The sequence below is a fragment of the Nocardioides aestuarii genome, from assembly GCF_039527245.1.
Classification (GTDB): Bacteria; Actinomycetota; Actinomycetes; order Propionibacteriales; family Nocardioidaceae; genus Nocardioides; species Nocardioides aestuarii.
This window is the reverse complement of record NZ_BAAAJT010000002.1, coordinates 3,175,253-3,228,141: the sequence shown is the minus strand read 5'-3', so window position 1 is coordinate 3,228,141 and position 52,889 is coordinate 3,175,253. Positions and strand designations below refer to the sequence as shown.

Annotated in this window: 66 protein-coding genes (2 of these 66 running past the window's edge); 35 read left to right on the top strand and 31 right to left on the bottom strand. The window is 73.1% G+C overall.

The window, feature by feature from the left end; genetic code table 11:
* The 6 genes in view from ABD091_RS16230 to ABD091_RS16205 are tightly spaced (at most 29 nt apart) and all read left to right on the top strand, a layout consistent with a single transcriptional unit that may run on beyond the window.
* Positions 1-1,652, top strand: the final stretch of a protein-coding gene (locus ABD091_RS16230; protein WP_343920328.1) for a multifunctional oxoglutarate decarboxylase/oxoglutarate dehydrogenase thiamine pyrophosphate-binding subunit/dihydrolipoyllysine-residue succinyltransferase subunit. 2,161 nt of this gene lie to the left of the window's left edge; the window shows 1,652 of its 3,813 coding nt (coding positions 2,162-3,813); its start codon lies beyond the left edge, outside the window; it ends in the stop codon at positions 1,650-1,652.
* A gap of 15 nt (positions 1,653-1,667) precedes the next feature.
* The gene (locus ABD091_RS16225) at positions 1,668-1,844 is read left to right on the top strand and encodes a DUF6104 family protein (RefSeq protein ID WP_343920326.1); all 177 of its coding nucleotides are present in this window, start codon (positions 1,668-1,670) and stop codon (positions 1,842-1,844) included.
* 29 nt (positions 1,845-1,873) lie between these two features.
* Positions 1,874-2,497 carry an acetoacetate decarboxylase family protein gene (locus tag ABD091_RS16220; RefSeq protein ID WP_343920324.1) on the top strand — a complete coding sequence of 208 codons (624 nt, stop codon included), beginning with the start codon at positions 1,874-1,876 and terminating at the stop codon, positions 2,495-2,497.
* Positions 2,494-3,327 carry an alpha/beta fold hydrolase gene (locus ABD091_RS16215; RefSeq protein ID WP_343920322.1) on the top strand — a complete coding sequence of 278 codons (834 nt, stop codon included), beginning with the start codon at positions 2,494-2,496 and terminating at the stop codon, positions 3,325-3,327. The genes ABD091_RS16220 and ABD091_RS16215 overlap by 4 nt, the downstream gene beginning before the upstream one ends.
* On the top strand, positions 3,324-4,058 hold the full coding sequence (locus ABD091_RS16210) for a DinB family protein (protein ID WP_343920320.1): 735 nt from the start codon (positions 3,324-3,326) through the stop codon (positions 4,056-4,058). The genes ABD091_RS16215 and ABD091_RS16210 overlap by 4 nt, the downstream gene beginning before the upstream one ends.
* Before the next feature lie 19 nt (positions 4,059-4,077).
* Positions 4,078-4,872 (top strand): HAD-IIA family hydrolase, encoded by a 795-nt coding sequence (locus ABD091_RS16205; RefSeq protein ID WP_343920318.1) that lies wholly within the window; start codon positions 4,078-4,080, stop codon positions 4,870-4,872.
* A gap of 9 nt (positions 4,873-4,881) precedes the next feature.
* Here ABD091_RS16205 and ABD091_RS16200 read toward each other — a convergent pair whose 3' ends face one another.
* From ABD091_RS16200 to ABD091_RS16185, 4 genes are read right to left on the bottom strand one after another with little or no spacing between them, the layout of a single operon-like run.
* On the bottom strand, positions 4,882-5,106 hold the full coding sequence (locus ABD091_RS16200) for a hypothetical protein (RefSeq protein WP_343920316.1): 225 nt from the start codon (positions 5,104-5,106) through the stop codon (positions 4,882-4,884).
* Positions 5,107-5,152: 46 nt separating this feature from the next.
* Complete coding sequence (locus ABD091_RS16195; protein ID WP_343920314.1) at positions 5,153-5,620, bottom strand: hypothetical protein; 468 nt, start codon at positions 5,618-5,620, stop codon at positions 5,153-5,155.
* Between the two features lie 9 nt (positions 5,621-5,629).
* Entirely contained in the window at positions 5,630-6,736 is a 1,107-nt protein-coding gene (locus ABD091_RS16190; RefSeq protein WP_343920312.1) for a fatty acid desaturase family protein, read from the bottom strand.
* A 9-nt stretch (positions 6,737-6,745) separates the two neighbouring features.
* Positions 6,746-7,834 carry a flavin reductase family protein gene (locus ABD091_RS16185; protein ID WP_343920310.1) on the bottom strand — a complete coding sequence of 363 codons (1,089 nt, stop codon included), beginning with the start codon at positions 7,832-7,834 and terminating at the stop codon, positions 6,746-6,748.
* 120 nt (positions 7,835-7,954) lie between these two features.
* Here ABD091_RS16185 and ABD091_RS16180 point away from each other — a divergent pair, with 120 nt between their 5' ends.
* A complete protein-coding gene (locus ABD091_RS16180) occupies positions 7,955-8,584 on the top strand; it encodes a TetR family transcriptional regulator (protein WP_343920308.1) in 630 nt (209 codons plus the stop codon).
* Between the two features lie 44 nt (positions 8,585-8,628).
* Here ABD091_RS16180 and ABD091_RS16175 read toward each other — a convergent pair whose 3' ends face one another.
* The 4 genes from ABD091_RS16175 to ABD091_RS16160 form a co-directional block, all read right to left on the bottom strand.
* Positions 8,629-9,300, bottom strand: coding sequence for an SDR family oxidoreductase (locus ABD091_RS16175; RefSeq protein ID WP_343920306.1), 672 nt, complete (start codon positions 9,298-9,300; stop codon positions 8,629-8,631).
* Entirely contained in the window at positions 9,297-10,265 is a 969-nt protein-coding gene (locus ABD091_RS16170; protein ID WP_343920304.1) for a zinc-binding dehydrogenase, read from the bottom strand. Before ABD091_RS16170 ends, ABD091_RS16175 begins: the two co-directional genes overlap by 4 nt.
* 105 nt (positions 10,266-10,370) lie before the next feature.
* Positions 10,371-11,552, bottom strand: a complete 1,182-nt coding sequence (locus ABD091_RS16165; RefSeq protein ID WP_343920302.1) for an NAD(P)-dependent malic enzyme — start codon at positions 11,550-11,552, stop codon at positions 10,371-10,373.
* Positions 11,553-11,595: 43 nt separating this feature from the next.
* Complete coding sequence (locus ABD091_RS16160) at positions 11,596-11,931, bottom strand: S24/S26 family peptidase (RefSeq protein WP_343920300.1); 336 nt, start codon at positions 11,929-11,931, stop codon at positions 11,596-11,598.
* 55 nt (positions 11,932-11,986) lie between these two features.
* On the opposite strand from ABD091_RS16160, the gene sodN reads away from it, so the two are divergent.
* The 3 genes from sodN to ABD091_RS16145 all read left to right on the top strand — a co-directional run bounded on the left by sodN (position 11,987) and on the right by ABD091_RS16145 (position 13,836).
* Positions 11,987-12,388: a superoxide dismutase, Ni gene (gene sodN / locus ABD091_RS16155; RefSeq protein WP_343920298.1), complete on the top strand. Its 402-nt coding sequence runs from the start codon at positions 11,987-11,989 to the stop codon at positions 12,386-12,388.
* Between the two features lie 217 nt (positions 12,389-12,605).
* Positions 12,606-13,019: an ATP-binding protein gene (locus tag ABD091_RS16150; RefSeq protein WP_343920296.1), complete on the top strand. Its 414-nt coding sequence runs from the start codon at positions 12,606-12,608 to the stop codon at positions 13,017-13,019.
* A gap of 1 nt (position 13,020) precedes the next feature.
* The gene (locus ABD091_RS16145; RefSeq protein ID WP_343920294.1) at positions 13,021-13,836 is read left to right on the top strand and encodes an RNA polymerase sigma factor SigF; all 816 of its coding nucleotides are present in this window, start codon (positions 13,021-13,023) and stop codon (positions 13,834-13,836) included.
* Between the two features lie 10 nt (positions 13,837-13,846).
* Here ABD091_RS16145 and ABD091_RS16140 read toward each other — a convergent pair whose 3' ends face one another.
* Complete coding sequence (locus ABD091_RS16140) at positions 13,847-14,233, bottom strand: hypothetical protein (RefSeq protein WP_343920292.1); 387 nt, start codon at positions 14,231-14,233, stop codon at positions 13,847-13,849.
* 258 nt (positions 14,234-14,491) lie between these two features.
* Between ABD091_RS16140 and ABD091_RS16135 the strand changes: the two genes are divergently transcribed.
* The gene (locus ABD091_RS16135) at positions 14,492-14,743 is read left to right on the top strand and encodes a WhiB family transcriptional regulator (protein ID WP_343920290.1); all 252 of its coding nucleotides are present in this window, start codon (positions 14,492-14,494) and stop codon (positions 14,741-14,743) included.
* A gap of 14 nt (positions 14,744-14,757) precedes the next feature.
* Here the strand turns inward: ABD091_RS16135 and ABD091_RS16130 are convergent, their stop codons facing one another.
* Complete coding sequence (locus ABD091_RS16130) at positions 14,758-16,221, bottom strand: sensor histidine kinase (RefSeq protein ID WP_343920288.1); 1,464 nt, start codon at positions 16,219-16,221, stop codon at positions 14,758-14,760.
* A 67-nt stretch (positions 16,222-16,288) separates the two neighbouring features.
* Here ABD091_RS16130 and ABD091_RS16125 point away from each other — a divergent pair, with 67 nt between their 5' ends.
* The 4 genes from ABD091_RS16125 to ABD091_RS16110 are packed head-to-tail and all read left to right on the top strand — an operon-like array spanning position 16,289 to position 19,708.
* Positions 16,289-17,104 (top strand): DUF2785 domain-containing protein, encoded by an 816-nt coding sequence (locus tag ABD091_RS16125; RefSeq protein ID WP_343920286.1) that lies wholly within the window; start codon positions 16,289-16,291, stop codon positions 17,102-17,104.
* A gap of 41 nt (positions 17,105-17,145) precedes the next feature.
* Positions 17,146-18,837: an acetolactate synthase gene (locus tag ABD091_RS16120; RefSeq protein ID WP_343920283.1), complete on the top strand. Its 1,692-nt coding sequence runs from the start codon at positions 17,146-17,148 to the stop codon at positions 18,835-18,837.
* Positions 18,838-18,848: 11 nt separating this feature from the next.
* Positions 18,849-19,334 (top strand): GNAT family N-acetyltransferase, encoded by a 486-nt coding sequence (locus tag ABD091_RS16115; protein ID WP_343920281.1) that lies wholly within the window; start codon positions 18,849-18,851, stop codon positions 19,332-19,334.
* Positions 19,331-19,708: a thioesterase family protein gene (locus ABD091_RS16110; protein WP_343920279.1), complete on the top strand. Its 378-nt coding sequence runs from the start codon at positions 19,331-19,333 to the stop codon at positions 19,706-19,708. Before ABD091_RS16115 ends, ABD091_RS16110 begins: the two co-directional genes overlap by 4 nt.
* 67 nt (positions 19,709-19,775) lie before the next feature.
* Here the strand turns inward: ABD091_RS16110 and ABD091_RS20250 are convergent, their stop codons facing one another.
* From ABD091_RS20250 to ABD091_RS16090, 5 genes are all read right to left on the bottom strand, one after another.
* Positions 19,776-19,850 carry a 50S ribosomal protein bL37 gene (locus tag ABD091_RS20250; RefSeq protein ID WP_369797015.1) on the bottom strand — a complete coding sequence of 25 codons (75 nt, stop codon included), beginning with the start codon at positions 19,848-19,850 and terminating at the stop codon, positions 19,776-19,778.
* 66 nt (positions 19,851-19,916) lie between these two features.
* A complete protein-coding gene (gene rsrA, locus ABD091_RS16105) occupies positions 19,917-20,183 on the bottom strand; it encodes a mycothiol system anti-sigma-R factor (RefSeq protein ID WP_343920277.1) in 267 nt (88 codons plus the stop codon).
* Positions 20,180-20,830 (bottom strand): sigma-70 family RNA polymerase sigma factor, encoded by a 651-nt coding sequence (locus ABD091_RS16100; RefSeq protein WP_343920275.1) that lies wholly within the window; start codon positions 20,828-20,830, stop codon positions 20,180-20,182. Before ABD091_RS16100 ends, rsrA begins: the two co-directional genes overlap by 4 nt.
* A 64-nt stretch (positions 20,831-20,894) precedes the next feature.
* The gene (locus tag ABD091_RS16095) at positions 20,895-21,542 is read right to left on the bottom strand and encodes an alpha/beta hydrolase family protein (RefSeq protein WP_343920273.1); all 648 of its coding nucleotides are present in this window, start codon (positions 21,540-21,542) and stop codon (positions 20,895-20,897) included.
* Positions 21,539-22,294, bottom strand: coding sequence for an SOS response-associated peptidase (locus ABD091_RS16090; RefSeq protein WP_343920271.1), 756 nt, complete (start codon positions 22,292-22,294; stop codon positions 21,539-21,541). Before ABD091_RS16090 ends, ABD091_RS16095 begins: the two co-directional genes overlap by 4 nt.
* Before the next feature lie 62 nt (positions 22,295-22,356).
* On the opposite strand from ABD091_RS16090, the gene ABD091_RS16085 reads away from it, so the two are divergent.
* The 3 genes from ABD091_RS16085 to rsgA are packed head-to-tail and all read left to right on the top strand — an operon-like array spanning position 22,357 to position 25,210.
* Positions 22,357-22,887: a DoxX family protein gene (locus ABD091_RS16085; protein ID WP_343920269.1), complete on the top strand. Its 531-nt coding sequence runs from the start codon at positions 22,357-22,359 to the stop codon at positions 22,885-22,887.
* 45 nt (positions 22,888-22,932) lie between these two features.
* A complete protein-coding gene (gene aroA, locus ABD091_RS16080) occupies positions 22,933-24,210 on the top strand; it encodes a 3-phosphoshikimate 1-carboxyvinyltransferase (RefSeq protein WP_343920267.1) in 1,278 nt (425 codons plus the stop codon).
* A gap of 10 nt (positions 24,211-24,220) precedes the next feature.
* Positions 24,221-25,210: a ribosome small subunit-dependent GTPase A gene (gene rsgA, locus ABD091_RS16075; RefSeq protein ID WP_343920265.1), complete on the top strand. Its 990-nt coding sequence runs from the start codon at positions 24,221-24,223 to the stop codon at positions 25,208-25,210.
* A 9-nt stretch (positions 25,211-25,219) separates the two neighbouring features.
* On the opposite strand, the gene ABD091_RS16070 is transcribed toward rsgA, so the two are convergent.
* Both ABD091_RS16070 and ABD091_RS16065 read right to left on the bottom strand, forming a co-directional pair.
* On the bottom strand, positions 25,220-25,672 hold the full coding sequence (locus ABD091_RS16070) for a hypothetical protein (RefSeq protein WP_343920263.1): 453 nt from the start codon (positions 25,670-25,672) through the stop codon (positions 25,220-25,222).
* Positions 25,673-25,736: 64 nt separating this feature from the next.
* Positions 25,737-26,177, bottom strand: coding sequence for a DUF2231 domain-containing protein (locus tag ABD091_RS16065; protein WP_343920261.1), 441 nt, complete (start codon positions 26,175-26,177; stop codon positions 25,737-25,739).
* Positions 26,178-26,220: 43 nt separating this feature from the next.
* Between ABD091_RS16065 and ABD091_RS16060 the strand changes: the two genes are divergently transcribed.
* From ABD091_RS16060 to ABD091_RS16050, 3 genes are all read left to right on the top strand, one after another.
* Positions 26,221-27,090, top strand: a complete 870-nt coding sequence (locus ABD091_RS16060; protein WP_343920259.1) for an inositol monophosphatase family protein — start codon at positions 26,221-26,223, stop codon at positions 27,088-27,090.
* Between the two features lie 150 nt (positions 27,091-27,240).
* Positions 27,241-27,672: a CBS domain-containing protein gene (locus tag ABD091_RS16055; protein WP_343920257.1), complete on the top strand. Its 432-nt coding sequence runs from the start codon at positions 27,241-27,243 to the stop codon at positions 27,670-27,672.
* Positions 27,673-27,694: 22 nt separating this feature from the next.
* Positions 27,695-28,063 (top strand): FKBP-type peptidyl-prolyl cis-trans isomerase, encoded by a 369-nt coding sequence (locus ABD091_RS16050; protein ID WP_343920960.1) that lies wholly within the window; start codon positions 27,695-27,697, stop codon positions 28,061-28,063.
* Between the two features lie 18 nt (positions 28,064-28,081).
* Here ABD091_RS16050 and ABD091_RS16045 read toward each other — a convergent pair whose 3' ends face one another.
* Positions 28,082-28,315, bottom strand: a complete 234-nt coding sequence (locus ABD091_RS16045; RefSeq protein ID WP_343920958.1) for an RNA-binding S4 domain-containing protein — start codon at positions 28,313-28,315, stop codon at positions 28,082-28,084.
* Between the two features lie 8 nt (positions 28,316-28,323).
* Positions 28,324-29,616, bottom strand: a complete 1,293-nt coding sequence (locus tag ABD091_RS16040; protein ID WP_343920255.1) for a DUF445 domain-containing protein — start codon at positions 29,614-29,616, stop codon at positions 28,324-28,326.
* Between the two features lie 46 nt (positions 29,617-29,662).
* Between ABD091_RS16040 and ABD091_RS16035 the strand changes: the two genes are divergently transcribed.
* The 3 genes from ABD091_RS16035 to ABD091_RS16025 all read left to right on the top strand — a co-directional run bounded on the left by ABD091_RS16035 (position 29,663) and on the right by ABD091_RS16025 (position 32,373).
* A complete protein-coding gene (locus tag ABD091_RS16035) occupies positions 29,663-30,061 on the top strand; it encodes an FAD synthase family protein (RefSeq protein WP_343920253.1) in 399 nt (132 codons plus the stop codon).
* A gap of 79 nt (positions 30,062-30,140) precedes the next feature.
* Positions 30,141-31,652, top strand: a complete 1,512-nt coding sequence (locus ABD091_RS16030) for an MXAN_6640 family putative metalloprotease (RefSeq protein WP_343920251.1) — start codon at positions 30,141-30,143, stop codon at positions 31,650-31,652.
* A gap of 37 nt (positions 31,653-31,689) precedes the next feature.
* The gene (locus ABD091_RS16025) at positions 31,690-32,373 is read left to right on the top strand and encodes a hypothetical protein (RefSeq protein WP_343920249.1); all 684 of its coding nucleotides are present in this window, start codon (positions 31,690-31,692) and stop codon (positions 32,371-32,373) included.
* A gap of 13 nt (positions 32,374-32,386) precedes the next feature.
* Here ABD091_RS16025 and ABD091_RS16020 read toward each other — a convergent pair whose 3' ends face one another.
* Both ABD091_RS16020 and ABD091_RS16015 read right to left on the bottom strand, forming a co-directional pair.
* Positions 32,387-33,568 carry an endonuclease/exonuclease/phosphatase family protein gene (locus ABD091_RS16020; RefSeq protein ID WP_343920247.1) on the bottom strand — a complete coding sequence of 394 codons (1,182 nt, stop codon included), beginning with the start codon at positions 33,566-33,568 and terminating at the stop codon, positions 32,387-32,389.
* 39 nt (positions 33,569-33,607) lie between these two features.
* Complete coding sequence (locus ABD091_RS16015) at positions 33,608-34,183, bottom strand: helix-turn-helix domain-containing protein (RefSeq protein ID WP_343920245.1); 576 nt, start codon at positions 34,181-34,183, stop codon at positions 33,608-33,610.
* A gap of 66 nt (positions 34,184-34,249) precedes the next feature.
* On the opposite strand from ABD091_RS16015, the gene ABD091_RS16010 reads away from it, so the two are divergent.
* From ABD091_RS16010 to ABD091_RS15995, 4 genes are read left to right on the top strand one after another with little or no spacing between them, the layout of a single operon-like run.
* Positions 34,250-35,212, top strand: a complete 963-nt coding sequence (locus ABD091_RS16010; protein WP_343920243.1) for an NAD(P)/FAD-dependent oxidoreductase — start codon at positions 34,250-34,252, stop codon at positions 35,210-35,212.
* Positions 35,213-35,263: 51 nt separating this feature from the next.
* Complete coding sequence (locus ABD091_RS16005) at positions 35,264-36,664, top strand: ferredoxin reductase family protein (protein ID WP_343920241.1); 1,401 nt, start codon at positions 35,264-35,266, stop codon at positions 36,662-36,664.
* 4 nt (positions 36,665-36,668) lie between these two features.
* Positions 36,669-37,166, top strand: coding sequence for an FMN-binding protein (locus ABD091_RS16000; RefSeq protein WP_343920239.1), 498 nt, complete (start codon positions 36,669-36,671; stop codon positions 37,164-37,166).
* 5 nt (positions 37,167-37,171) lie between these two features.
* On the top strand, positions 37,172-37,939 hold the full coding sequence (locus tag ABD091_RS15995; protein ID WP_343920237.1) for an FAD:protein FMN transferase: 768 nt from the start codon (positions 37,172-37,174) through the stop codon (positions 37,937-37,939).
* 3 nt (positions 37,940-37,942) lie between these two features.
* Here the strand turns inward: ABD091_RS15995 and ABD091_RS15990 are convergent, their stop codons facing one another.
* The 3 genes from ABD091_RS15990 to ABD091_RS15980 all read right to left on the bottom strand — a co-directional run bounded on the left by ABD091_RS15990 (position 37,943) and on the right by ABD091_RS15980 (position 41,237).
* Entirely contained in the window at positions 37,943-38,377 is a 435-nt protein-coding gene (locus ABD091_RS15990; RefSeq protein ID WP_343920235.1) for a pyridoxamine 5'-phosphate oxidase family protein, read from the bottom strand.
* Positions 38,374-39,576: an NAD(P)/FAD-dependent oxidoreductase gene (locus ABD091_RS15985; RefSeq protein WP_343920233.1), complete on the bottom strand. Its 1,203-nt coding sequence runs from the start codon at positions 39,574-39,576 to the stop codon at positions 38,374-38,376. The genes ABD091_RS15990 and ABD091_RS15985 overlap by 4 nt, the downstream gene beginning before the upstream one ends.
* 101 nt (positions 39,577-39,677) lie before the next feature.
* Complete coding sequence (locus ABD091_RS15980; RefSeq protein ID WP_343920231.1) at positions 39,678-41,237, bottom strand: adenylate/guanylate cyclase domain-containing protein; 1,560 nt, start codon at positions 41,235-41,237, stop codon at positions 39,678-39,680.
* Positions 41,238-41,388: 151 nt separating this feature from the next.
* On the opposite strand from ABD091_RS15980, the gene ABD091_RS15975 reads away from it, so the two are divergent.
* From ABD091_RS15975 to ABD091_RS15950, 6 genes are all read left to right on the top strand, one after another.
* Entirely contained in the window at positions 41,389-42,213 is an 825-nt protein-coding gene (locus ABD091_RS15975; protein WP_343920229.1) for a hypothetical protein, read from the top strand.
* 31 nt (positions 42,214-42,244) lie between these two features.
* On the top strand, positions 42,245-42,472 hold the full coding sequence (locus tag ABD091_RS15970; protein WP_343920227.1) for a hypothetical protein: 228 nt from the start codon (positions 42,245-42,247) through the stop codon (positions 42,470-42,472).
* 244 nt (positions 42,473-42,716) lie between these two features.
* Positions 42,717-43,043 (top strand): rhodanese-like domain-containing protein, encoded by a 327-nt coding sequence (locus tag ABD091_RS15965; protein WP_343920225.1) that lies wholly within the window; start codon positions 42,717-42,719, stop codon positions 43,041-43,043.
* 19 nt (positions 43,044-43,062) lie between these two features.
* Positions 43,063-44,448, top strand: a complete 1,386-nt coding sequence (locus ABD091_RS15960) for a rhodanese-like domain-containing protein (protein WP_343920223.1) — start codon at positions 43,063-43,065, stop codon at positions 44,446-44,448.
* Positions 44,445-45,275 carry a TSUP family transporter gene (locus tag ABD091_RS15955; protein WP_343920221.1) on the top strand — a complete coding sequence of 277 codons (831 nt, stop codon included), beginning with the start codon at positions 44,445-44,447 and terminating at the stop codon, positions 45,273-45,275. The genes ABD091_RS15960 and ABD091_RS15955 overlap by 4 nt, the downstream gene beginning before the upstream one ends.
* A 37-nt stretch (positions 45,276-45,312) precedes the next feature.
* On the top strand, positions 45,313-45,894 hold the full coding sequence (locus ABD091_RS15950) for a rhodanese-like domain-containing protein (protein WP_343920219.1): 582 nt from the start codon (positions 45,313-45,315) through the stop codon (positions 45,892-45,894).
* Positions 45,895-46,024: 130 nt separating this feature from the next.
* Here ABD091_RS15950 and ABD091_RS15945 read toward each other — a convergent pair whose 3' ends face one another.
* The 7 genes from ABD091_RS15945 to ABD091_RS15915 form a co-directional block, all read right to left on the bottom strand.
* Entirely contained in the window at positions 46,025-46,342 is a 318-nt protein-coding gene (locus ABD091_RS15945) for an AzlD domain-containing protein (protein WP_343920217.1), read from the bottom strand.
* On the bottom strand, positions 46,339-47,058 hold the full coding sequence (locus ABD091_RS15940; RefSeq protein WP_343920215.1) for an AzlC family ABC transporter permease: 720 nt from the start codon (positions 47,056-47,058) through the stop codon (positions 46,339-46,341). Before ABD091_RS15940 ends, ABD091_RS15945 begins: the two co-directional genes overlap by 4 nt.
* Positions 47,055-47,795, bottom strand: coding sequence for a PIG-L family deacetylase (locus ABD091_RS15935; protein WP_343920213.1), 741 nt, complete (start codon positions 47,793-47,795; stop codon positions 47,055-47,057). The genes ABD091_RS15940 and ABD091_RS15935 overlap by 4 nt, the downstream gene beginning before the upstream one ends.
* A gap of 10 nt (positions 47,796-47,805) precedes the next feature.
* Entirely contained in the window at positions 47,806-48,387 is a 582-nt protein-coding gene (locus ABD091_RS15930; protein ID WP_343920211.1) for an OsmC family protein, read from the bottom strand.
* Positions 48,388-48,518: 131 nt separating this feature from the next.
* The gene (locus ABD091_RS15925) at positions 48,519-51,533 is read right to left on the bottom strand and encodes an AAA family ATPase (RefSeq protein WP_343920209.1); all 3,015 of its coding nucleotides are present in this window, start codon (positions 51,531-51,533) and stop codon (positions 48,519-48,521) included.
* A gap of 4 nt (positions 51,534-51,537) precedes the next feature.
* Positions 51,538-51,783 carry a DUF4242 domain-containing protein gene (locus tag ABD091_RS15920; RefSeq protein WP_343920207.1) on the bottom strand — a complete coding sequence of 82 codons (246 nt, stop codon included), beginning with the start codon at positions 51,781-51,783 and terminating at the stop codon, positions 51,538-51,540.
* A gap of 91 nt (positions 51,784-51,874) precedes the next feature.
* Entirely contained in the window at positions 51,875-52,696 is an 822-nt protein-coding gene (locus ABD091_RS15915) for a class I SAM-dependent methyltransferase (RefSeq protein ID WP_343920205.1), read from the bottom strand.
* A 164-nt stretch (positions 52,697-52,860) separates the two neighbouring features.
* Between ABD091_RS15915 and ABD091_RS15910 the strand changes: the two genes are divergently transcribed.
* Positions 52,861-52,889: the start of an NAD(P)-binding domain-containing protein gene (locus tag ABD091_RS15910; protein WP_343920203.1), read on the top strand. Its footprint extends 1,243 nt past the window's final position; the window shows 29 of its 1,272 coding nt (coding positions 1-29); it begins with the start codon at positions 52,861-52,863; its stop codon lies off the right edge, out of view.

The window sequence follows — 52,889 nt, the reverse complement described above, 5'->3', positions numbered from 1 at the left end:
TCAACAACCAGGTCGGCTTCACCACCTCGCCCGGCTCGTCGCGCTCCTCGCTCTACTGCACCGACGTCGCGCGGATGGTCCAGGCGCCGATCTTCCACGTCAACGGCGACGACCCCGAGGCGTGCATCCGCGTCGCACGGCTGGCCTTCGACTACCGCCAGCAGTTCAACAAGGACGTCGTCATCGACCTCGTCTGCTATCGGCGTCGCGGCCACAACGAGGGTGACGACCCGTCCTACACGCAGCCGCTGATGTATGACCTGATCGAGCAGAAGCGCTCGGTGCGCAAGCTCTACACCGAGTCCCTCATCGGCCGTGGCGACATCACGATCGAGGAGGCCGAGCAGGTCCTCAAGGACTACCAGCAGCAGCTCGAGCGGGTCTTCACCGAGGTGCGCGAGGCCAGCACCGAGCGGCCGGCCGACTGGACGACGGTGCCGGACTACCCGGAGAAGCCGGCCGGTGCCGCGACCACGTCGGTCTCCTCCGACGTGCTCAAGCGGATCTCCGACGCCTACACCACCCCGCCGGACGGGTTCACGGTCCACCCGAAGGTGATGCCGCAGCTGCAGCGCCGGGCCGCGGCGATCACCGACGGCCCCATCGACTGGGGCACCGGCGAGATCCTGGCCTTCGGCTCGCTGCTGATGGAGGGCCGCCCGGTGCGGCTCGCCGGCCAGGACTCGCGGCGCGGCACCTTCGTCTCGCGGTTCGCGACCATCATCGACCGCACCAACGCCGACGAGTGGACGCCGCTGGCCAACCTCACCGAGGACCAGGCCAAGTTCTTCGTCTACGACTCGCTGCTCTCGGAGTACGCCGCGCTGGGGTTCGAGTACGGCTACTCCGTCGCGCGGCCCGAGGCGCTGGTGCTGTGGGAGGCCCAGTTCGGCGACTTCGTCAACGGCGCCCAGACGGTGATCGACGAGTTCATCACCAGCGGTGAGACCAAGTGGCGCCAGCAGTCCGGCGTCGTGCTGCTGCTCCCCCACGGCTACGAGGGCCAGGGCCCCGACCACTCCTCCGCCCGGATCGAGCGGTTCCTGACGATGGCGGCCGAGGACGCGTTCGTCGTCGCCCAGCCGTCCACCCCGGCGTCCTACTTCCACCTGCTGCGCCAGCACTCGCTCGGCGAGGACCACCGCCCGCTGGTGGTCTTCACCCCGAAGTCGATGCTCAAGCGCAAGGAGGCGGCCTCGCAGCCCGACGACTTCACGACCGGCGAGTTCCGGCCGCTGATCACCGACGCCGCCGCCGACCACGACAAGGTCGAGACGCTGCTGCTGTGCTCGGGCCGGGTGACCTGGGACCTCATGGTCGAGCGCGGCAAGCGTGAGGACGGCGAGAAGTTCGCGATCGCCCGTGTCGAGCAGCTCTACCCGCGGCCGACCGAGGAGATCCACGACTACGTCGAGTCGTTCCCGAACCTCAAGGCGATCCGCTGGGTCCAGGACGAGCCGCGCAACAACGGCCCGTGGCCCCACTACCAGCTCAACGTGTGGCCGGCCCTCGGTCGCACCGTGGAGCCGGTGACGCGTGGCGCCTCGGCGTCGCCGTCGGTCGGCACCGTCAAGCGCCACACCGAGGAGCAGCGCAACCTCCTCGACCGGGCGTTCGCGGCGCCGAGCGACCAGCCCGGCTCCGACTACTGAGCGGGACGGTCGGCCGTGTACTTCACCGACCGCGGCATCGAGGAGCTGCAGTCACGCCGGGGTGACGAGGAGGTCACCCTGGCGTGGGTCGCCGAGCGGCTCTCGGAGTTCACCGACGTCCACCCGGAGTTCGAGACCGCCACGGAGCGGTTCGCGACCTGGCTGGCCCGGCTCGACGACCCCGAGGACTGAGCGGTCGCGTGGCACGGGGGGTCCGGTGGGTGACGTCGAGGGTCGACGACGCCGTCGCCTACCCGGCCTCGCCGTGGCCCCTCTCCGGGTCGCTGTGGCTCACCGTGTTCCGGGTCGGCTCCGCCCCGGCGGGCCGCACCGCCGGCATCCACGGCGCGGCCTTCGTGGCCTACGAGGACCCCAGCCCGCTGACCTACGGCGAGCTGCTGGTCGCCCGGCCGCTGCGCTCGCCGCACGGCCGGCGCGTCACGATCACCGACATCTGGGTCGACTCGCCCGCCTCCGTGGCCGGCGGCAGGGAGCTGTGGGCGATTCCCAAGCAGCTCGCCGAGGTCGACCGCGAGGCGGCGTACGACGGGCCCGTCGGGACGACGGCGTGGTCGGCACGCGTCGACGGCCGTCCGGTGGCGTCCGCACGGTTCCGGGACCTCTCGCCCCGCCCGCCCCGGTTGCCGTTCCGCGCCGGGCTGTGGCACCCGGGCCTCCCCGACACCGGTGGTGACGAGCGGGTCGCGACGATGCGGGGCACTGCCCGAACCACTCCCGCCCGCGCTCACTGGACCTTCGAGCCCGACGGTCCCCTCGGCTGGCTGGCCGGTGCCCGGCAGCTCGGTTCACTGCGGCTCGCGGACTTCCGGATGGACTTCGGATGACGGACCGCCTCCGCCACATCGACCACGACGGCCTCCGCTTCGACGTCCGCGACGAGGGACCCGTCGACGGTGACCCCGTGGTGCTGCTCCACGGCTTCCCGCAGCGCGCGTCGTCGTGGGACCGCGTCACACCACGGCTCCACGCCGAGGGGCTGCGCACCCTCGCTCCCGACCAGCGCGGCTACTCCCCCGGGGCGCGGCCGCCACGCCGCCGCGACTACACCCTCGACCGGCTGGTCGCCGACGTGGAGGCGCTGGTCACCGCGGTCGGGCGACCCGTCCACCTGGTCGGCCACGACTGGGGTGCGGCGGTCGCCTGGTTGCTCGCGGCCCGCCGGCCCGATCTCGTCCGGTCGCTCGTGGCGGTGTCAGTGCCCCACCCGGGTGCGATGGTTGCGGCCGGGCGCCGGCAGTGGCGCCTGTCCTGGTACATGGGCCTGTTCCTCCTGCCCGGCGTCGCCGAGCGACAGCTCCCCTCCCCGCGCGGACTCGGCGCGCTCAGGGCGGGCGGCATGACCGACGAGATGCTGCGCACCTTCCGCACCGAGGTCGTCGCCGACGGGGCGCTCCCGGGCGCCCTCGCGTGGTACCGCGCCATCCCACTGACTCCCCGGGGCCTGCGCCACGAACGGGTGTCGGTGCCGACCACCATGGTGTGGAGCGACGGCGACGTCGCGATCGCCCGGGCCACCGCCGAGCTGGCCGCGCGTTGGGTCGACGCACGCTACGACCTCGTGGTGCTGCCGGGGGTGAGCCACTGGATCCCCGACCAGGCGCCGGCGGCCGTCGCCGACGCCGTCCTCACCCACGCCCACCGGGAGGCACCATGACCGACCACCAGCCCGAGGTCTTCGACCACCGCAACCTGCGCGGCGCCCGCTTCACCGCCTGCGACCTCACCGGTGCCGTGATGCGCGGCGTGATGGCCGACGACGTGGAGATCGACAGCCCGTGGCTGCTCGAGGGCGGCCATCTCCTCGTCAACGGCGTCGACGTGACGGCCTACGTCGACGGCGAGCTCGACCGCCGCTTCCCGGGCCGGTCCCAGCGGCGGGCGGGCGACCCGGAGGGACTCCGGGCCGCGTGGCAGGCGCTCGGTGCTGCCTGGTCGGTGACCGTGGCCCGGGCCGAGTCGATGCCGTCCGGGACGGTCGACGTCTCGGTCGCCGGCGAGTGGTCGTTCGCCCAGACGCTGCGCCACCTCGTGATGGCGACCGACACCTGGCTCGGGCGCGCCGTGCTCGGCCTCGAGCAGCCCTACCACCGCCACGGCCTGGCGAACGCCGAGGCGGAGGAGGACGGACTCGACCTCTCCGTCTTCGCCCCGACCCCGCCGACCTGGGAGGAGGTGATGGCCGCCAGGGCCGAGCGCGTCGGCATGGTCGAGCGCTACCTGGCAGGGGTCACGCCCGACGTGCTGGCCGAGGAGCGCGCCAACCCGTGGGCACCGCAGTACCCCGAGACGGTGCTCTCCTGCCTCCACACGATCCTCGAGGAGGAGTGGGAGCACCACCGCTACGCCGTCCGCGACCTCGACGCCGTCGAGGCCGGCGGCGCCTGACCTCTGACACGATGGGCCCATGACGAACAAGCGGCCCGTCGAGACCTGGTTCACCGACATGGACGGCGTCCTCGTCCACGAGGAGGATCCGATCCCCGGAGCCGCGGAGTTCCTCGACGCGCTGAAGAAGCACGAGCGGCCCTTCCTGGTCCTGACCAACAACTCGATCTTCACCCCGCGCGACCTCCGCGCCCGGCTGGCCCGGGCCGGCATCGACGTCCCCGAGGAGGCGATCTGGACCTCCGCGCTGGCCACCGCCCAGTTCCTCGACGACCAGCGACCCGGCGGCTCGGCCTACGTCGTGGGCGAGACCGGCCTGACGACGGCGCTCCACGAGATCGGCTACACGACCAACGACCGTGACCCCGACTACGTCGTCCTCGGCGAGACGCGCACCTACTCGTTCGAGGCGATCACGCGGGCGATCCGGCTGATCGAGGCCGGCGCCCGCTTCATCGCCACCAACCCGGACCCGAGCGGTCCCAGCCCCGACGGCACGCTGCCCGCGACGGGCTCCGTGGCGGCGTTGATCACGACCGCGACCGGTCGCCAGCCCTACTACGTCGGCAAGCCCAACTCGCTGATGATGCGCTCGGCGCTCAACCGGCTCGAGGCCCACTCCGAGACCACCGTCATGATCGGCGACCGGATGGACACCGACATCGTCAGCGGCCTCGAGGCAGGCATCCGGACGGTGCTCGTCCTCTCGGGGTCGACCCCCAAGGACAAGGTCGAGAGCTTCCCCTACAAGGCCACGCGGGTCGTCGACTCGATCGCCGACGTGGTCCCGCTGGTCGAGGAGTTCGCGCCGTAGGACCGGGCCTCAGGCGTCGTCGGCGGAGTCGGCGGGGTCGGCGGAGTCGGCGGCCGCCCGGCGGGCGGAGTCGCGGATCTCGAACAGCTCGGTCGCGAAGCCGCCGACGGCCCCGGCGACGTCCTTGACGGCGGTGGTGATGATCGAGGTCACCTGCCCGACGGTCCCGGCGGCGGCCTCGACGGTGCTCTGCACGGCGTCCTTGCGGATCTCGCCCTTGGTGAAGCGCTCCATGTCCCCAGTGTGGTGGTCGGTGGCGGCGGGTGCCAGTGGATGTGGGTCAGGCAACGGAACCGGCGAGCTCGGCGGCGCTCACCTGCGGAGCCTCGCGCAGGGCTGCGACCGCGTCGTCGACCAGGGTGGCGTCGGCCTCGGTGACCAGGCCACGGGCCACGAGCACGACGTCGTCGCGGCGTACGGCCACGACCGTCATCTCCTCGAAGCTCGCGACCATGGTGTCCTCGTCGCCGTCGCAGCTGCTCCCCCGCTCGAAGTCGATCCCCCGGCACAGCTCGCCGACCGGCGCGGGCGCGATCTCGAGGGTGTAGAGGCCGTAGCCGTCCTCGTCGTAGGCGACGCGGACCTTCCCGTCGGCCGCTTCCACGGCGACCGGGTCGCTGCCGCGGAGGTCCGGCGCGTGGAGGGTGAGGCCGGTGGCCTCGAGGTCCTCGACGAGGGCGGCGTCGGGACCGCTGCACGCGGCGAGCACGAGCATCGCCACGGCGGCGGCCACCGGTCCCCCTCGCATCCCCCCAGACTAGGCAGCGGCCGCCGTGAGGTCCTGCTCCACCTGCGGCTCCGCGTCCGGCGTACGCCGCGGCGGGAGCGCCATCCGGCAGATCTTCCGGGCCACGCTGAACAGCTGGCCGCTCAGTCGACCGGTGTTGTAGGTCAGCCCGTAGCGCTCGCAGATCTCGCGGACCTCCCCGGCCACCTCCGGGTAGCGGCGCGCCGGGAGGTCGGGAAACAGGTGGTGCTCGATCTGGTGGGACAGGTTGCCTGTCATCACGTGGAAGAGACGGCCACCGGTGATGTTGGCCGACCCGAGGAGCTGGCGGTAGAACCAGTGACCGCGCGACTCGTCCTCGCACTCCTCCTCCGAGAACGTCGCGACGCCGGCCGGGAAGTGACCGCAGAAGATGATGTTGAAGGCCCAGACGTTGCGGACCAGGTTGGCGGTCGCGTTGCCGGCGAGCGTCAGCGGCGCGAACGGTCCGGTCAGGAGCGGGAACAGCACGTAGTCCTTGAGGGCCTGCCGCTTGACCTTGCGCATGATGCCGGCGTGGAGAGCCTTGTTCTCCTCCATCGTCCGCTTGCCCGTGACGATGTTCTCGACCTCGAGGTCATGCATCGCCACGCCCCACTCGAAGAACATCATCAGCAGGAACGCGTAGAGCGGGTTGCCGAGGTAGTAGGGGTGCCACTTCTGGTCCTCGTCCATGCGCAGGATCCCGTAGCCGATGTCGCGGTCCTTGCCGAGGATGTTGGTGTAGGTGTGGTGGATGTAGTTGTGGGAGTACTTCCACTGCTCGCTCGGGCAGACGTTGTCCCACTCGTACATCCGGGAGTTGAGGCCGGGATCGCCCATCCAGTCGTACTGGCCGTGCATGACGTTGTGGCCGATCTCCATGTTGTCGAGGATCTTCGACACCGACAGCGAGGCGACGGCCAGCGGCCAGGCCGGCGGGAGGTAGAACAGGGCACGGCCGGCGACCTCGAAGGCGCGCTGGGCCTTGACGACCTTGCGGATGTATGCGGCGTCGGCCTCGCCGAGGTCGGCGATGACGCGCTGCCGGATCGCGTCCAGCTCCTCGCCGAGCTGCTCGAGCTGCTCGTCGGTCAGGGCGGTGGTGTTCGTCTTCATCGGTGCCTCCTAGAGGTCGACGGTGCAGTCGCCCACGGGGGCGCTGACGCAGATACGGATGTCCTCGTCGGGCAGAGAGCTCTCCTCGCCGGTGAGGACGTTGCGGACGGTGCCCTCGCTCTTGCGCGAGACGCACGAGAAGCAGATGCCCATGCGGCAGCCGGACTCCGGACTCAGCCCGAGCGCCTCGGCCTGCTCAAGCAGCGAGGCGCCTGAGTTGGGCGCGGACCTCGCGGAACGGCTGAACTCGACCTCGCCCTCGGCGTCGACGGAGCCGGCGCGCGGAGGCTTGAAGTACTCGACCTGCAGCGCCTCGCTCCCGTCGTACGCCGCCTGCACGGCCTCGATCAGCGGCGCGGGCCCGCAGGCCCAGGTCGGCACGTCGCGGTAGCCGGGCACCAGCCGCTCCAGCCACGCGGGCGAGAGCGCCGGGTCGCCGAGCTCGGGGTGGAGCAGGTGGACGTCGATGCCGTGGCCCGAGCTGCGGATCGTCGCGAGCTCGTCGGCGTAGATCTGGTGGTCGGGGCTCTGCGCGTAGTGGAGAAAGGTGACCCGGCCACGGTGGGTGCGGCGCTGCAGCGAGCGCAGCATCGACATCACCGGCGTGATGCCGGACCCGCCGGAGATCATCACGACGTGCTCGGGGACGCGGTCGGGGAGCACGAAGTCGCCCTCGGCCTGGCTGAGGTGGACCATCGTGCCGGGGGTGGCTCGCTCGACGAGGTAGCGGGAGACGCTCTGCCCGTCAGGGGCGTCGGGGTTGGCGCGCAGCGTGATCGTGAATCGGTCCCCCGCCCGGGAGTCGGGGCTGGAGATCGAGAACACCCGGGTCGTACGACGGGAGCCGTTGATCTCGACGCCCAGCTGCACGTGCTGGCCGGCCCGGTGGCCCTGCCACGTGCTGGTCGGCTGCAGCGTGATCGTGGCGACGGGCGGGTGGCCGGGCACGTCGACCTCGCGGCGGACGTCGACGACCCGGGCGCGCACCTCGTGGGCGGCCCACAGGGGGTTGACCTGCTCGAGGTAGCGGTCGACGCCGTGGGGCGAGGTCAGCGCCGCGACGGCGCGCGAGCGGAGCAGGGTGGTGGTCAGTCCCATGCTGCCCTCCTGAGATCGAGTGCACACCTGTTCACCCACTACGATCCAGAACGAGCCGCAGACGGTCAAGGGGATGCGGACGTGTCGGTGCACACATGTGCACCACTAGCATGAGTAACCGTGAGCGAGACCACGCCCCGCGGGGAGCGCAAGGAGCGCACCCGGCGGGCCATCCTCGACGCCGCGCTGCGGCTGGCGGGCGAGCAGACCCTGGCCGCCCTCTCCCTGCGACAGGTCGCCAAGGAGGTCGGCGTCGTGCCGACGGCGTTCTACCGCCACTTCGACTCCCTCGACGACCTCGGGCTGGCCCTGGTCGACGAGTCCTTCGCGTCGCTGCGGGGCATGCTCCGGGAGGTGCGGCAGGGCGCCCCCGCCTTCAACTGGATCATCGACAACTCCATCGACGTCGTCGCCGCCCACGCCCGCGAGCACCGCGCGCACTTCGCCTTCATCGCCCGTGAGCGCGGGGCCGGGCCGACGGTGGTGCGCGAGGAGATCCGTCACCAGTTCGAACTGTTCGAGCGCGAGCTCGCCGCCGATCTCGCCCTGCTCCCCGGCACCGACACCTGGACCCGCGAGGACCTCCAGGTGCTGGCGAACCTGATCGTCACCCAGATGGTCGCCTTCGGCGAGCAGTTCGTCGTCGTCCGCGGCGATGCCGAGGAACAGCTCGTCGAGCGCGCGCGACGTCAGCTGCGGATGGTGCTCATCGGAGCCCTCAGCTGGCGCTCCGGCGGCGCGACGAGCTAGCTGCAGCCGACCCGGGCCCGGCGTGCGACCGCCAGCGAGCCGGGTCAGCGCGGCTTGAGCGTCAGGTCGGTGAGGGTCGCGTCGGGGCCGAGGCCGAGCACACCGACGATCGCCTCGGCCACGGTCTCCGGGCGGATCCAGTCGGCGGCGTCGTAGTCCTTGCCCTCGTGGGCGTGGACCTCCTCCTGCATCGCGGTGGCGGTGCGGCCGGGGTAGACCGAGGTGACGCGGACGCCGTGCTGCTGCTCCTCGCCCCGGAGGGCGTCGGCCAACGCCTTGAGGCCGTGCTTCGACGCGGCGTAGGCGCCCCACTCGGGATGGGCCACCAGGCCCGCACCCGAGTTCACGAGGACGACGGTCCCGCGGGCGGCGCGCAGCGCGGGGAGCGCGAGCCTGGTCAGCACCGCGGGCGCGACCAGGTTGACCTGGAGCTGCGACGTCCAGGCCGAGGCCGTCAGCTCGGCCACCGGGCCGAGCTCGACCACGCCGGCCGAGTGGACGAGCGAGTCGAGGCGGTCGGGGAGCTCGAGGCCGTCGAGCGACCCCGGGTCGGCGAGGTCGGCGACCAGCGTGCGTACGCCGGGCAGGGACTCCGCGAGCTCGGCGGCCCGCTGGTCCGAGCGGGCGATCGCCACGACGTCGTCGCCGCGCGCGAGGAGCCGTCGGGCGAGGTCCTCGCCGATGCCGGACCCGGCCCCCGTGAGCAGGTGAGTCATCGAGTGAAGACGATCTTGCCGAAGACGTCGCCGTCCGCCATGGCCGCGAACCCGTCGCGTGCCTGCTCCATCGGCAGGGTGCGGTCGAGCAGCGGCCGGGTGCCGGTGGCGTCGAGCATCGTGACCAGGGAGGCCAGCTCGTCGCGGGTGCCCATCGTCGAGCCGACGACGCGCAGCTGGAGGAAGAAGATGCGGGTCAGCTCGGCGTCGTCGAGCTTCGGACCGCTGGTGGTGCCACTGATGACGATCGCCCCACCCGGGCGCAGCGAGCGGATCGAGTGTGACCAGGTCGCGCGGCCGACGGTCTCCATGACCGCGTCGACCTTGACCGGCAGCCGGGCTCCCGACTCGAACACCTCGTGGGCGCCGATCTCGAGCGCGCGGGCACGCTTGGCCTCGTCGCGGCTCGTGGCCAGCACCCTCAGGCCGCCCGCGCGGGCCAGGGTGATCAGTGCCGTGGCGACCCCACCGCCGGCGCCCTGGACCAGCACGGTGTCCCCGGCCTTGAGGCCGCCCTGGGTGAAGAGCATCCGGTAGGCCGTCAGCCACGCCGTCGGGAGGCAGGCAGCCTCTTCGAACGACAGCGACGTGGGCTTGGGGACCACGTTGCGGCGCGGGACGGCGACCTTCTCCGCGAACGTGCCCTGGTGGCGCTCGGACAGCAGCGACCGCTTCGGGTCGAAGGTCTCGTCACCCGACCACGACGGGTCGCTGATGACCGCGTGGACGACGACCTCGTTGCCGTCCTCGTCGAGGCCCGCCGCGTCACAGCCGAGGATCATCGGCAGCGACTCCTCCTTCAGCCCGACACCGCGCAGCGACCACAGGTCGTGGTGGTTGAGCGACGCGGCCCTCACCTGGACCGTGGTCCACCCGTCGGGGACCTCCGGGTCGGGCCGCTCCCCCACCACCAGGCCGGACAGCGGGTCGTCGGACGAGAACTTCTCGGCGTAGACGGAGAGCATGAGCCGACCTTACGGGCACGATGGAGTCGTGCCCGTCAGGGGAGGCCAGGTCGAGCTCCGCCCGCGACCGCGCGTGCGAGGTCGCGACGGCGGTGTCGAGACCCCTCAGGCGCGCGCGACCCCGTCCCGGCGGGCGGCCTCGGCGACGGCGGCGGACACCGCCGGACCGACGCGTTCGTCGAACGGCGACGGGACGACGTGGTCCTCGGCCAGCTCGCCGCCGACGAGAGCGGCGAGGGCGTCGGCGGCGGCCACCTTCATCCCTTCGGTGATGGCGGTGGCATGGACGTCGATGGCGCCGCGGAAGATGCCGGGGAAGGCGAGCACGTTGTTGATCTGGTTGGGGAAGTCCGACCTCCCGGTCGCGACGACGCGGGCGTACCTGTGGGCGACCTCGGGGTGGACCTCGGGGTGCGGGTTGGCGAGGCCGAAGACGATGGCGTCGGGCGCCATCGAGGCCACGATCTCCTCGGGCACGGTGCCGCCCGAGACGCCGATGTAGACGTCGGCGCCGGCCATCACGTCGGCGAGGCTTCCGCGTCGGTCGTGGACGTCGGCCGTGTCGACGGCGAGGGCACGCTTGACGGGGGTGAGGTCGGAGCGCTCGGAGTTGAGCACGCCCTGGCGGTCGAGAACGGCGATGTCCGGGATGCCCGCCTCGAGCAGGATCCGGGCCACCGCGACCCCCGCGGCCCCCGCGCCCTGCACCACGACCCGGGTGGTCGCGGGATCGCGGTCGGTGAGGCGGAGCGCGTTCTTGAGCGCCGCGAGCGCGACGACCGCGGTGCCGTGCTGGTCGTCGTGGAAGACCGGGATGTCGAGCAGGGCCTTGAGCCGTGACTCGATCTCGAAGCAGCGGGGCGCGGAGATGTCCTCGAGGTTGACGCCGCCGAAGCTGGGCGCGAGCCGCACGACGGTCTCGATGATCTCCTCGACATCGGTGGTGTCGAGGCAGATCGGGATGGCGTCGACCCCACCGAACTGCTTGAAGAGGACCGCCTTGCCCTCCATGACCGGCATGGCAGCGGCGGGTCCGATGTCACCGAGCCCGAGCACCGCGGTGCCGTCGGTGACGACCGCCACCGTGTTGGGGACCCAGGTGTAGTGCCGGGTCATGGACGGGTCCTCGGCGATCGCCTCGCACACCCGCGCGACGCCCGGCGTGTAGGCCAGCGAGAGGTCGTCGCGGCCTACCAGCGGCACCGTCGAACGGATCTCGGTCTTGCCCCCGACGTGGAGGTCGAAGACCGGGTCGCCGGCGAACGGGTGCGCGAGTTGGTCTGCCACGTCGCTCACCCTTGCACAACGCCCGCCCGGTGAGCAGGGGGTCTCAGAGGGGCCGTGGCCTGGGCCACACCCGGGCCACGGCCACGCCGAGCACGTCCGCCTCGGCAACCGGGCCCCGGTGCCGGGAGTCGACGCCGTCGGGGTTGTCGCCGAGCAGCCACCAGGCCGGCTCACCGGTGCGCGTCGTACGCCGTTCGACCGCGCGCTTCACCGCGATGGTCCCGTCGGCGAACCGGGCGACGACCACGCGCCCCGGACGCACCGCGGCGCCGTAGCGGACCAGCAACCGGTCGCCCTCGGCGAGCGCCGGCGCCATCGACTCGCCACGGACGACGGCCCAGCCGACCGGGATCCGGCCCACCTGCAGGGGTGATGACACGCGGAGTAGTGTCGCAGCCGACGAGAAGCTCTCCAGCAGATAGGACACACGGACGATGTTCGACACGCTGTTCACCCGCACCCTCGAGGTCTCTGCGCACTGCGACCTCCCCTGCGGTGTCTACGACCCGGCGCAGGCCCGCATCGAGGCCGAGTCGGTGAAGGCCATCATCGCGAAGGTCGCCGACAACGACGACCCCGACTTCCGCACCCGCGCGATCCTCATCAAGGAGCAGCGCTCCGAGCTGGTCAAGCACCACCTGTGGGTGCTGTGGACCGACTACTTCAAGCCCCCGCACTTCGAGAAGTACCCGCAGCTCCACACGCTGGTCAACGAGGCCACCAAGCTGGCCGGCGCGACCGGCACGAAGGGCGAGCTCGACGCGGCCAAGGCCGACGAGCTGCTCGCGAAGATCGACGAGATCGCGGAGATCTTCTGGGAGACCAAGAAGGCGTGATCCTCGCCCGGCGGAGCCGTGCGAGACCACGCCTTCGCCGTCGGAAGCGCGGCTGAGCCCGCGAAGCCGCGACCGTGGCACCGCAACCACGAGCGACGGTCGTCAGTGCACAGAGTTGGGGCCGGCTGCCAGACATGGCGGCCGGCCCCGACTAGTGTCGGACCCGAGGCAACAGAGCAAGCCAGCCGAGCGAGCCAGAGGGAGTGTGCGTCCGCCGATGCCAGTCGCCGGGACACCCGAGGAGGGCCAGCGCGCCGACGTCGAGCTGCGGCTGCCCGCCGACAGCGCCTACGTCTCGGTGCTGCGTACGACGACGGCGAGCCTGGCCGCCCGCCTCGACTTCACCATCGACGACATCGAGGACCTGCGGATCGCGGTCGGCGAGGCGTGCGCGCTCGTGCTGCCCGATGCCGATCCGGCGAGCCCGTTGGTGGCGGAGTTCTTCCTCTCGCCCGGTCGGCTCACCGTGCGGGTCACGATCAACGGCTCCGAGCTGAGCCAGCCCGACCACGACAGCTTCGCCTGGCAGGTCCTCGACACCTTGGCGCCGGGTGCCGTGGCCGAGGTCGTCGGTGACAGCCTCCTCGTCACCTTGTCCATGCAGGCCGAGACGCTGGAGCCAAGCCTGTGACATGACGGCCGACAGCTACCGGGACGCCGGTGCGACGGGGGACGCACCGACTGCCGGTTCCGAGGAGAGCAGGGTCCTCACCGCCGAGCTCTTCGCCGTCCTCCACGGTGGCGTGGACAGTGCTGCGTCCGAGACTGCCCGCGAGAGGCTCGTGCACCTCCACCTGGCGCTGGTCCACCACTGCGCCCGCCGGTTCCTCAACCGCGGGGAGCTCCACGAGGACCTCGTCCAGGTCGGGACCATCGGCCTGCTCAAGGCCATCGACCGCTTCGACGCCGGTCGCGGGGTGGAGTTCTCCACCTACGCGACCCCGACGATCGTGGGCGAGATCAAGCGGCACTTCCGCGACAAGGGCTGGGCGATCCGGGTGCCGCGCCGGCTCCAGGAGCTGCGGTTGCACATCTCGGGAGCCACGGCGGAGCTCACCCAGCAGCTGGGCCGCTCCCCCACGCCACGCGAGCTCGCCGAACGGGTGGGCTGCTCGGTGGAGGAGATCGTCGAGGGCCTGGAGTCCAACAACGCCTACGCGACCCTGTCCCTCGATGCCGGCGACGACCACGAGGACAGCGCCGGCCGCCTCGTCGACGCGCTCGGCACCGACGACGCCGACCTCGAGCACGTCGAGATCCGCGAGTCCCTCAAGCCGCTCATCGACGCGCTGCCGGTGCGGGAGAAGAAGATCCTGCTGCTCCGGTTCTTCCGCAACCAGACCCAGTCGGAGATCGCCGAGCAGATCGGCGTCTCCCAGATGCACGTCTCCCGACTGCTCACACGGACGCTGTCGGAGCTGCGGGCGTCGCTGCACGATCCCCACTGAGGGGCCCACCTCAGCGGGTGGGGTCGTCCGCCAGCGCGTCGACGGACGCCGGATGGAGCAGACCAGCACCGGTCACCACGGCGGCCACGGTCAGCACGACCGTCAGCCACGTCGTGCTCTCACCGCGGAAGCTCCAGGCGACCCCGAGCTGCACGATCTGCGCCATCATCACGAACCCGCGCGCCCACGACGCGCGGCGGAGCAGCTGGCGGGCGCAGAACGCCAGGAAGGCGCCGTAGACCAGGAAGAAGGCGGCGGTGGTGACGCCCATCGTGACCCGGCCGCCGCTGATGCTGACGAGCTCCAGCACGCCGTAGAGGAACAGCAGGACGCCCTCGACCGCGGCGAGTGATGCGGCGACGACGAGAGGCGGCGGGTTCGGAATCCGGTCGCTCACGTCCACCTCGTCACCGGACCGGTGGCGAGACCTGCGGTCCACCCCTTGATCTCACTGGGCACGACCGCCAGACTACGGGGCGGCCGTGTGACGGAGCCGACCCGGTTACGGGGTTGTTTCACGATCCAACTCTTGTCAGGCTAGAGAGTCGCTCGTGAAGCGCGTAACAAGCCTGCCCGTCACCACCCCCGACGGCACGCGCCAGCGAGCCCGCCACGACCACCACCCCCGAGGTCAGAAGAGAGGGATTCCCCAGCCATGGATTGGCGCGACCGTTCCGCATGCCTCGACGAGGACCCGGAGCTGTTCTTCCCCATCGGCAACACCGGGCCGGCGATCCTCCAGATCGAGGAGGCCAAGCAGGTCTGCCGGCGTTGCGACGTACGCGAGCAGTGCCTGCAGTGGGCGCTCGAGGCGGGACAGGACCACGGAGTCTGGGGAGGCCTGAGCGAGGACGAGCGCCGGGCCCTCAAGCGGCGCAACGCCCGGGCACGGGTCCGCACCGCCTGATCGGCCGCGCGCGGTCACGGCCGGGGGACGTCGACCTCCACGCGGGTGCCCCCGCTCGGTGAGGCCGTGAGCCGCAGCCGTCCGGCCAGCTCGGACTCCACGAGCGTCCGGACGATGGAGAGCCCGAGGTTCGTCGAGGCGTCGAGGTCGAAGCCGGCCGGCAGGCCGCGACCGTCGTCCTGGACGACGACCTCGAGCCGTCCGCCGCCCTTGGTCACGTCGACCTCGATCCGGCCGGGCTGGTCCTCCTCGTAGCCGTGCTCCACGGCGTTCTGCAGCACCTCGGTCAGCACCATCGCCAGCGCGGTGGCCGCCTCCGACGGCAGGATGCCGAAGGACCCGGTGCGCAGGACCCGCACCCGGTCGCCCGCGGCGCTGACCTCGGTCACCATCCGGCCGAGCCGGTCGGCGATCTCGTCGAAGGCGACCTGCTCGTCGGCCGCCGTGCTCAGGGTCTCGTGGACGATCGCGATCGACCCGACGCGGCGTACCGCCTCCTCGAGTGCGGCCCGCGCCTCGGGCGTGCCGATCCGGCGGGCCTGGAGCCGCAGCAGCGCGGCCACGGTCTGGAGGTTGTTCTTCACCCGGTGGTGGATCTCGCGGATCGTCGCGTCCTTGGTCACCAGCTCGCGGTCGCGGCGGCGCAGGTCGGTCACGTCGCGGACCAGCACCAGCGCGCCGATCGGCTCGCCCTGCGGACGCAGCGGGATGGAGCGCACGATGAGGGCGACGTCGTCGGTCCCGAGCTCGGTGTCGCGGTGGACCCGGCCGCCGAGCACCGCCGACACCGTCTCCTCGTCGGGTCGGCGCCGCGCCGGCACCAGCTCGCGCGTGACGGCCGCCAGGTCGAGGCCCTCGAGGTCGCCGGAGAGTCCCAGCCGGCGGAAGAGGGACAGCGCGTTCGGGCTGGCGTAGCTGACCCGCCCACCCGCGTCGGTCCGGACGAAGCCGTCGCCGACCCGGGGCGAGTCGGCGTGGTCACCGCGCTGCCCGGGCGCGGGGAACGAGCCCGCGGCGATCATCTGGGTGAGGTCGGCAGCCGTCTGGAGGTAGGACAGCTCGAGCCGGCTCGGCGTCCGCACGCCCAGCAGGTTGGTGTGACGGCCGATCACGGCGATGACCCGCCCGGCCCGGCGTACCGGGATGGTCTCGACCCGCACCGGCACGTGGTCGCGCCACTCGGGATCGCCCTCCCGCACCAGCCGGCCCTGGCCGTAGGCCGCGTCGAGCATCGGGCGCCGGCCGGTCGGCACGAAGGTGCCAACCACGTCGTCGACGTAGGCGGTCGGCCCGGTCGTCGGTCGCATCTGGGCGCCGGCCCAGAAGCCGCGGCCCTCCCGGTCGGGCAGCCACAGGACCAGGTCGGCGAAGGAGAGGTCGGCCACGATCTGCCAGTCGGCCTGGATCAGCTGGAGCCACGCGACGTCCTCGGCATCGAGGTCGGTGTGGCTGCGCACCAGCTCGGACAGCGACGGCATGCGCCCGAGCGTAGGCGCTCGCTCACCCGCTCGAGGTCCCGCCGGGCCTGCTGGCAGGATGTGGCCCATGTCCGGGGCGTACTGGAAACAGGTCATCGACGACGGCCTCCACGTCCCGACCGACCGACCGCTCGACGAGCTGACCGCGGAGCTCACCTCGATGCTGGGCTCCCCCGACGCCGACCTGCGCGACGGCATCGCCTACCCGACGCTGGCCACGTGGGTCGAGCGCGGGGTCTACGACGACCTGCTCACCGGCCTCGGCGACGGCATGGCCGCGGGCCTGACGGTGGGCCTGGGCGAGGAGGGCACCGACACCGTCTTCCGGCGCTCCTTCAGCGTGCTGGTGCTCGCCGAGGCGGTCGTGCGCGACACGACAGCGGAGCTGGTGCCGGCGACGACGGTGCTGCGGTGGGGCGACCAGGTCGTCGGGTGGTACCTCCGCGAGCGCGACCTGCGTGGCTTCGTGGAGGGCAAGGGCTGGGCCCACGCGTGCGCCCACGGGGCCGACGCGATCGGGGCGCTCGCGGGGTCGCGCCACCTCGGGGTCCACGAGCTGACCGTCCTGCTCGACGTCGTCGCCGACCGGGTCGTCGAGGGCCGGACACCCCTGGTGGCCGGGGAGCCGGACCGGATGGCCGCCGCGGTGATGGCGGTGCTCGGCCGGGGGGTGGTGCCGATGTCGGTGGTCGAGCCCTGGCTCTCCCGGGTGGCCGCCGAGGCGGGCGCGGAGCCGCCGACGACCGGCAACGCCCAGCAGCTGCTCCGCTCGCTCTACCTGCTGCTGGCCGTCGGGCCCGACCGGCCGCCGCACCGGGCCGACCTGGTGCTGGCCACCGTCGACGCGCTGCGGGCGACCAACCACCTCCTCGCCGCTCGCTGACACCCTCCCGGCGGCGACCTACCGCCGAGTAGCCTGCGGGCATGACCGACGTCACGGACTCCAGCACCGACACCAGCGGGTCGACCGGCCTCTCGGGCCACGCCGGCGAGCTCGCGGTCGCCGTCGCCCGCGCCCACGGGGTCGAGACCATGTTCACGCTGTCGGGCGCCCACGTGTTCCCGATGTATGACGGGGCCGTCAAGGCCGAGCCGCCGATGCGGCTGCTCGACGTACGCCACGAGCAGACCGCGGCGTTCGCCGCCGAGGCGACCGGCAAGCTCACGCGCGTCCCCGGCCTCGCCGTCCTCACCGCGGGCCCGGGCGTCACCAACGGCATCAGCGCCATCGCCCAGGCCCAGTTCGCCGGGTCCCCGATGGTCGTCGTCGGCGGCCGGGCGCCGGCCAACCGCTGGGGCAGCGGCAGCCTGCAGGAGCTCGACCAGCCGCCGATCATCGCGCCCGTCGCGAAGCTCGCACGCACGATCCACACCGCCGACGGCGTGCTCGACGGGGTGCACGAGGCGTTCGTCGCCGCCGGGTCGTCCCACCGCGGCCCGGTCTTCGTCGACGTCCCGATGGACGAGTTCTTCAACTCCGCCTCGGGCGACCTGCCGACCGTGTCGCAGACCCGCGGCGCGGAGCCCGACCCCGACACCGTCTCCGAGGTCGCCGAGCTGCTGGCGAACGCCTCCCGGCCGGTGCTCGTGCTCGGCACCGACGTGTGGGCCGACCGCGCCGAGGAGGCAGCGCTGCGCTTCGTGGAGGAGACCGGGGTCCCGGCGATCACCAACGGCATGGGCCGCGGTGTCGTCCCCGGTGGCCACCCGCTGCTCGTGACCAAGGCCCGCGGCCAGGCGCTCGGCGGCGCCGACCTCGTGGTCGTCGTCGGGACGCCGCTCGACTTCCGGCTCGGCTACGGCGTCTTCGGCGGCAAGGACGGCGGCACCCCGGCGCAGGTGGTGCACGTGGCCGACTCCCCCGGCCAGGTGTCCGGCCACGCCGACCTCGCCGCGTCGCTGAGCGGCGACCTCACCCTGGTCCTCGACGGGCTGGCGTCCGCCCTCCAGCAGGTCGTACGCCGCCCCGACTGGTCGTCGTGGGTGTCCGGCCTCCAGGACACCGTCCGGGCCGCGGTCGAGCGCGACTCCGCGCTGCTGACGGCGGAGGCCGACCCGATCCACCCCGCCCGCATCTACGGCGAGCTCGTCCCGCGACTCGAGGACGACGCGGTCGTCATCGGCGACGGTGGCGACTTCGTGTCCTTCGCCGGCAAGTTCGTCGAGCCGAAGCGCCCGGGCGGCTGGCTCGACCCCGGCCCCTACGGCTGCCTCGGCGCCGGGCTCGGCTCGGCGATCGCTGCCCGCCTCGCGCGCCCGTCGTCGCAGGTCGTGCTGCTGCTCGGCGACGGCGCCGCCGGCTTCTCCCTGATGGACGTCGACACCCTCGTGCGCCACCAGCTGCCAGTCGTCATGGTCTGCGGCAACAACTCGGCGTGGGGCCTGGAGAAGGGCCCGATGCAGATGCTCTACGGCTACGACGTCGCCGCCGACCTGGCCGGCCAGACCCGCTACGACGAGGTCGTGAAGGCGCTCGGCGGCGCCGGCGAGACGGTGACCGACCCGCGGCAGATCGGCCCTGCGATGGACCGCGCGTTCGCCTCGGGAGTCCCCTACCTCGTCAACGTCATCACCGACGTCGAGGCGGCCTACCCGCGGAACACCTTCGGCATCTGAGGCGGCACCGCATGGAGCTGCGCCTCGCCGTGGCCGGTGAGCTCGACGCCGTCGGCGAGCTCACCGTCGCGGCCTACGAGCAGTTCATGCTCGGGCCGCAGGACCCCTACCGCGTCCACGTCCGCGACGCCGCGCGCCGGGCACGCGAGGCCGAGCTGTGGGTGGCGGCCGAGGGCGACCGGCTGCTCGGCTGCGTCACCTACTGTCCGCCCGGGTCGCCGTGGCGGGAGCTCGCCGGGGGCGCCGACGAGGGCGAGTTCCGGATGCTGGCGGTCCATCCCGACGCCCGCGGCCGCGGCGCCGGCCAGGCGCTCGCGGACCACTGCGAGCAGCGGGCGCGCGCGCACGGCGCCGTACGCATGCGGCTGTCCTCGCTGGCGGAGATGACGACCGCCCACCGGGTCTACGGCAGGCTCGGCTACGTGCGCGACCCGGACCGCGACTGGTCGCCGCTGCCCGACGTCCACCTGCTCGCCTTCACCAAGGAGCTCCCGTGACCGACTCCCCCGATCCCGCCCGGCTGACGTTCACCGTGACCGACGACGACACCGCGCTCGCCGTGGGCAGCGGGTCGCTGCCGGTGCTCGGCACGCCGCGACTGCTGGCGTGGTGCGAGGCCGCGACCTGCGCCGCGGTCGAGCCGTCGCTGCCCGAGGGAGGCACGTCGGTCGGCACCCGGGTCAGCCTCGAGCACCTCGCGGCCTCCCCCGTCGGCGCCGAGGTCACGGTGTCCGCCGAACCGGCGTACGTCGACGGTCGGCTCCACCGCTTCACCGTCTCCGCCCGCCATGCCGACGGCAAGCTGGTCGGGAGCGGCGAGGTCACCCGCGTCGTCGTCGACGCCGAGCGGTTCCTCTCCCGTCTGGGCTGACCCGCCCGGCCCAGGACGCGACGAGCCCCCGGCCGTTGGCCGGGGGCTCGTGTCGCTGTGTCAGCGCTCAGGCGTTGGGGCGCTTGCCGTGGTTCGCGCCCTTCTTGCGACGAGCGCGGCGCTTGCGGCCGGTCTTGCCCATGGTGTCCTCCTGGATCGGAATGCTCGGGTCAGTGTCTCAAATCGCCTCGCCGGGGGCGAATCGGGCTCAGGCCTCGGTGATCCTGACCTGGACCTCGCGGATCTGCACCATGACGCGCTGCCGCAGCTCCGAGGGCGCCGCCTCGGAGGAGCAGGAGCGGGCGACGACGGCCTTGACCGTGCGCTGGAGGTCGTACTTCTCCAGGCAGGGGGCGCACTCGTCGAGGTGGAGCTGGACGGCCGAGCAGTCGGCCTCGTCGAGCTCGTTGTCGAGGAAGTAGACGATGCGCTCGAGGTAGTCGGCGCAGTCGTCGGGGCTGTGCTGGTGGCTCACGACTCGTCCTTCCCGCCGCCGACGGTGCCGGCGGGCAGCAGGTCGTTGGTACGGACGTAGTCCGACAGCATGTCGCGGAGCTGTCGGCGTCCTCGGTGCAGTCGCGACATCACGGTCCCGATCGGGGTGTCCATGATCTCGGCGATCTCCTTGTAGGCGAAGCCCTCGACGTCGGCGAGGTAGACGGCGAGGCGGAACTCCTCGGGCAGGCGTTGGAGCGCGTCCTTGACCTGGGAGTCGGGCAGGCGCTCGAGCGCCTCGGTCTCGGCGGACTTCAGCCCGCTCGAGCTGTGGCTCTCGGCGCGAGCGAGCTGCCAGTCCTCCACGTCCTCGGTCATCGACTGCTGAGGCTGCCGCTGCTTCTTGCGGTAGTTGTTGATGAACGTGTTGGTGAGGATCCGGTAGAGCCACGCCTTGAGGTTGGTGCCGGGCCTGAACTGGTGGAAGGAGGAGTAGGCCTTCGCGAACGTCTCCTGCACCAGGTCCTCGGCGTCGGCGGGATTGCGGGTCATCCGCATCGCCGCGGCGTAGAGCTGGTCGAGGAAGGGCAGCGCGTCGCGCTCGAAGCGGGCGGCCCGCTGCTCGTCGGTCTCGGTCTCGACGTCGACCGTCTCGGGGTCGACGTCACCGGTGAGGTGATCAGTCATCGCCCCCCAGTCTAGGTCGGCCGCGGGACTCTCCATCAGTGCCAGCACGCAAGAGGGAACACCCCTACGGACGAGATGATTCCCCGACCACCTCGCGGACCAGCCACTCCAGGGTGGCCTCGACCACGATCGCCATCGCCTCGTCCTCGGTGACCGGGCCTCGCTTCGGGACCTTCAGGCCGTGGTCGGCGGCGGGGACGACGCACATCTCGGTGTCGTCGGGGAACTCCTCGGGCCGCCCGAAGGTGTCGCGCTCGCCCTGCACCACGAGCGTTCGTACGCCGGCTCCGGCGAGCTCGTCGACCCGGCTCTTCTCGGGGCGGCCCGGCGGGTGGAGCGGGAACGAGAGCGCGAGGCAGCCCGCCGCCCCGAGCCCGGCGGCACACCGCGCTGCCGACCGGGCGCCGGCGGAGCGGCCGCCGACGACGAGAGGTCCGCTCGGCCGCAACCGGGCCGCGGCGGCCCGGAGGCCGTCGTCGAGGGTGGCCGGCGGCGTGGCGACCTTGCGGCCGGCGACGACCCACGGCTGGTCGAAGAGCACCACCGTCACGCCCTGGCGCGGCAGCGCCCGCGCCAGGGCCTGCAGGTCGTGGGTGCCGGTGCCGGCGCCGGCACCGTGGCTGAGCAGCAGCGTGGCGATCGGCGAGCGCGCCCGAAAGGTCGTCGAGTGCCCCTCGCCGTGGGGCGTCGCGACGGCGACCGGCGCGCTCACACCAGCGACTCCTCGACCGGGAGCGGCTCGAGCAGCTCGGGACCGTTGTTGCGGACGTTGTTGACCAGGGTCGCGACGGGGTAGGCCTCGAGCTGGCCGGGGGCGGCGGGCACCAGGAGCTCGAGCAGCTGGTCACGGTCGGAGGTCGTCGGGTCGAGCCAGGCCGCGCGGCGGTCGCGCTCGACCATGAGCGGCATCCGGTCGTGGATGTGGCCCACCGCGTCCTCGGCCTGGGTCGTCAGCACGGTGCACGTCCACAGGAATCGGGCGGGATCGTCCTCCGACCTCGTCGGGTCGCGCCAGATCTCGTAGAGCCCGGCCATCGCCAGCACCCCACCGTCGGCGGGCCGGATGAAGAAGGGCTGCTTCAGCGGCTTGCCGTTCTTGCCCGTCACCTGGGTGGGATACCACTCGAAGTAGCCGTCGGCCGGCAGCAGGCAGCGGCGCTTGGCGAAGGGCCGCTTGAAGGCCGGCTTGTCGGCCACCGTCTCCATCCGGGCGTTGATCATCCGGTTGCCGATCGCCGGGTCCTTCGCCCACGACGGCACCAGGCCCCAGCGCAGCGCCCGCAGCTGCCGCTGGGCCGGCTCGTCGGACTCCGAGGAGGGCGGTCGCTGGACAACGGCGTAGACCTCCTTGGTCGGCGCCACGTTGTAGTCGGGCGCCAGGGGCGCGGCCAGCCGGTTGTCGACGACCTCGAACTCCTCGACGAGGTCCTCCGGCTTCCTGCTCGACGCATAGCGACCGCACATGACGGGCAGCCTACGGCGAACGGGTGACCCGGGACGTGCGACGCATCGTGTAGACAAGTGGCATGACCGTCACGCGCCTGATCGCCCGGCCGATGCTCGCCTCGATGTTCGTCGTGGGGGGTCTCAACTCCCTGCGCAACGCCAAGGAGAAGGCCGACGCCGCCGCCGTCGTCACCGACCGGGTGGTGCCGCTCGCCGAGAAGGCCGCGCCCCAGCTGCCGATCCCGAGCGACCCCGCGACCCTGGTGCGGATCAACGGCGCGGCCCAGATCGGAGCCGGCCTGCTGCTGGCGACGGGCAAGGCGCCGCGGCTGGCCTCCACGGTCCTCGCCGCCTCGCTGGTGCCGACGACCGCGGCCGGCCACCGGTTCTGGGAGGAGGAGGACCCGGGCCAGCGTGCCAACCAGAAGATCCACTTCTTCAAGAACGTCTCGATGCTCGGCGGCCTGATGATCGCCGCCGTCGACACCGAGGGGAAGCCCGGCGTCGCCTGGCGCGCCCGGCGTGCCGCCAAGGACGCCCGTCGCGAGGCCCGGCACCTCGCCGCGAGCGCCCGCCGCGAGGCCAAGCTCGCCGCGGCCCAGATCCACTGACGGATCGCTCGTCCGGGGGCTGACGACGCTCGATACGCTGCGGGGGTGACGACGAGCGCCCCTGCACCCGTGGCCGACCCCTGGCCCGCTCCGCGCGCGACGGCACCGGTCTCGGCCGTCGTCTCGCTGCCGGGCAGCAAGTCACAGACCAACCGCGCCCTGGTCCTCGCGGCGCTGTCCGACGCGCCCAGCGTCGTACGCCGCCCGTTGCGCTCGCGCGACACGAGCCTGATGGTGGCGGGCCTGCGCGCCCTCGGGTGCGGCCTCGCGACCGACGGCGACGACTGGACGGTGACCCCCGTCCCGCTGGCGGGCCCGGCCCGCGTCGACTGCGGTCTCGCCGGCACGGTGATGAGGTTCCTGCCCCCCGTCGCCGGGCTCGCGCGTGGCACGGTCGACTTCGACGGCGACCCCCACATGCGGCTGCGTCCCGTCGGCGAGGTGCTCGGCGCGCTGCGCGCCCTCGGCGTCGACGTCGAGGGCTCCGGGCTCCCCTTCACCGTCCACGGAGCCGGCCGGGTCCGCGGCGGCACGGTCACCGTCGACGCCTCGGCGTCCTCGCAGTTCATCTCCGCACTGCTGCTCGCCGGTGCCCGCTTCGACGAGGGCGTCGACGTCCTCCACGACGGCAAGCCCGTCCCGTCGCTCCCCCACATCGAGATGACCGTCGCGATGCTGCGCGAGCAGGGGGTGGTCGTCGACGACTCCGACGCCGATCGGTGGCGCGTGGAGCCGGGACCGATCCGCGCGCTCGACCGCACGATCGAGCCCGACCTCTCCAACGCCGCGCCCTTCCTCGCCCTGGCGGCGGTCAGCCGCGGGACGGTGACCGTCCGCGACTGGCCGCGGTCGACGACCCAGGCGGGCGACCGGCTGCGCGAGATCCTGGCCTCGATGGGCTGCGAGGTCGGCTTCACCGACGAGGGCCTGCGGGTCAGCGGACCCGAGCGGCTGCAGGGGGTCGACCTCGACCTCCACGACGTCGGCGAGCTGACGCCCGCCGTCGCCGCGCTCTGCGCCCTGGCAGAAGGTCCCTCCCACCTGCGCGGCATCGGCCACATCCGCGGCCACGAGACCGACCGGCTCGCCGCGCTCGCCCACGAGCTCGGGGGGCTCGGCGCCGACGTGACCGAGCGTGCCGACGGGCTCTCGTTCGGTCCCTCGCCCCTGCGGGGCGGCCTGTTCCGCACCTACGCCGACCACCGGATGGCCCACGCCGGGGTCATCGTCGGCGCGGCGGTCGACGGCGTGCTGGTCGAGGACGTCGCGACGACCTCGAAGACCTTCCCCGACTTCGCGGGCTTCTGGTCCGGGCTGGTCTGAGGCGGATCGGGTGAGCGGGCGCTACAGCGAGCACGACCACGAGCACTACGAGCGTCCCCGCCGCCGCACCCGCCCCCGCACCAAGGAGCGCCCGACCTACGACGACGCCGTCGACGGCCGGGTCGTCACCGTCGACCGCGGCCGGTTCACGCTGCTCGTCGACGGCCGCACCGTGATGGCGATGAAGGCGCGGCCGCTGGGTCGCAAGGGCGTCGTCGTCGGCGACCGGGTCCGGGTCGTCGGCGACACCTCGGGCGACGAGGGCAGCCTCGCCCGGATCGTCGAGGTCACCGAGCGCACCACCGTGCTGCGCCGCACGGCCGACGACGACGACCCCGTGGAGCGGGTGATCGTCGCCAACGCCGACCAGCTCGTGGTGGTGACCGCGCTGGCCGACCCCGAGCCACGGCCCCGGCTCATCGACCGCGCCCTCGTGGCGGCGTACGACGCGGGGATGCGGCCGCTGCTGTGCCTCACCAAGGCCGACCTCGCCGACCCGGAGACGCTGCTCGGCACCTACCGCTCCCTCGGGGTCCCCTGGGTGGTGACCCGGCGTGGCGGCGACCTGACCGGGCTCCGCGAGGCGCTGGCGGGCCGGACGTCGGTGCTGCTGGGGCACAGCGGCGTCGGCAAGTCCACCCTCGTCAACGCGCTGGTGCCCGACGCCCACCGGGAGATCGGGCACGTCAACGCAGTGACCGGGCGAGGGCGCCACACCTCGACGTCGGCGCTGCTGCTCGCGCTCCCCGAGGGCGCCGGCTGGATCGTCGACACGCCGGGCATCCGGTCCTTCGGGCTCGCGCACGTCGAGCCGGAGCGGCTGATCGGGTTCTTCCCCGACCTCGACGAGATGACCGAGGACTGCCCCCGCGGCTGCACCCACGGCGAGGACGAGCCCGAGTGCGGCCTCGACGTCGCCGTCAGCGAGGGCGACGCCGACCCCGAGCGGGTCGAGTCGTTCCGCCGGCTCCTCGTCGCGCGCAGCGGGTCCGACTGGTGAGTCGCGGCCTCAGAACCGGTTGGTGACCGAGGTCCAGAGCGACCGGGCGTCAGCGTCACCGGAGAGGATGACCAGCACCAGCACGACCGCGGAGAAGCCCGTCAGCAGCAGCGGGAGAGCGAGCTTGAGGGCACCCGTCTTCGGGTTGAGCCAGCCGGAGAGCGCGGCGACGACCCACCATCCGACGGTCGGCAGGACGAGCCGGGCGGCATAGTCCTGGTGGGCGGCGACCATCGGGTCGACCGCGAGGTCGGGGTCGGCCTCGATCAACCGCTGCCCCGTGACGAAGGCGCCGAGGATCGCGGCGGTGGCCAGCGTCGCCGAGATCAGCATCGGGTAGCGCCAGGTGTCGCGGTGCTCGACACGGATCGCGAACCACAGGCTCAGCGCGCACGCGACCGGGCCGGTGATGGCGGCAGCCAGCGCCAGCACGGTGTGCGGCGGGAGGCCGAGGATCTCCATGGTCAGAAAGGTAGGGCCACCGGGGCCCCCCGCGCGGGAGAATGGGCGAGTCGTGGCCTCCCGGTCAGGACGCGGTCCACACCGCGCGCGCTCCGGCGTCGCCCACGAGCACCACCATCACCAGCACCGCGAGCGCCGCGACGGCCAGCAGCCCGCGCAGCACCGTGCGTACGGCGCCCGAGCGGTCGTGGAGCCACCCGGCCGCCAGTGCGACCGCCCCGAAGCCCAGCGTCAGCCAGAGCAGCAGGTCGGCCCGCTCCTCGTGGAGCTCGACGTAGGGCTTGGCGGCGAGCTGGGGGTTGGTCTCGAGGAAGTTGTCGCCGCTGAGGAAGGCCGCGGCGACGCTCGCCGTCGCCGCGAGGGCGACCACGACCATCGGGATGCGGAGCCGGTCGCGCCACCGACCGACGGCCGCGTAGACGAGCGCCGTGAGAGCCGCGAGGGGGCCGAGGACGACCGCTGCGTGGACCACGAGGGGGTGCAGCGGGAGGCCGGAGATCTCCATGGGCAGGAGGGTAGGCGGAGCCGATGAGAATAGTGTGAGACACGTGGCCGACTACACCGACGACCTTCGCCTCGCCCATGTGCTGGCCGACGACGCCGATTCCCTCACGACCGCCCGCTTCAAGGCGCTCGACCTGCACGTGATGAGCAAGCCCGACCTGACTCCCGTCACGGACGCCGACGAGGCCGTCGAGGAGAGCCTGCGGCGCACGTTGTCGCGGGTGCGCTCCCGGGACGCGGTGACCGGTGAGGAGCAGGGCTCCACCGGGCACAGCCAGCGGCGGTGGGTCATCGACCCGATCGACGGCACCAAGAACTTCGTGCGCGGTGTCCCCGTCTGGGCCACGCTCATCTCCCTCGTCGTCGACGACGAGGTGGTGCTCGGCGTCGTGTCCGCACCGATGCTCCAGCGACGGTGGTGGGCCTCGGTCGGCCACGGCTCGTGGACCGGCCGCTCGCTGCTCAAGGCCACCCGCTGCCAGGTGTCCGACGTACGCCGCCTCGAGGACGCCTCGCTGTCCTACTCCTCGCTCCACGGCTGGGACGAGCGCGACCGGCTCGACGACTTCCTGTCCCTCTCCCGCCGCTGCTGGCGCACCCGCGCCTACGGCGACTTCTGGTCCTACATGCTGCTCGCGGAAGGCGCCGTCGACCTCGCCGCCGAGCCGGAGCTCGCGCTCCACGACATGTGCGCGCCCGAGATCGTCGTGCGCGAGGCAGGCGGCCGGTTCTCCTCCCTCGACGGCACCGACGGACCCTTCGGCGGCAACGCGCTGGCCTCCAACGGCCACCTCCACGACGCTGCCCTGGCCTTCCTCGGCTCGCTCCCCGACGACGACTCCGACCCCGACTCGCGCCCCCGCGGCCCCGGCTCGGTCTCCGAGCTGCGCGACCGGCGCCCGCGCGAGGACTGAGGACCTGGCGAATTCCCCGGATATCCGGGGAACCAGTCATTTCGCGTGACTGGATTCCCCCGGAACCGCACGACTCGCTCGGGAAGTCCCCGGTCTCGTACGGGCGTGTGGCCCCTGTTCAGGGGCCTGCCACCCCGCTAGCGTTGCTGCATGAAGATCGGCGACGTACTCGGCGCGAAGCCCAGCAAGGACGTGGTCACCATCTCCCCCGACGCGGGCGTGCGTGACCTGGTCGCAACTTTGGCCGAGCACAACGTCGGCGCCCTCATCGTGAGCAGTGACGGGTCGACCGTCGACGGCATCGTGAGCGAGCGCGACGTCGTGCGTCACCTCCACCACGACGGGACGGTCGTCAACAACACCGTCGGCGCGATCATGACGTCCGAGGTGGAGACCTGCGGGTCCGACACCCTGCTCGACGACCTGATGAAGATGATGACCGACCGGCGCATCCGGCACGTCCCGGTCGTCGACGACGGCCGCCTCGTCGGCATCGTCTCGATCGGCGACGTCGTCAAGCACCGCATCGACCAGCTGCAGTTCGAGCGCGACCAGCTCGACAGCTACGTGCACCAGTCGTGAACAATGGCTCTCCATGAGCAACATGGAGAAGCCCGAGATCGAGTTCTTCGACCCTGAGCCGCCGGCCGACCTCGTCGTCACCGAGCTCGCCGAGGGCGATGGCCCCGAGGCCACCGCCGGCTCGACGGTGTCGGTCCACTACGTCGGCGTCGCCCACTCCACCGGTGAGGAGTTCGACGCCTCCTACAACCGCGGGGCCCCGCTGCAGTTCCGCCTCGGCGTCGGCCAGGTCATCTCCGGCTGGGACCAGGGCGTGCAGGGGATGAAGGTCGGCGGTCGCCGTCAGCTCGTCATCCCGCCGCACCTCGGCTACGGCGACCGCGGCGCGGGCGGCGTCATCAAGCCCGGCGAGACGCTGATCTTCGTCGTCGACCTGCTCGGCGTCAGCTGACCCGGTCGACCACCGATCTCACCAGGGCAGGTCGTCCGGGACCGACTCGTCGGACACCCGGGCGGCCAGCCCGCCCAGCTCGACGACGTCGCCGAGCACCAGCTGGCGCCCGCGGCGGGTCTCGACCTCGCCGTTGACGCGCACCAGCCCCTCCTGGACGGCGGGCTTGGCCTCCGCGCCCGACTCCACCAGGTTGGCCAGCTTGAGGAACTGGCCGAGCCGGATCGACTCGTCTCGGATCGGCACGTCCATCGGCTCGCTCACAGGAGAACGGTAGCGGCGTGGATCACCACGCCGACCAGCCCGCCCACCACCGTGCCGTTGATCCGGATGAACTGCAGGTCGCGGCCGACGTGGAGCTCGATCCGGTCGGCCGCCTCCTTCCCGTCCCACCGCTCGATGGTCGTCGTGATGACGGTCGTCAGCTCGGCGCCGTAGCGCTCCACGACGAACACGGCCGCGTCGGCGGCGACGCCGTCGAGCCGGCGCCGCAGCTCCTCGTCGTCGGTGAGCCGTTCGGCGAAGCCGACCAGCTCGAGCCGGAGCCTGCGCCGCAGCTCCCCGTCGGGGTCGCGCAGCGCGGACAGCAACGTACGCCGCAGCGCGTTCCACAGCGACAGCCCCGTCGACGTGAACTGGGGGTGGTCCAGGAGCCGGTTCTTCAGACCCTCGGCGCGCTCCCGGGTCTCCTCGTCGAAGAGCAGGTCCAGCGCGAGCTGGCCCAGCATCGAGTCGAGGGCCTCGCGGGCGTGGTGGTGGGGGTCGCGGCGGATGTCGTCGACCCACCGCACGACCTCGGTGTGGAGCCGCGTCGTCACCGCGTCGTTGAGCCGGGTGGGCGCCCACCACGGCGCCCGCTCGCTCAGGACGTCGCGCACCGTGTCGGGGTGCTCGACCAGCCAGCGGTGGAGCTCCTCCAGCCCGAGGTCGACCACACCGTGGTGGAGGTCGTCGCGGACGACCTCGGTCAGCAGGCTGCCGAGCACCGGGGCGATCGGCTCCTCACGGAAGCGCGGCACCAGCGCCAGCTCGACCAGCTCGGCCACCCGGTCGTCGTCGATGCGGGAGATCGCCAGGGCAGCCACCTCCGAGACCTCGTCGACCACCCGCGTCGCGTTCTCCGGCCGCGAGGCCCACTCGCCCACGCGCCGCGAGATCTCCGCCGCGGCGACCCGCTCGCGCACGACGGCCTCCTGGAGGAAGTTCTCGCCGAAGAACTCCTCGAGGCCGCGGGCGAGCTGGTCCTTCCGCTTCGGGATCAGCGCCGTGTGCGGCACCGGCAGCCGCAGCGGGTGACGGAAGAGCGCGGTCACCGCGAACCAGTCGGCGATGGCGCCCACCATGGAGGCCTCCGCACCCGCGTTGACGAACCCCCAGAACCCGTCGCGGTCCAGCGTGAGGAGGTAGACGAGGGCGGCGAACAGGAGCAGACCGACGGCCAGGCCGCGCATCCGGCGCAGCCCGCGGCGGCGTACGGCATCGGCGGCGGAGTCGGGCACGACCGGGCCGGGCGCTGCGCCGGAGGTGCTGGGAGAGCTCGTCGTGGTGGTCATCACGGGCGATTCTCCCCCACCCGTGGGCGGCTGACATGATGGCGCGATGCCGCGCACCGTGATCACCTTCGGGACCTTCGACGTCTTCCACGTCGGGCACCTCCGGGTCATCGAGCGCGCCGCGGCCCAGGGCGACCGGCTCGTCGTCGGCGTCTCCTCCGACGCCCTCAACCTCAGCAAGAAGGGCCGCGAGCCCGTCTTCAGCCAGAGCGAGCGGATCGAGATCGTCTCGGCGCTCAAGCCGGTCGACGAGGTCTTCGTCGAGGAGAGCCTCGAGCTCAAGCGCCACTACATCGAGCAGTACGCCGCCGACGTGCTCGTCATGGGCGACGACTGGGCCGGCCGGTTCGACGAGTTCGGCGACGTGTGCGAGGTCGTCTACCTGCCGCGCACCCCCGCGATCTCGACGACGGCGCTGATCGAGAAGATCTCCGCCACCGGCTGAGCGTCCCGCGTCGGGGTCTGCGGCCGGGTTAGGGTCGAGCCGCTCAGCGACCCGGTTCTCGGACCCAAGGACTTCCCCCATGCGCCGCACCCTCGTCGCCGCCCTGATGTTCGCCCTCGCCGCCACCGCGGCACCGGCGCACGCGGCCGTCGACCGCCCTGTCCCAGCCCCCGTCCCGACCCAGCCGTCCCTCGTGCTCGACCGGGCCGAGGCCGCCCTCGACGGACGGGTGCCCGGTGACCACCGGCCCGAGGCGACGCTGGCGCTGCGCGACCTGTTCGTCTCGCTCCCCGCCCTCCGCGGGGACGACCGCGCCCACGCCGAGCGGATCCTCGCCCGCCCCACCGACGGCAACCAGGACCCCTATGGCGACGGCTACAAGGCCCGCTCGACCAGGAAGTGCTCGGACACGATCTGCGTCCACCGGGTCAAGCGCACGGCCGACAAGGCGAGCGGGAGGTTCGCGAGCACCACGCTGCGAGTGCTGAAGAAGGTGTGGCGGGCCGAGGTCGGCCGGCTGGGCTACCGGCGCCCGGTGAAGGACGGACGGCTCGGCGGTCGCGGCGGCAAGTTCGACGTCTACCTCAAGGAGCTGGGTTCCCAGGGGCTCTACGGCTATTGCGCCCCGGAGTACCGCGTCCGCGACCACCCCCGGCTGGCCAACGCCTACTGCGTCCTCGACAACGACTTCGCCAGGAGCCAGTACGGCGGCAAGCCGGTCGACACGCTCCGCGTGACGGCGGCCCACGAGTTCTTCCACGCCATCCAGTTCGGCTACGACTACCGCGAGGACCCGTGGCTCATGGAGGCGACGGCGACGTGGATCGAGGAGCGGTTCGCCGACGACGTCAACGACAACCGCCAGTACCTCCGCGAGGGGCAGGTGCGGCTCACCCACGTCCCGCTCGACACCTTCGACCGCGACCGCAGCTTCCAGTACGGCAACTGGACCTTCTTCGAGTACCTCTCGATGCGCTTCGGCAACGGGGTCGTGAAGCGGATCTGGAAGGGCGCCGGCGAGCTCCGTGGCGACGGCGGGAAGTACTCGTTGCAGGCGGTCCGTCGCGCGCTCCCGGACCGGGTGTCGCTGCCCGACCTCTACGCGCGCTACGCCGCCGCGAACGCCACCCCCGGGCGCTCCTACCCCGAGGGCTCGTCGTGGCCCACGCCCGACTGGGCCGGTGGCGGGAGGCTCGGCCGGGGCGACGTCGCGTCTGGCCGGGTGCGGATCTCCCACCTCGCGGCCCACCACTTCCGGCTGACACCCGAGGCCGAGCTCGACCGTTCCCGCTTCCGCCTCAAGGTGAGCGTGGACGGGCCGGCGCGGAAGACCTCGCCGCGGATGGTGCTGGTGCGGCTGACGCCCGGCGGCGACGTCGTCACCACCGAGGTCGCCCTCGACAAGGCGGGCGAGGGTTCCGCGACGGTGCCGTTCAACACCCTCCGCACCGAGCGGCTCTTCGCCGTGGCCGTCAACGCCTCGACCCGGTTCGAGTGCGGCAGCCACGGCACCCGCTACTCCTGCCGGGGCAAGCCGCGTGACGAGCGCAAGCTCTTCGCGCTCCGGTTCAAGGTCGTCTCGCGCCGCTGACCGGGAACCGGTCCCGGGGTCGGCACGTCCGACGACCATGACGACACCCGTCCGGGCCGCGGCGCTCGCGGCGGTCACCCTCCTGCTCACCGGCTGCGGCGGCGGGTCCCCGACGTCCGGCGGCGGGCCGGGTGCCGCTGCCGTCCCCGCTGCGGCCACGGGACCGCACGCACCCGGCGGCACCCGCTGGACCGGGATCGACGGCCTGGTGGTGGCCGTGCCCCAGGGGTGGGAGACGGTGGCCGGGACCTGCGCGTCCCCGGACGACCGTGAGGTGGCGATCCAGACCGGCGACGCGGCCGCCGTGCGCTGTGCCCTGGCCCGTTCCGGCAACCCGGCGATCACGCTCTCCCCGCCGGGTTCCCTCGGCTGGTTCCCGGGGCGCGGCGTCCGGTGCCGTGCCTCGACCTCGGGTCCGTGCTCGGCTCGGATCGGCGAGGACGACCGGGGCTTCCGCGTGACCTACCGCGGTCCCCACGCCCAGCGGGAGCTCGAGGCGTTGCTCGCTTCGGCCACGGCCGTGCCGCAGGGGTGGGTCACCGTACCCGCCATCTCCTACGGCGCCAGCGACGGCGAGAGCGTCCGGATCCTCGAGGGCGCCGGCCTCGTCGGCGTGCCCCCTGACGTCGACGGGCCCCACTACGTAGTGGGCACCGACCCGGCCGTCGGGTCACTCGTCGTCGAGGGCAGCGAGGTGGCGCTGGTCCCGGGCGACGGGTGAACGGACCCGACGGTCAGTGGCGACCGACCAGGACATCGACCCAGACCAGACGGTGGTCGCTCGCAGTCACCAGGTCGGCGTAGGGCTGGCCCGGCGCCGGCCAGAAGACGGCCGAGTCGACGATCGGGAGCGACCTGCTCGGCAGGACGTAGTCGGCACGCAGGTTGCCCGGCGGCTCGGAGAAGTCGGCGGTGTCCTGGACCGCCGGCGACCGGTGCGCCTCGTTGCCCGGCTGTGACGCGGACGCCACGACCGCCCCCTCGCTCTCGGGAACCGGTGTCGACCGGACCCGGGGGTTCTCCAGCAGCTGCTGGGCGGCCCCGGGGATCGAGTCGCCGTCGAGCGGGTCGGAGTTCTGGTCGCCCATGACCACGAACGCACCGCCCCGCAGGCCGCCGCGGCGGCCCTCGTCGTCGTAGATGTAGGAGCCCGCCCGGCCACCGGAGACGTAGTCGTCCCAGAACCGGATCTCGTCGAAGTTGCGGGTGCCGTTCCGGTCCTCGGGGCCGTCGAAGACCGGCGGCGTCGGGTGGCTGACCAGGACGTGGACCGTGCGACCGCCGACGCGCACCGGCACGTCCCAGTGGGCCTTGCTCGAGAGCCGCAGCTGGGACTGCTCCTCGGGCGAGTAGTAGTCGGTCGGCATCAGGTTGCCGGGCATGTCCTGCCACCGGAAGAGCTGGAAGGTGCGGACCCGGTCGGCGTCGATGGGGTACTTGGAGTAGACGACCATCCCGTACTGACCGGGGAAGGAGCCGAAGCCCCAGGTGTCACCCGGGCCGCCGACGGTGCCGGAGCTGTCGAGGTCGAGGCCGCTCGGGACCCCGGTGTTGACCGGCGCGCTGTAGTCGTAGGGGTAGTCGGCCGGGTCGGCTCCGCGCTGCGGGACCTCGAGGTAGTTCTCCCGGAACAGGTCGACGGCCTCGCCGCCCTCGTCGAAGTCGAACTCGTTGACGAGGACGACGTCGGGGTCGGTGCGCTGGATCGTCTCCGCGACCTGCTGTGCCTGCGCGTCGTCCGGCGTCGACAGGTCACGCACGAGGTCGCCCTCGCCGGACCGGTTGAGCGAGGCGTTGTAGGTCGCGAACCGCAGCTCCCGGTCCGGGGGGCCTGCCGCGGCGCCGGGCGCACCGGGCACGAGCAGCAGGGTGGGCAGGAGGCAGGCGGCGGCCAGCGCCGTACGGGTCCGAGACATGGCGCCGACCCTAGGCGTGCGAGGTGAACGCGGGGTGACTCAGGTGCGGGTCCTCGGCCTGGCCCGCAGGTGGGCCCGCTCCCCCTGCTTGCCGAAGAGGCTCAGCAGCTCGACCGGCTTCCCGTCCGCGGGTCCGAACCAGTGCGGGACCCGGGTGTCGAACTCGGCCGCCTCGCCGGGACCGAGGACGACGTCGTGCTCGGCGAGCCGGAGCCGCAGCCGGCCGTCGAGGACGTAGAGCCACTCGTAGCCCTCGTGGGTCTGCTGGTCCTGGTGGCCGGTGCCCCGGGCCGGGATGACGAGCTTGAAGGCCTGGATGCCGCCGGCTCGCCGGGTGAGCGGGACCATCGTCATCCCGCCCCGCTTCACCGCGCGCAGGTTGACCCGAGGGTCCCCGGTGGGCGGTGCGTCGACGAGCTCGTCGAGCGTGACGCCGTGGGCACGGGCCAGGGGGAGCAGCAGCTCCAGCGTGGGCCGCCTCGCGCCCGACTCGAGCCGGGACAGCGTGCTGACCGAGATGCCGGTCTGCTCCGAGAGCTCGGCCAGGGTCGCCTCGCGCTCCTGTCGCAGCTGCCGCAGCCGGGGTCCGACCGAGGCCAGGGTGTCGTCGTCCATGCCGGCAGTTTGCCATAGCGGCAAGGTTTCTTGCTGAAACCGAGGCGTCTCCGCAGACTCGGGGACATGACAGACGAACTCCTGGAGTCCTACGACGCGATCGTGGTCGGCGGCGGCGCCGCCGGCCTCAACGGCGCCCTCATGCTCGCCCGCTCCCGACGCAGCGTCGCCGTGGTCGACGCCGGCGCTCCCCGCAACGCGCCCGCCGAGGCCGTCCACGGCCTGCTCGGCCACGACGGGACCTCTCCTGCCGACCTGCTCGCCCGTGGCCGCGAGGAGGTACGCCGCTACGCCGGTCACGTGGTCGACGGCGAGGTGACCGCGGCGGCAACGCGGGGTGACGGGTTCCTGGTGACGCTGGCCGACGGCCGGCGCACGACCGCGCGGCGGCTGCTCGTGACCACCGGCCTGGTCGACGAGCTGCCGGACCTGCCGGGGTTGTCGGGGCGGTGGGGTCGCGACGTGGTCCACTGCCCCTACTGCCACGGCTATGAGGTGCGTGACCGGCGGATCGCGGTGCTCGGCACCGGGCCGGCCTCCTACCACCACGCGCTGCTGTTCCGGCAGCTCAGCGACGACGTCGTCCTCGTGCTGCACGACGCCCCCGAGCCGGACGACACCCAGGCCCGGCAGCTCGCGTCCCTCGGGGTCGAGGTGGTGCGGGCGCGCGCGACCGCGGTGGAGGTCGTCGACGACGCGATCCGCGGTCTGCGGCTCGACGACGGGAGCCTGCACAGGTGCGAGGTCGTCGCGGTCGCCACCCGCATGGTCGCCCGCGGCGGCTTCCTCGACCACCTCGGCCTCACCCCCGTCGACCACCCCTCGGGCATGGGGGTCCACGTCCCGGCGGACCCGGCCGGCGTGACCGGGGTGCCGGGCGTCTGGGCCGCCGGCAACGTCACCGACCTGACCGCCCAGGTGGGAGCGTCCGCAGCCGCCGGGGCGCTCGCCGGGGCCCACATCAACGCGGACCTCGTGGCTGCTGAGACGGCCGCGGCCGCCGGGTCGGTGCCGACCGCTCACAGGTGAGGCACAGGGAGCACCTCGCTCGGCCTCAGGGGTGGGCACCACGGTGGTGCCATGACCACCACCGGGATCCCGACGGCTCCCCTCCTGTCCTGGAGCGGCGCACGCGCCCGGCGCGACGCCGCCGTGCGCACCGCGGCCGGCGCTGTCCTCTGGGGGGCGCTCCTGCTCGTGACCTGGTGGTGGGCCGCCGGCGGCGGGGTCGTCGACCTGGCTGGCTGGGTCACCGGCATCACCTCGCTGGGCCGCGTCACCGGTCTGGTCGCCTCGGTGCTGCTGCTGGCCCAGGTGTGGCTGATGGTCCGGCTGCCGCTGCTCGAGCGGGCCTTCGGCCAGGACCGGCTGGCCCGGATCCACCGGGTCACCGGGTTCACGTCCTTCACCCTGATGCTGGCCCACATCGCGCTCGTCACGTGGGGCTACGCCGGCGGCTCGCTGCCGGCGTCCCCGGCGATGCTCTGGGAGCTGACGTGGAGCTATCCCGCGATGCTGCTGGCGGTGGCGGGCACGGCGGCGCTGGTGACGGTCGTCGTGACCAGCCTGCGTGCCGCCCGCTCCCGGCTGCGCTACGAGTCGTGGCACCTGCTCCACCTCTACGCCTACCTCGGCGCCGGCCTGGCGCTCCCCCACCAGCTGTGGACGGGCCAGGAGCTGGTCTCCTCCCCCGCACGGGCGGCCTTCTGGTGGACCGCCTGGGGCGCGACGGCCGCCGCCGTCCTGGTCTGGCGGGTCGGACTCCCCCTCGCCCGCTCCCGGCGCCACCGCCTGGTCGTGAGCCACGTCGTGCCGGAGGCGCCGGGCGTGGTCTCGGTGCACCTCACCGGGCGCCGCCTGCACCACCTGGGCGCGGAGCCGGGCCAGTTCCTCACCTGGCGCTTCCTCGGACGCCGCGGCTGGACCCGCGCGAACCCCTACTCCCTCTCCGCGGCGCCCGACGGTCGCAGCCTGCGGATCACGGTGCAGGACGTCGGCGACGGGAGCGGCTCGCTCGCCACGCTGCGGCCCGGCACGACAGTGCTGGCCGAGGGGCCCCACGGCCGGCTCTCGCCCCGGGCACGCACCCGTCGCAAGGTCGCCCTGATCGGCGCCGGCGTGGGCATGGCCCCGATCCGTTCCCTCGCCGAGGGCCTGCCGTACGCCCCGGGCGACGCCGTCGTGCTGCACCGCTACACCGACCACCGGCTCTTCGGGCACGAGCTCGACGCACTGGCGGGCCGGCGCGGGCTCCAGGTGGTGCCCCTGCCGGGCCGGCGCCGTCACGGCGCCTCGTGGATCGGCGACGGCGTGCCCCCGGGCGTCAGCGACCTCGCGGCGCTGCAGTTCTGGGTCCCCGACCTCGCCGATCGCGACGTCTTCCTCTGCGGCCCGCCCGCCTGGACCGACCTGGTCCGTGACGACCTCCTCCGCGCCGGGCTCCCGCCCGAGCGGCTCCATCTCGAGACCTTCCGGTGGTGACCTGATGCAACGCATCGTCCTGTGGGCCATGAGCACGCTGACCGTCGTCGTCCTGCTCCTCGGCTACCGCACGTCCCTGTCCGGGCCGATGGCGACGGCCGGCGCCCCCTCGCCCTACAGTGCGAGCGCCCCGGCGACGGCCGCGTCGAGCGACACCGGCTCCGGCTCGGGGTCCGGCTCCGGGCAGGCCCGGACGGCGCAGTCCGGGGCGGGCTCGGGGACCGGGTCGACCGACGTCACCGGGAGCACCGTGTCCACCCGCTACGGCCCCGTGCAGGTGCAGCTGACGGTCGCGCAGGGCACGATCACCGGGGCGCAGGTGCTCCAGTACCCCTCCGGCGACCCCCGCAGCGCCCAGATCAGCAGCTACGCCCTGCCGACGCTGGTCCAGGAGACGGTCGACCAGCAGTCGGCCCAGATCGACATGGTCAGCGGCGCGACCTACACCAGCACGGGCTACGAGCAGTCGCTGCAGAGCGCCCTCGACCAGGCCGGGCTGTGAGGACCGTGAGCACGGCGGACCCGGCCACCTGGCGCTCGGTGGCGCACGTCATGGGGATGCCGGTGAGCGTCGCACTCCGGGGGCGCCACGCCGGCAGCCCGACGGGGACCGAGGCCTGGCACGAGGTCGTGGCGTTGCTCGAGTCGGTCGACCGTGACTACAGCCCCTACCGCGCCGACTCCTGGGTGTCACGGGTCGACCGCGGCGAGGCGACCCTCGGGGAGGGCCCGGCCGGGCTGCGCGAGGTCGTGGCCCTCGGCGAGGCGGCGCGGCGGGACTCCGACGGCGCCTTCGACGTCTGGCGCGCCGACCAGGACGGGCGGCGATGCTTCGACCCCTCCGGCGTCGTGAAGGGCTGGGCTGCCCAGCGCGCCTCCCTGATGCTCACCTGGCTCCCCGAGACCGACGTCTGCCTCTCCGTGGGCGGCGACCTGGTCTGCCGGACGGCCGACCCCACGGGCACCCCGTGGCAGGTCGGGATCGAGCACCCGCTGCACCCGGCCCGCGTCGTGGCCCGCGTCCCGGTCGTCCGCGGCGGGGTGGCGACCTCCGGCCTGTCCCACCGTGGGGGTCACGTGGTCGACGCCCGCACGGGACAGGTGCCGGTCGGCATCGCGTCGGTCACCGTGCTCGCCGACGACGTCGTCACCGCGGACATCGACGCGACGGCCGCCCTGGCGCTCGGTGCTGCCGGTCCTGCCTGGCTGCGCCGCCGCGGTCGCACAGCGGTCGTGGTCCGGTCCGACGGGTCCGCCGAGGTGGTCGCCGCCTGAGGTCTAGGCCGTGCTCCCGGCGTGGCGCTCCAGGCGGAACCGCCGGCCGGTGACGACCGAGGGCACGAGCTCGACCACGTCGTACTTCAGTGTCGGCACCCACGGCTGCTGCGGGAGGCCGTCGAGCCGGTGGTGCTCGTGCTCCTCGAGCCGGCGCAGGCGACCTCGCGCGACGACCGACCAGGCGGAGGTGTCGTCGTGCCAGTCGATCTCGAGCGCGACGTCGGAGTGGAGCGCGGCCGCGAGCAGCTTGTTGCCCGACGCGGTGCGGATCAACAGCCCGTCGCCCTCGACGACGTAGTTGAGCGGGACCAGGTGGACCTCGTCGACCAGCCGGTAGGCCAGCCGGGCGAACTCCTCGCCGCGCAGCAGCGACCAGCACTCCTCGACGGAGAGGACCTCGACCGGGTCGGTGTCGTCCGACGGCAGCGTGCTCATGGCAACGTCACGTGGCCGTGCCGCATCTTCCACAGGTAGTACTTCTCGAACCCGAGCTTCATCAGGTGGGCCTGCGGTCCCGGGATGAGCAGCCCGTGCTTGCGTGGCGGCAGCATCTTGTCGGCCAGGATGATCACGCCGTTGTTGCCCGCGTCCATGACGCACACGGCTGGGATGTCGCCGAAGGCCTTCTCGGCGTCGGGCGCCTCCCCCTTCACCTGGGCGACGATGTTGGCGACCGCCGTGTGGGCCATCTGCTCGGTCGGGAAGCCGGTCTTGGGGATGCCGACCGGGGTCGGGGTCTGCCACGGCACGTCGACGGCGGCAGCGACGCCGATCGCGTAGACGTCGTCCCACTTCTGGGTCTGGTAGGTCGGCCTGACCTGGACGTAGCCCTTCTCGTCGACCAGGCCGGGGGTGTCGTGGAGGAAGTCCTGACCGAGGAACGGCGGGACGACCATCGCGTAGGAGAACGGCACGGTGGACCCGTCGGCCAGACCGAGGGCCCCGTCGTCGACGTGGTCGATCCCGATCGAGAGGCGGGTCTCGATGCCCTCCTTCTTGAGGAACATGCCGAGCAGCTGCTCGCCGTGCGGCAGCCCGCCGATGCCGAAGTGGCCCAGGAAGGGTTCGGCGGTCACGTAGGTGAGCTTCACGTCCTTGTGCAGCCCCGCCTTGCGCAGCTGGTAGGAGGTGTTGAAGAGGAACTCGTACGCCGCACCGAAGCAGCCCGCACCCTGGGTGGCCGCCACCACGACGTCGCCCGGCTCGTCGAGGAAGCGGCGCCAGGCCCGGCCGGCCCGCTCCGCCTCGTCGACGGTGGTGATGGTCGTGGCGTTCTCGCGGAAGCCGGGGACCACGTCGTCGTTGTTGCGGTAGCCGGTGGCGATGACGAGGTAGTCGTAGGCACGGGTCGTGCCGTCGTCGAGGGTCACCAGGCGCCGGTCGGGGTCGATGCGGGTCGCGGCGCGGTGGACGAACTCGACGCCCGCGTGCTCGTAGGTCGGCGCGACGTCGAAGGTCAGGTCGGCGCGGTCACGCTTGCCGAACGGCAGCCAGATCAGGCTCGGGTTGAACACGAACTGGTCCGACGGCGAGACGACGGTGACGTCGGCGTCGTCGCCGAGCTTGTGCTTGGCCTCGATCGCCGCCGTGATACCGGCGAAGTTCGAGCCGAGGACGAGGATCCGGGTGCGCATGGCGGGCCTCCGTGGGTCTGGTTCGGATGACTCCAGTCCATACCCGCGGGGGTGTGCGGCACAGGGTCGAAGGGCCCGCGGCGCACGGGACCCTCGGTCCGCTAGCCGGCTCGCGGCACCGCCGTCGCGGTCGGCTCTCCCCGTCCCCGCAGCGTCGTCTGGCCGTCCTCCTGCCAGACCGCCGCCTCCCCCGCCGATGCCTCCGCGACGCTGGCGGCCGAGGCGAGCACCCGACCCGGTCGCTGCTTGGCGAGGTCGGTGAGTCGGGCGGCCGAGTTCACCGCGTCCCCGATGACCGTGTACTCGAAGCGCTCCTCGGCACCGACGTTGCCGGCCACGACCTCGCCGGTGGCCACCCCGATGCCGGCCGGCAGCTCGGGGAGCTCGGCAGCGAGGCGGTCGGCGATCGCGCGGGCGGCCGCCAGCGCGCGCCCGGCGTGGTCGTCGAGCCCGACCGGGGCCCCGAAGACGGCCAGCACCGCGTCGCCGATGAACTTGTTGACCAGCCCCTCGCGCCGGTCGACCTCCTCGACGACGACGCCGAAGAACCGGTTGAGGACCGCCACGACCTCCTCGGGCGGGTGCTCGGCGGCGTACGTCGTGGAGCCCTCGAGGTCGACGAACAGCACGCTGGCCGTGCGGGCCTCTCCCCCGAGCCCGACCTCGCCGAGGGCGTCGGCCGCCCTCCGCGCGACCTCCCGACCCACGTGACGGCCGAAGAGGTCTCGCAGCTGCTCGCGCTCGCGCAGGCCGCCGGCCATCGTGTTGAAGCCGGCCTGGAGCAGCCCGACCTCGCTGCCGTCGAAGACGACGACCTCGCGGTCGAGCTGACCGCGCTCGAGGTCGAGCATCGCGTCGCGCACCGACCGGACGGGCGCGACGACCGACCCGGCCGCCAGCCAGGTCACGAGGAAGCCGAAGACCAGCACCACCCCACCCACGACGATCGTGGCCACGGCCAGCTGGCCCAGGGTCGTGCCGACCCCCGCGAGGGCGAGGACGGCGGCGACCACGAGGGCGACGACGGGAGCGGCAGTGCCCACGCCCCAGAAGATGAGTGCGCGCGAGCGTACGCCGACACCTCGCGGCGGGTCCGTCAGCCGGGTGCCGACCAGGGCCCGGGCGGCGACGGGTCGCATCACGAAGCCGGTGAGGAGGTAGGCGACGCCGGAGACGACGACGCTGGCGGTGCCGACGGTCAGCGCGACACCGAGGGTCCGGTCGGGCTGGAGCACGACCGCGAGGACCGAGAACAGCACGGTCGCTCCCAGCCACAGACCGAACTGCAGGGCGGTGAGGCGCAGCGGCGCCCGGAGTGCGCGCCGGCGCTCCCGCTCGGTCGGCGCCCGGCCCTCGAGAGCCCACCGCAGGGAGCGCACGGTCGCGACCGTGCCGACGAGGACACCGACGGTGAGGGCAAAGGCGACGTACACGGGGACGCCGACGGCGAGCGAGACCACGGTGGCGCGCGTCGCGTCGGGCAGCGGCACGACGAGCGCGGAGATCACGAAGACGAGTCCGGCGCCCACCACGTTGGTGAGGACCAGCGTCGCGGTGAGCAGCACCTGGACCCGCACCCGCAGCGACCGCGGCGACGGGTCGGCCGGCCCCAGGATGCGGGAGCCGTAGGGGTTCCGCACACCCCCGTTCGCGCTCGTCATGTCGGCGAGGGTAGTGGCCGTCGCGCGCCCGGGGCGGTGGAGGCGACGGTGCGGCGGCCCCACACCCGCCGGGGTGGTGGGCAACGCCCCCTCCCTGGAGGACCGTGATGTGTGAGTCACGTCACGTGACGCTTCCGGGGAGGGAAGACAAGTGAACAAGAACCACCCGATGTCATGGCTGGCTGCCCGCACACGACGCGCGCCAGCTCTCGTGGGCCGCGTCGTCGAGCGCGTCGTGGCCGAGCCCGCACGCGGGGCGAAGGTCGCAGTCTCGGACTCGTCGCCGTTCGGTGACGGGGTCGACGCCCGGTTGCGCCGGGCCGACGCGGCCCTCGACCGCGCCCGCGGCAGCGAGGCCGAGGCCGCCGAGAAGGCCGTGCGCGCCCGTGAGGCCGAGGACGGGGTCCAGGCCGTCCGCGAGGCGGGCGCGGAGGAGGTCCGGAGCGCTCGCGCCGAGGCCGACCAGCGGGCCGACGACGTGGCGGCCGAGGCCCAGCGCGAAGCCGACGAGTACGTCGCCGCCAAGGAGCAGCGGGCGCGTGAGAACGCCGACCGCGACGTCGCCGAGGTGCAGCAGTCCACTGACGCCCGCGTCGAGCAGGCGCGCGCCCGTGCCGACCGCGCGCGCGAGGACGCCGAGCAGGCCGTGGCGGTCGCTCGCGAGCAGATGACCGAGGCGCGGCGGTTCGCAGCCGAGGCCGAGGAAGCCGCCCGCGACGCAGCCGAGGCTGCCCGAGGGCGGGCAGACGAGCTCGCGCGCGACGCGGAGCAGCGCGCGGCGGAGGCGGAGACCCGGGCGGAGGCCGTCGAGAAGCAGGGACGCGAGCTCGCCGTGGTCGCCGACTCCGGTCCGCTCGAGCTCGACGCCCTGACGAAGGCGGAGCTCGTCGCGCTCGCCCGTGACATCGGCCTCGAGGTCAACGGCAACAAGCCGAAGAAGGACCTCGTCACGGCCATCCGCCGCTCCCGACCCTGAACCCGACCACCACCGACGAGAGGACACCGCCATGCTCGGCACGAAAGCACTCGGACGCTCCGTGATCTTCGGACTCGGCTACGTCGCCGGCACCCGCGCCGGTCGGGAGCGCTACGAGCAGCTCCGCAGCGGGGCGGTCACGCTGGCCGGCCAGCTACGCCAGCGCCTCGACGAGATGCCCGACACCTCCCCCGCCTCCGTCGCCGACGCCGCGCGGCGGGCCTGGGACGACAGCGACATCACGCTCGGCAGGTCGTGAGGTCGCAGTGCTGGTCAGCATCCACCTGGTTGCCCGGCCGCTGAGGATCCCCGTCCTGAGCGTGGACGGCCACGTCCTCCTCGTCGACGATCGCGGGATCACTGACCCTCGCACCTGACGCGACCCCAGGATCGGCACGGCCCCGGGGTGTCGTCGAGCGGTGCCACCGATGCCGCAGGAATACCCCCCAGGGTGTTACTGTTCTCTCCGTCCGGATACCCCACCCCGTATCGAGAGGACCCTCGTGACCACACCCGAAGTCACCACCACCGACCTCGCCACCGCCCTCGCGGACGGCGCCGCCGTGCTCGACGTCCGCGAGCCGGCCGAGTACGTCCAGGGCCACGTGCCGGGCGCCCGCCTGATCCCCGTCGGCCAGCTCCCCGCGCGGCTGGCCGAGGTCGAGCGTGACGGCCGTGTCTACGTCGTCTGCGCCTCCGGCAACCGCAGCAAGGTCGGCGCCGACGTGCTCATCGCCGCGGGCCGCGACGCCGTGTCCGTGGCCGGCGGCACCAGCGGCTGGATGCGTGCCGGCCACCCGGTCGTCACCGGCTCCCGCCCGACCGCCTGACTCTCTCGGAGGACCTCCCATGAACGACCTGACCATCATCCCGATCGAGACTCCCTCGCTCGGTGACCGCAGCTATCTCGCCCACGACGGCCAGACCGCCTTCGTGGTCGACCCTCAGCGCGACATCGACCGGGTGCTCGACCTGCTCGAGGCCCACGGCGTACGCCTGACGCACGTCTTCGAGACCCACATCCACAACGACTACGTCACCGGCGGCCACGCCCTGGCCGAGCGGACCGGCGCCGCCTACCTCGTCAACGGCGACGACGACGTCGCCTTCGAGCGCACCCCGGTGTCCGACGGCGACGAGGTCGCCGTCGGCGACCGGATGGTCGTCACGGCGATCCTCACCCCCGGCCACACCCACACCCATCTCTCCTACGCGCTGCGCGACACCGTCAGCGGCGACCAGGTCGCGGTCTTCACCGGTGGCTCGCTGCTGTTCGGTGCCACCGGCCGGCCGGACCTGCTCGGCCCCGACCACACCGACGCCCTCGTCCACGCCCAGCACGACTCCGCGCACCGGCTCGCGGCGCTGCTGCCCGACACCGCCGAGGTGATGCCGACCCACGGGTTCGGCTCGTTCTGCTCGGCCACCCAGAGCGAGGCCGACGCCTCGACCATCGGCCAGGAGAAGGCGGCGAACCCGGTCCTGCTGCAGGACCGCGAGACGTGGGTGCGGGAGCTGCTCGCCGGTCTCTCGGACTTTCCCGCCTACTACGCCCACATGGCGCCGCGGAACTCCGCCGGCCCGGACGCACCCGACCTCTCGGCCCCCGACGTGGCCGACCCGGAGCGGATCCGCGCCGCCCTCGACGGCGGCGAGTGGGTCGTCGACCTGCGCACCCGCAGCGTCTTCGCCGCCGGCCACGTGCCGGGCTCGTTCAACTTCGGACTCGACGGCGCCTTCTCGACCTACCTCGGCTGGCTGGTCGAGTGGGGCACCCCGCTGGTGCTGCTCGGGGAGACCGCCGACGACGTCGCGGAGGCCCAGCGCGAGCTGGTCCGGATCGGCGTCGAGCGCCCCGCCGCAGCCGCCACCGGGTCGCCCGAGGACTGGGTCGCCGGCACGGGCGCCGCCCTGGCGTCCTACCCGACGGCGACGTTCGCCGACCTCGCCCAGGTCCGCCACCACCGCACGGTCGCGGTCCTCGACGTCCGCCGCGCCGACGAGTACGCCGCCGGCCACATCGACGGCGCGGTCAACATCCCGATCCACGAGATCCCGGTCCGGCTCGCCGAGGTGCCCGCCGGCGAGGTCTGGGTCCACTGCGCCGGTGGCTACCGCGCCTCCGTGGCGGCGTCCTTCGTCGCGGCCGCCGGCCGGCAGGTCGTCGCGATCGACGACGCCTTCGACGAGGCGACGGAGGTCGGACTGCCGCTGACCGCCCCCGAGGCGGCGTGAGCCCGCTGGTCCTGGTCGCCGCGGGTCTCGCCGGACTGCTGATCGGGCTGAGCCTCGGGCTGCTCGGCGGCGGTGGCTCGATCCTCGCCGTCCCGGTCCTGCTCGCGCTCGGGCAGGGTGCCGGCCAGGCCACGACCGGTTCGCTCGCCGTCGTCGCCGCCACGTCGCTGGTGGGCGCGCTCGCGGCCCGCCGGTCCGGCGGGACCGGCACGGTCCTCGTCGGCCGGGGGCTCGCCTTCGGGAGCGTCGCGATCGGCGGCGCCGCGCTGGGTGCCCACGCGGCCGGCGCGGTCAGCGACGACGTCCTGCTGCTCGCGTTCTCGGCGCTGCTGCTGCTCGTCGCCGGGCTGATGGTCGCGCGCCGGGTCCGCGGCGCCACGGCCGCCCACCGCGCCCGGCCCGCCGCGGAGGAGCCGATCATCACCTTCTCCCCCACGTTCGCCTGTGCCTGCCCCCGCGCGCTGAAGGTGCTCGTCACGGCGACCGTGGTCGGGCTGCTCACCGGGTTCCTCGGCGTCGGCGGCGGGTTCCTCGTCGTCCCCGCCCTGGTCCTTGCGCTCGGCCTGCCCATCGGCCAGGCCGCCGGGACGTCGCTGGTCGTGATCACCGTGACGTCCGCCAGCGCGCTCGTCGTACGGCTCGGCGCGACCGACCACCCCGACTGGTCGCTCGTCGCGCTGCTCACCTCCCTGGCCGTCCTGGGTGCCGTCGCCGGCACCTGGCTGGCCCGCCGCACCGACGCGGCACGGCTCCACGCCGCCTTCACCGCGCTCCTCGTCGTGGTGGCCGTGTGGACCGCGGCGCGGGCCCTGCCCGCCCTCGTCTGACCCCCTGCACGACCACCCCCCACAGGAAGGCTCTGCCATGCCCTCGACCACCCCCTCCCGCACCATCGACGCCGTGACCCTCGCCGAGCGCCTCGACACCGGCGACGTCCGGGTCATCGACGTCCGCACGCCCGCCGAGTTCGAGACGGTGCACATCCCCGGCTCGTGGAACGTCCCCCTCGACCTCCTGCGCGAGCACCGCGCCGAGCTCACCCGCCACCTCGACGACGACGTGGTGCTCGTGTGCCGCTCCGGTGTCCGGGCCGGTCAGGCCGAGCAGGCGCTGGCCGGGTCCGGACTGCCGGGGCTGCGGGTCCTCGAGGGCGGCATGTCCGCCTGGGAGGCCGCGGGTGCGCCCGCCCGCCGTGGCCGGCAGTCGTGGGAGCTCGAGCGCCAGGTCCGGCTGCTGGCCGGGGCCCTGGTCGCGACGGGCGTGGCCGGCTCGGCCCTGGTCCCGCGCCTGAAGTGGCTGGCCGGTGGCGTCGGCACCGGTCTCGTCGTCGCCGCCGCCACCAACACCTGCGCCCTGGGCGCCGCCCTGTCCCGGATGCCGTGGAACCGCGGCGCCTCCGAGCCCGACATGGTCGCGGTGCTGGAGTCGCTCGCCGTCAGCGCCTGACCCTTCCGCGGGGTCTCCGACCCTGCCGATTGGTCACCAACGGCGGATCTCCGACCGGATTTCTGTCGTTGGTGACCAATCGGCAACCCTGGGGCCGCCGGACGGCTCCGGTGGCGAAGATCCCGTCGACTCATACGAGGCCGGTCAGGAGCAGGCCGGCGTTGGCCACGAGCCCGACGACGAGCCCCAGGACGAGGTTGCCGGTACGCCGGACGGTGAGGAACGCGACCAGCACGGCGACCACCGCAGCGACGGACGGTCGTGCCGCCCCGTCGTGGCCGAGCAGCAAGGCGGAGGACACCATCACCGCCAGCACGGCCGGGGTGACCAGTCGCGTGAGCTCGGCGAACCTCTCCGACTCCACCAGCCGACCTCCGGCGACGGTCATCCAGGCCCGCATCGCGAAGGTCACGGCGGCGGCGAGCACGAAGGTCAGGACGACGGTCATCGCGTCCACCTCCCCGTCCCCACGGCGACGCCGAGGCCGATCGCCACGGGCACCGTGGCCGGTCCCGCGACTCCGGCCACCAACGGCACGGCGAGGGCCGCACCGGCTGCGGCCAGGCGTGCCGACGAGGTGGTGAGGTGCGAGGCGAGCATGCCGGCGAAGACGAGAGCCGGCGCGAGGTGGAGGCCGAGCTCCGGAGGCAGGCCGCCCCCGATCGCGAACCCGACGACCTGGCTGCCGACGAAGGCGCCGGCGAGCAGCGCGGTGGCGGTCGCGTAGTAGCGCTGTCGCCACCCGAGTTCGACGGAATCGTCGAACCGCTGCTCGCCGAGCAGGAAGGTCTGGTCGACCAGCGGGAACGCCAGCAGCAGGCGGACGGGCAGTCGCGCCCGTCCGAACCACCGGGCCGCCCCCGCTCCGTAGTAGACGAAGCGCAGGTTGATCAGGGCCACGACCACCACGGTCGCCAGGAGACCCTCGCCGCGGCCGAGCGACTCGACGACCGCGAGCTGCGCCGCCCCCGCGAGCATGATCAGCGCCCCGAACATCGCCTCGGCGAAGGTCAGTCCCGCCCCGACGCTCGCGTTGCCGACCGCCAGGCCGAAGGGGACCAGGGCGACGACGAAGGGGGCGGTGTCGCGCAGCGCGAGCATCACGGGGTCCTGGGGGGCGGCGACGGGCGTGGACCCGAGCTGCCCCTCGGCGGCGGCGCTCACGACCGGGCCCCCGTCGGCATGGGAAGCCGGAAGGCCTCCTGCCCGATCCACCGGCGGTAGGTCGCCTCGCCCATGGCCGCGGCGACCGGGCCACTCTGGCTGGCGTGGGCCGCCAGCGCCGCGCGCTTGCGCGCCAGCTCCCCGGGGGCGAGGTCGAGGGCCAGGGCGACGTCCTCGTCGGCCACCCCCGTCGGCTCCTCGGTCATCCAGACACCGAGCCGGTCGTGGAGGTCGCGCCACTCGTCGAGCCAGCCGTGGGTCTTGGCGGCGTACCAGAGCTGCCCGCCGGGCAGCGCCAGCTCCTGCCAGGCTTCGGTGGCGGCGTACGACGTCACGACGTGGTCGTCGTGGCCGGTGATGCCGTCGGGCCCGAAGGTCACGGTGACCTCCGGTCGCAGCTCGGCCAGGACCTCGCGGAAGGCCGCCCGGAGGACGTCCGTGCCGATGTCGGCGAGTCCGACGTCGGGCAGGCCGACGAAGCGCACGTCGGTGACGCCGATCGCCGCCATCGCGGAGCGGAGCTCCGTACGCCGCAGGCACCGTCGCTGCTCGACCGATCGGGGGTCGTCGTCCGGGAAGCCGGCCTCCCCGTCGGAGAGGGTGACGACGGTGACCCGTCCGCCGGCCCGCAGGACGCGGTCCATCAGGCCGGCGGACAGGTAGGACTCGTCGTCGGGATGAGCCCACAGCCCCACCAGGGACCGGGGTGGTGCCGCGGGAGCGTGGGTGCTCGTCATGGTGTCGCGCTCAGCTCCGGCCGCGGCCGACCGTGACCCGGGTCGGGCCGGTGAGCATGTCGAAGACGGCGGAGTACTTCGTGGCCGAGGCGATCAGCGCGTCGACCTGCTCCTCGTCGGCGTCGGCCTCGACGTCGAAGGTGACCTCGATCCCGCTGAAGCCCTTCCGGACGTCGGGGTCGACACCGAGGACGCCCCGCACGTCGATCTGGCCGGTGACCGTCGCGGTCACCCGGTGGAGCCGGATGTCCCGGGCCGCCGCCCCGGTGGCCACGCCGGCGGTGATGCAGGAGGCCAGGGCGTGGAGGACGTACTCCTGGGGCGTCGGGCCGTAGCCGTGACCCAGCGTCGGGTGGTCGCTGGTGAACTGGAACTCCTGGACGTGCTTCTGGTCCGCGCCGATCCCGTACCAGTCGTGGATGCGCGAGGTGCTCGCCGTGCCGTCGACCCAGGTGTTGGAGGCGCTGAACCGGAAGGCGGCCAGCTCGGGGGCGTCGGTGAACTTCGCGATCGCGCCGAACATCTTGGCGGTCGGCACCCCGTTGGTCTCGCCCGGACGCTCGGTGGTGGCCGGGTGGCTGGTGGTGGTCATCTGAGGTGTCTCCTCTCGGTGGCTCCCCGGGTGGGGTGCCGGTGTGACCACCACTCTGGTCGCGGGACCGGGGCAGGACTTGGAGACGATCTGGAGAGGACCTGGAGACGACCTGAACGCCGGGGTCCGGGTCAGGCGAGCTCCTCGGCGGCCAGCCGGGCGAGCCGCGCGAGCCCGTGGGCCCTGGCCTCACCGGCCACGACACGGGCCATCGCATCGGCCTCGGCCTCGTGGCCCTGCGCCCGGCGTACTCGCGAGAGCCACCAACGGCTCTCGTTGGCCCAGAGCACCGAGCCACCGGCGGCGTCGCCCTCCAGGGCCTCGCCCAGCTGGCGCTCGGCGAGCGCCAGCTCACCTAGCGTGAACGACAGCATGCCGAGGTAGCGGTCGACCCGGCCGAAGCACAGCTGCCCGGATCCGGTGACGACGTTGGTGCCCGCGTGGCCTGACAGCTTCCCCCGGAGCAGGGCACAGGCGTCCCGGTCGCCGACCCGCACCATCGTCTCGGCCAGGAACACCATCACCGTGCTCCACATCGCGTCGATCGGGACCCGCCAGCCGGAGGCCTTCAGGTCGCCGAGCACCTCGGCGGCCTCCTCGGCCGCGCCGGTCTCCGCCAGCAGCCAGGCCAGCCCCGGCGTCCACACGGCGTCTCCCCCGGAGCCGGCGACGACCGTACGGATCATCGGGGCGACGGCCCCCAGCCGGTCCTGCTCGCGCCGGATCAGGAACATCCGCAGGCCGTAGGCGCCCGTCCCGTCCTCGTCCGGGAGACCACGCGCCAGGTCGAGGCAGTGCTCCGAGAGCCGCTCGCTCGTCGCGAGGTCACCCCGGTAGAACGCCTCCATGGCCTCCTGGTTGGTGCGCACGAACTCCCAGAAGCTCGACCGGTAGCGCAGCTGCGCGTCCCCCATGAGCGCCACGAGCCGACGGCACTCGGCGACGTCACCGGTGATCGTCGCGAACATGATCCGGTCGTGGAGGGAGTGCAGCGCGACGTCACCGTCGGTGATCAGGGGCTCGAGCTCGGCCAGGCGCTCGATCATCGGTCGGGCCTCCGCGGCGCTCCGGTGGAGGACGACGTGTCCGAGGTAGACGCTGAGGACGTTGGCCTCGAGCGTCGGGGAGTCCAGGGAGGAGGCGAGCTCGCGCGCCTGACGGAAGGCCGTGTCGGCCTCGTCGCGCCGTCCCGACATCGCCAGGGCCCGCAGCCGTGCGACGGCGAGCCCGGCCCGCAGGTCGGTCTCGGTCGGGAGGCTCCTGCCCGAGGCCGTGGCGCCGTCGAGCAGCGCCACCGCCTCGTCGAGGTGGACCAGCGACCCGTCACCGGCCAGGCCGGGGCGCCAGCGGGCGTTCTCGTAGCCGAGTGCGGCCTCGACGCGCAGCGCGACGTCGCCCGTCCCGGCCGCGAGCGTGATGGCCTCCTCGAAGATGCGGGTGGCGGGCATGTTGCGCCCCGCCCGGCTCTCCGCCGCGCCGTGGTCGAGCGCCAGCCGGGCCCGGCTGGCGTCGTCCAGGCCGTCGGCGAGCCCCCGCGCACGCCGGAGCAGGTCGGCCGACTCCTCGAAGGAGAACCGGTCGCTCGCCGCGGCCGCCGCACGACGGAGCCGGTCGACGGCCACCGGCCGCAGAGCGGCGTCGACCTGGGACGCCTCGGCGGTGTGGAAGGCCAGCTCGGGGAGGTGGGCCGGGTCGCCGGGGAAGAGCTCCCCCAGGGCGTCCGCGATCCGGCGGTGCATCCGCGAGCGGCGGGCCGACCCGACCTGCTCGCGCAGCGCCGACCGGACCAGGGCGTGCGTGAAGCGGAACCGGTCGACCCCGATGTCCTCCAGCAGTCGCGCCGCGACCGCCGACTCGAGCTCCTCGAGCAGGTCGAGCTCGTCGCGCTGCTGGGCCGCTGCGGCGACGGTCAGCTCGAACTCGAGCCCGAGCACCGAGAGCATCCGGAGGGTGTCCTGGATGTCGACCGGCAGGGTCGCCAGCCGCCGTCTGACGGCACCCTCGATGTGGACTGCGCCGGCGACCGGGTCGACCGCCTGGAGGAACAGCGGGTTGCCGGCGGTCTGGCGCATCACCTCGGCCATGTCGAGACCCTCGGCGGCGACCAGGTCCGCCGCGTCGGCGGCGTCGAGCCCCGCGAGCGGCACCACGGTCGTGCGTGGCCGGCCCTGCGCCCGGGCGATCAGGTCGGCGATCCGGTCGCTGGCGTCGGGGGCCGTGTCCCGCGCGGTGAGCACGATCGTCACCGCGGCGTCGCCCGGTCGCTGCTGGAGGTGGGCGAGGAGCTGGAGCGTCGACTCGGCGGCCCAGTGGACGTCGTCGACGACCACGGTCAGGGGCCGGGCGAGCGCGCACGACCCGAGCCACCGCGCGACGGCCTCGAACAGGTGGAACCGGCGGCCCTCGTCGCCGACCCCCGGGTTGTCCGCAGCAGCCGGCTCCCCCCTGCCGGCGGCCGGCGACGTGGGGAGCAGCGTCAGCAGCTCGGGCGGGAGGTCGGGGACCTCGTCGTCGGTTTGCGCCGGGGCGGTCAGCTGGCCGATCACCTCGACGAACGGCTGGTAGGGCACCCGCAGGTCCTCGCTGTTGCGGCCGAACACGACCCGGTGCCCGCGTGCGTGCGCCCGCGCGGCCAGCTCGGCCGCCAGCCGGCTCTTGCCGATGCCCGGCTCGCCGAGGAGCCACACCCACCCCACGGGCGAGTCGGGCGTGGCGCCCGCCAGGACCACCTCCCCGAGCTCCAGCTCGGGCTCCCGCCCGCAGAAGCGCCGACGCGAGCCCATCCGCAGCTCGTCGGGGAGCGAGGTGACCGGCGGGGTCGACGACGGCGCCGGCACCAGCTCGACCGTCGGCACGAACCGGTAGCCGCGCCCGTGGACGGTCCTGATCGCCCACTGCCGTGACCCGTCGTCGTCCAGCGCACGTCGCGCCTGCTTGATGCGGGTCGTCAGCGCCGACTCGGAGACGAAGGTGTTGCCCCAGACGCTCTCGAGGAGCTCGGTCTTGGTGACCAGCCGGTCGCCCTGCTCGACGAGGTACTGCAGCACCCCGAAGACCTGGGGCTCGACGTCGCGCGGCCCGTCGGGCCCCCACACCTCGACGGTGTCGGTGTCGACCCGGAAGTCGCCGAAGCGGTACTGCGGCACGGGCTCAGCGCACGAGCTCGGCGACCTCGGTGACCGTGTCGAACGGAAGACCCAGGTCGGCGGCGTGGCGTCGCAGCTGGTCGACGTCGTCGGCCTCGTAGAGGCAGTAGGTCTTCTTCTTGTCGGCGGACAGGAAGGAGGTCAGCCACCTGATCTCGTGCTCGAGGTTGTAGTCGTCGATCAGGCGCTTGGTCTCGTCGTCGAGGTCGAGGCCCTCGGCGAACTCTCGCTCCACGAGATAGAGCGGCATGGCGGTCCTCCTGGATGGATGGTCGCCCCCGAGCGGCCCGTCCAGTCTGGCACAGCCGGCCGGATCGTGCCGCTGCCTTTGGCGCCACGGCTCACCGCGGGCGCTGCGCGACGACGTACTCCTGGTCGTTGCGGAAGCGGAAGATGCCGTGCTCGTCCCGCGTCCGCTCGAGCACCTCCATGACGAGCGGACGGAGCACGTCGGCCCCGGCGTGCTGGAGCGCCGGCACCGCAGGACCCACGCTCGAGACAGCGCGCCACGCCGTGTCCGCGTCGGGCCACTCCACGGTGGACATCCGGCTGCCCCGCTCGAGCACCTCGAAGCCCGAGGCCTCGAGCATCGACTCCGCGACCCCGGCGCGGGCGATGTCGTTGGTGCGCCGCATCCCCTCCCGGTGGGCGTCGGGCGAGTGGGCGGCGAACACCTTGAAGCAGGGCCTCAGGTCGAGGTGGCCGCGGCCCCAGAAGCTCACCAGGATCCGGCCTCCCGGACGCAGCACCCGGTGGGCCTCGGCCAGCGCCGCCTCGCACCCGCCCCAGATGCCGTTGATCGAGGTGACCGCGTCGAAGCCCTGGTCGTCCCACGGCAGCTCGAACATGGTTCCGGTCCGCAGGTCGGCGTCGGGGCACCGCGCCCGGGCCACCGAGATGAGCCGTTCCGAGGCGTCGATCCCGGCGACCTCGGCCCCCGCGACCTCGGCCATCCTCGCGGCGAGTCCCGAGCCGCAGGCGATGTCGAGCAGCCGGGATCCCGGACCCACGCCGAGGCGGTCGAGGGCAACCTGGATGACCCCCACGGCGTAGTGCTCGAAGAGGCAGGACCAGTCGACGGCCGCGTGCCCCCAGGCGTCGCCGGCGGTGCGCCAGCGGTGTCCCGCGGGCTGGTGGGTGGTCGTGGAGGGCGTCGTCGTCATGACCACCACGGTGGGCCACCCGCGCGCCCCCGGTCTTGGAGGTCGTGTGGAGATCGGGTCCAGGAGTTCTCCACCTCCTCTCCAAGCCTCGAGGTGGCGGTCGCCGTGAGTCTGGTGCCACCGGCACCGACCGAACGGCGCCACGACGAGGCGGAGGACGACCCATGAGCAGCACGCGCACCGGCGGCTCCGG

Bases quoted from the DNA above. Each gene is read 5' to 3' on its own strand.
- ABD091_RS16200 (WP_343920316.1), bottom strand. From the start codon at position 5,106: ATGGAGCGCTTCACCAAGGGCGAGATCCGCAAGGACGCCGTGCAGAGC.
- ABD091_RS16205 (WP_343920318.1), top strand. From the start codon at position 4,078: ATGACGAACAAGCGGCCCGTCGAGACCTGGTTCACCGACATGGACGGC.
- ABD091_RS16215 (WP_343920322.1), top strand. From the start codon at position 2,494: ATGACGGACCGCCTCCGCCACATCGACCACGACGGCCTCCGCTTCGAC.
- ABD091_RS16015 (WP_343920245.1), bottom strand. From the start codon at position 34,183: ATGGACGACGACACCCTGGCCTCGGTCGGACCCCGGCTGCGGCAGCTG.
- ABD091_RS16210 (WP_343920320.1), top strand. From the start codon at position 3,324: ATGACCGACCACCAGCCCGAGGTCTTCGACCACCGCAACCTGCGCGGC.
- ABD091_RS16175 (WP_343920306.1), bottom strand. From the start codon at position 9,300: ATGACTCACCTGCTCACGGGGGCCGGGTCCGGCATCGGCGAGGACCTC.
- ABD091_RS16020 (WP_343920247.1), bottom strand. From the start codon at position 33,568: ATGTCTCGGACCCGTACGGCGCTGGCCGCCGCCTGCCTCCTGCCCACC.
- ABD091_RS16190 (WP_343920312.1), bottom strand. From the start codon at position 6,736: ATGAAGACGAACACCACCGCCCTGACCGACGAGCAGCTCGAGCAGCTC.
- sodN (WP_343920298.1), top strand. From the start codon at position 11,987: ATGTTCGACACGCTGTTCACCCGCACCCTCGAGGTCTCTGCGCACTGC.
- ABD091_RS16090 (WP_343920271.1), bottom strand. From the start codon at position 22,294: ATGTGCGGTCGCTATGCGTCGAGCAGGAAGCCGGAGGACCTCGTCGAG.
- ABD091_RS15920 (WP_343920207.1), bottom strand. From the start codon at position 51,783: ATGCCGCTCTATCTCGTGGAGCGAGAGTTCGCCGAGGGCCTCGACCTC.
- ABD091_RS16125 (WP_343920286.1), top strand. From the start codon at position 16,289: ATGTCCGGGGCGTACTGGAAACAGGTCATCGACGACGGCCTCCACGTC.
- ABD091_RS16135 (WP_343920290.1), top strand. From the start codon at position 14,492: ATGGATTGGCGCGACCGTTCCGCATGCCTCGACGAGGACCCGGAGCTG.
- ABD091_RS15950 (WP_343920219.1), top strand. From the start codon at position 45,313: ATGCCCTCGACCACCCCCTCCCGCACCATCGACGCCGTGACCCTCGCC.
- ABD091_RS15960 (WP_343920223.1), top strand. From the start codon at position 43,063: ATGAACGACCTGACCATCATCCCGATCGAGACTCCCTCGCTCGGTGAC.
- ABD091_RS16005 (WP_343920241.1), top strand. From the start codon at position 35,264: ATGACCACCACCGGGATCCCGACGGCTCCCCTCCTGTCCTGGAGCGGC.
- ABD091_RS16100 (WP_343920275.1), bottom strand. From the start codon at position 20,830: ATGACTGATCACCTCACCGGTGACGTCGACCCCGAGACGGTCGACGTC.
- ABD091_RS15945 (WP_343920217.1), bottom strand. From the start codon at position 46,342: ATGACCGTCGTCCTGACCTTCGTGCTCGCCGCCGCCGTGACCTTCGCG.
- ABD091_RS16030 (WP_343920251.1), top strand. From the start codon at position 30,141: ATGCGCCGCACCCTCGTCGCCGCCCTGATGTTCGCCCTCGCCGCCACC.
- ABD091_RS16195 (WP_343920314.1), bottom strand. From the start codon at position 5,620: ATGCGAGGGGGACCGGTGGCCGCCGCCGTGGCGATGCTCGTGCTCGCC.
- ABD091_RS15990 (WP_343920235.1), bottom strand. From the start codon at position 38,377: ATGAGCACGCTGCCGTCGGACGACACCGACCCGGTCGAGGTCCTCTCC.
- ABD091_RS16185 (WP_343920310.1), bottom strand. From the start codon at position 7,834: ATGGGACTGACCACCACCCTGCTCCGCTCGCGCGCCGTCGCGGCGCTG.
- ABD091_RS16070 (WP_343920263.1), bottom strand. From the start codon at position 25,672: ATGGAGATCCTCGGCCTCCCGCCGCACACCGTGCTGGCGCTGGCTGCC.
- ABD091_RS15930 (WP_343920211.1), bottom strand. From the start codon at position 48,387: ATGACCACCACCAGCCACCCGGCCACCACCGAGCGTCCGGGCGAGACC.
- ABD091_RS15915 (WP_343920205.1), bottom strand. From the start codon at position 52,696: ATGACGACGACGCCCTCCACGACCACCCACCAGCCCGCGGGACACCGC.
- ABD091_RS16035 (WP_343920253.1), top strand. From the start codon at position 29,663: ATGCCGCGCACCGTGATCACCTTCGGGACCTTCGACGTCTTCCACGTC.
- ABD091_RS16000 (WP_343920239.1), top strand. From the start codon at position 36,669: ATGCAACGCATCGTCCTGTGGGCCATGAGCACGCTGACCGTCGTCGTC.
- ABD091_RS16065 (WP_343920261.1), bottom strand. From the start codon at position 26,177: ATGGAGATCTCCGGCCTCCCGCTGCACCCCCTCGTGGTCCACGCAGCG.
- ABD091_RS16045 (WP_343920958.1), bottom strand. From the start codon at position 28,315: ATGGACGTGCCGATCCGAGACGAGTCGATCCGGCTCGGCCAGTTCCTC.
- ABD091_RS16170 (WP_343920304.1), bottom strand. From the start codon at position 10,265: ATGCTCTCCGTCTACGCCGAGAAGTTCTCGTCCGACGACCCGCTGTCC.
- ABD091_RS16130 (WP_343920288.1), bottom strand. From the start codon at position 16,221: ATGCCGTCGCTGTCCGAGCTGGTGCGCAGCCACACCGACCTCGATGCC.
- ABD091_RS15980 (WP_343920231.1), bottom strand. From the start codon at position 41,237: ATGACGAGCGCGAACGGGGGTGTGCGGAACCCCTACGGCTCCCGCATC.
- ABD091_RS15970 (WP_343920227.1), top strand. From the start codon at position 42,245: ATGCTCGGCACGAAAGCACTCGGACGCTCCGTGATCTTCGGACTCGGC.
- ABD091_RS16120 (WP_343920283.1), top strand. From the start codon at position 17,146: ATGACCGACGTCACGGACTCCAGCACCGACACCAGCGGGTCGACCGGC.
- ABD091_RS16040 (WP_343920255.1), bottom strand. From the start codon at position 29,616: ATGACCACCACGACGAGCTCTCCCAGCACCTCCGGCGCAGCGCCCGGC.
- ABD091_RS16085 (WP_343920269.1), top strand. From the start codon at position 22,357: ATGACCGTCACGCGCCTGATCGCCCGGCCGATGCTCGCCTCGATGTTC.
- ABD091_RS16025 (WP_343920249.1), top strand. From the start codon at position 31,690: ATGACGACACCCGTCCGGGCCGCGGCGCTCGCGGCGGTCACCCTCCTG.
- ABD091_RS16150 (WP_343920296.1), top strand. From the start codon at position 12,606: ATGCCAGTCGCCGGGACACCCGAGGAGGGCCAGCGCGCCGACGTCGAG.
- ABD091_RS15985 (WP_343920233.1), bottom strand. From the start codon at position 39,576: ATGCGCACCCGGATCCTCGTCCTCGGCTCGAACTTCGCCGGTATCACG.
- ABD091_RS16145 (WP_343920294.1), top strand. From the start codon at position 13,021: ATGACGGCCGACAGCTACCGGGACGCCGGTGCGACGGGGGACGCACCG.
- ABD091_RS16010 (WP_343920243.1), top strand. From the start codon at position 34,250: ATGACAGACGAACTCCTGGAGTCCTACGACGCGATCGTGGTCGGCGGC.
- ABD091_RS16050 (WP_343920960.1), top strand. From the start codon at position 27,695: ATGGAGAAGCCCGAGATCGAGTTCTTCGACCCTGAGCCGCCGGCCGAC.
- ABD091_RS16055 (WP_343920257.1), top strand. From the start codon at position 27,241: ATGAAGATCGGCGACGTACTCGGCGCGAAGCCCAGCAAGGACGTGGTC.
- ABD091_RS15935 (WP_343920213.1), bottom strand. From the start codon at position 47,795: ATGACGAGCACCCACGCTCCCGCGGCACCACCCCGGTCCCTGGTGGGG.
- ABD091_RS16115 (WP_343920281.1), top strand. From the start codon at position 18,849: ATGGAGCTGCGCCTCGCCGTGGCCGGTGAGCTCGACGCCGTCGGCGAG.